The sequence below is a fragment of the Gleimia coleocanis DSM 15436 genome, from assembly GCF_000159015.1.
Lineage (GTDB): Bacteria > Actinomycetota > Actinomycetes > Actinomycetales > Actinomycetaceae > Gleimia > Gleimia coleocanis.
In genome coordinates this window covers 57,672-111,323 of sequence record NZ_DS999541.1, presented here as the reverse complement: position 1 = coordinate 111,323, position 53,652 = coordinate 57,672, and the positions used below count along the sequence as shown (strand labels likewise).

50 protein-coding genes and 3 tRNA genes (1 of these 53 cut by a window edge) are annotated in these 53,652 nt (G+C 50.3%); 22 read left to right on the top strand and 31 right to left on the bottom strand.

What is annotated here, in order from left to right; all coding sequences use genetic code 11:
* Nucleotides 1-34 precede the first annotated feature (34 nt).
* The 3 genes from HMPREF0044_RS01780 to HMPREF0044_RS01770 all read left to right on the top strand — a co-directional run bounded on the left by HMPREF0044_RS01780 (nt 35) and on the right by HMPREF0044_RS01770 (nt 5,271).
* Nucleotides 35-2,035 carry a M13 family metallopeptidase gene (locus HMPREF0044_RS01780; RefSeq protein WP_006546386.1) on the top strand — a complete coding sequence of 667 codons (2,001 nt, stop codon included), beginning with the start codon at nt 35-37 and terminating at the stop codon, nt 2,033-2,035.
* 164 nt (nt 2,036-2,199) lie between these two features.
* The gene (gene pepN / locus HMPREF0044_RS01775) at nt 2,200-4,749 is read left to right on the top strand and encodes an aminopeptidase N (protein WP_006546385.1); all 2,550 of its coding nucleotides are present in this window, start codon (nt 2,200-2,202) and stop codon (nt 4,747-4,749) included.
* A 66-nt stretch (nt 4,750-4,815) separates the two neighbouring features.
* Nucleotides 4,816-5,271: a PTS sugar transporter subunit IIA gene (locus tag HMPREF0044_RS01770; protein WP_141553809.1), complete on the top strand. Its 456-nt coding sequence runs from the start codon at nt 4,816-4,818 to the stop codon at nt 5,269-5,271.
* A gap of 281 nt (nt 5,272-5,552) precedes the next feature.
* Here the strand turns inward: HMPREF0044_RS01770 and malQ are convergent, their stop codons facing one another.
* Complete coding sequence (gene malQ / locus HMPREF0044_RS01765; RefSeq protein WP_006546382.1) at nt 5,553-7,703, bottom strand: 4-alpha-glucanotransferase; 2,151 nt, start codon at nt 7,701-7,703, stop codon at nt 5,553-5,555.
* An 87-nt stretch (nt 7,704-7,790) separates the two neighbouring features.
* The gene (locus HMPREF0044_RS01760; protein WP_006546381.1) at nt 7,791-8,027 is read right to left on the bottom strand and encodes a PTS sugar transporter subunit IIB; all 237 of its coding nucleotides are present in this window, start codon (nt 8,025-8,027) and stop codon (nt 7,791-7,793) included.
* Nucleotides 8,028-8,173: 146 nt separating this feature from the next.
* Between HMPREF0044_RS01760 and HMPREF0044_RS01755 the strand changes: the two genes are divergently transcribed.
* Nucleotides 8,174-9,103 carry an acyl-CoA thioesterase gene (locus HMPREF0044_RS01755; RefSeq protein ID WP_006546380.1) on the top strand — a complete coding sequence of 310 codons (930 nt, stop codon included), beginning with the start codon at nt 8,174-8,176 and terminating at the stop codon, nt 9,101-9,103.
* A gap of 19 nt (nt 9,104-9,122) precedes the next feature.
* A complete protein-coding gene (locus HMPREF0044_RS01750) occupies nt 9,123-10,112 on the top strand; it encodes a restriction endonuclease (RefSeq protein ID WP_006546379.1) in 990 nt (329 codons plus the stop codon).
* 80 nt (nt 10,113-10,192) lie between these two features.
* On the opposite strand, the gene ettA is transcribed toward HMPREF0044_RS01750, so the two are convergent.
* The 4 genes from ettA to orn form a co-directional block, all read right to left on the bottom strand.
* Entirely contained in the window at nt 10,193-11,875 is a 1,683-nt protein-coding gene (gene ettA / locus HMPREF0044_RS01745; protein ID WP_040312686.1) for an energy-dependent translational throttle protein EttA, read from the bottom strand.
* Nucleotides 11,876-12,086: 211 nt separating this feature from the next.
* A complete protein-coding gene (locus HMPREF0044_RS07795; RefSeq protein WP_050754332.1) occupies nt 12,087-12,725 on the bottom strand; it encodes a single-stranded DNA-binding protein in 639 nt (212 codons plus the stop codon).
* 25 nt (nt 12,726-12,750) lie between these two features.
* Nucleotides 12,751-14,313 carry a hypothetical protein gene (locus tag HMPREF0044_RS01735; protein ID WP_141553808.1) on the bottom strand — a complete coding sequence of 521 codons (1,563 nt, stop codon included), beginning with the start codon at nt 14,311-14,313 and terminating at the stop codon, nt 12,751-12,753.
* A gap of 262 nt (nt 14,314-14,575) precedes the next feature.
* On the bottom strand, nt 14,576-15,199 hold the full coding sequence (gene orn / locus HMPREF0044_RS01730; RefSeq protein WP_006546375.1) for an oligoribonuclease: 624 nt from the start codon (nt 15,197-15,199) through the stop codon (nt 14,576-14,578).
* An 80-nt stretch (nt 15,200-15,279) separates the two neighbouring features.
* Here orn and ilvA point away from each other — a divergent pair, with 80 nt between their 5' ends.
* Nucleotides 15,280-16,557 (top strand): threonine ammonia-lyase IlvA, encoded by a 1,278-nt coding sequence (ilvA, locus tag HMPREF0044_RS01725; protein WP_006546374.1) that lies wholly within the window; start codon nt 15,280-15,282, stop codon nt 16,555-16,557.
* A 12-nt stretch (nt 16,558-16,569) separates the two neighbouring features.
* Nucleotides 16,570-16,645: transfer RNA gene (locus HMPREF0044_RS01720), tRNA-Arg, on the top strand.
* Nucleotides 16,646-16,800: 155 nt separating this feature from the next.
* Here the strand turns inward: HMPREF0044_RS01720 and rpmF are convergent.
* Nucleotides 16,801-16,971 (bottom strand): 50S ribosomal protein L32, encoded by a 171-nt coding sequence (gene rpmF, locus HMPREF0044_RS01715; protein ID WP_006546373.1) that lies wholly within the window; start codon nt 16,969-16,971, stop codon nt 16,801-16,803.
* A gap of 213 nt (nt 16,972-17,184) precedes the next feature.
* Between rpmF and HMPREF0044_RS01710 the strand changes: the two genes are divergently transcribed.
* From HMPREF0044_RS01710 to HMPREF0044_RS01695, 4 genes are all read left to right on the top strand, one after another.
* Entirely contained in the window at nt 17,185-17,823 is a 639-nt protein-coding gene (locus HMPREF0044_RS01710) for an IMPACT family protein (RefSeq protein WP_006546372.1), read from the top strand.
* Nucleotides 17,824-17,839: 16 nt separating this feature from the next.
* The gene (cysK, locus tag HMPREF0044_RS01705) at nt 17,840-18,772 is read left to right on the top strand and encodes a cysteine synthase A (protein ID WP_006546371.1); all 933 of its coding nucleotides are present in this window, start codon (nt 17,840-17,842) and stop codon (nt 18,770-18,772) included.
* A gap of 45 nt (nt 18,773-18,817) precedes the next feature.
* Entirely contained in the window at nt 18,818-19,387 is a 570-nt protein-coding gene (gene cysE / locus HMPREF0044_RS01700) for a serine O-acetyltransferase (protein WP_050754335.1), read from the top strand.
* A gap of 143 nt (nt 19,388-19,530) precedes the next feature.
* Nucleotides 19,531-20,034 carry a GNAT family N-acetyltransferase gene (locus tag HMPREF0044_RS01695; protein ID WP_006546369.1) on the top strand — a complete coding sequence of 168 codons (504 nt, stop codon included), beginning with the start codon at nt 19,531-19,533 and terminating at the stop codon, nt 20,032-20,034.
* Between the two features lie 3 nt (nt 20,035-20,037).
* Here HMPREF0044_RS01695 and HMPREF0044_RS01690 read toward each other — a convergent pair whose 3' ends face one another.
* Genes HMPREF0044_RS01690 through HMPREF0044_RS01680 form a run of 3 tightly spaced genes read right to left on the bottom strand, consistent with a single transcriptional unit; the run spans nt 20,038 to nt 24,861 of the window.
* The gene (locus tag HMPREF0044_RS01690) at nt 20,038-20,862 is read right to left on the bottom strand and encodes an Fpg/Nei family DNA glycosylase (protein ID WP_006546368.1); all 825 of its coding nucleotides are present in this window, start codon (nt 20,860-20,862) and stop codon (nt 20,038-20,040) included.
* Between the two features lie 3 nt (nt 20,863-20,865).
* On the bottom strand, nt 20,866-21,948 hold the full coding sequence (locus HMPREF0044_RS01685) for an aldose 1-epimerase (RefSeq protein WP_006546367.1): 1,083 nt from the start codon (nt 21,946-21,948) through the stop codon (nt 20,866-20,868).
* An 18-nt stretch (nt 21,949-21,966) separates the two neighbouring features.
* Complete coding sequence (locus tag HMPREF0044_RS01680) at nt 21,967-24,861, bottom strand: leucine--tRNA ligase (protein WP_040312685.1); 2,895 nt, start codon at nt 24,859-24,861, stop codon at nt 21,967-21,969.
* A gap of 140 nt (nt 24,862-25,001) precedes the next feature.
* On the opposite strand from HMPREF0044_RS01680, the gene HMPREF0044_RS01675 reads away from it, so the two are divergent.
* Nucleotides 25,002-25,448 (top strand): HIT family protein, encoded by a 447-nt coding sequence (locus tag HMPREF0044_RS01675; RefSeq protein ID WP_006546365.1) that lies wholly within the window; start codon nt 25,002-25,004, stop codon nt 25,446-25,448.
* Nucleotides 25,449-25,711: 263 nt separating this feature from the next.
* Here the strand turns inward: HMPREF0044_RS01675 and HMPREF0044_RS01670 are convergent.
* Together HMPREF0044_RS01670 and HMPREF0044_RS01665 are read right to left on the bottom strand one after the other, a co-directional pair.
* Nucleotides 25,712-25,784: transfer RNA gene (locus HMPREF0044_RS01670), tRNA-Lys, on the bottom strand.
* 31 nt (nt 25,785-25,815) lie between these two features.
* A tRNA-Lys gene (locus HMPREF0044_RS01665) sits at nt 25,816-25,888 on the bottom strand.
* Nucleotides 25,889-26,049: 161 nt separating this feature from the next.
* On the opposite strand from HMPREF0044_RS01665, the gene HMPREF0044_RS01660 reads away from it, so the two are divergent.
* Together HMPREF0044_RS01660 and HMPREF0044_RS01655 are read left to right on the top strand one after the other, a co-directional pair.
* The gene (locus tag HMPREF0044_RS01660; RefSeq protein WP_006546364.1) at nt 26,050-26,661 is read left to right on the top strand and encodes a vitamin K epoxide reductase family protein; all 612 of its coding nucleotides are present in this window, start codon (nt 26,050-26,052) and stop codon (nt 26,659-26,661) included.
* Entirely contained in the window at nt 26,658-27,323 is a 666-nt protein-coding gene (locus HMPREF0044_RS01655; protein WP_006546363.1) for a metal-dependent transcriptional regulator, read from the top strand. The genes HMPREF0044_RS01660 and HMPREF0044_RS01655 overlap by 4 nt, the downstream gene beginning before the upstream one ends.
* Before the next feature lie 106 nt (nt 27,324-27,429).
* Here the strand turns inward: HMPREF0044_RS01655 and HMPREF0044_RS01650 are convergent, their stop codons facing one another.
* The 4 genes from HMPREF0044_RS01650 to HMPREF0044_RS01635 form a co-directional block, all read right to left on the bottom strand.
* Nucleotides 27,430-29,028 carry a DUF4091 domain-containing protein gene (locus HMPREF0044_RS01650; RefSeq protein WP_006546362.1) on the bottom strand — a complete coding sequence of 533 codons (1,599 nt, stop codon included), beginning with the start codon at nt 29,026-29,028 and terminating at the stop codon, nt 27,430-27,432.
* A 2-nt stretch (nt 29,029-29,030) separates the two neighbouring features.
* On the bottom strand, nt 29,031-29,837 hold the full coding sequence (locus HMPREF0044_RS01645) for a carbohydrate ABC transporter permease (protein WP_006546361.1): 807 nt from the start codon (nt 29,835-29,837) through the stop codon (nt 29,031-29,033).
* 1 nt (nt 29,838) lies between these two features.
* Entirely contained in the window at nt 29,839-30,735 is an 897-nt protein-coding gene (locus HMPREF0044_RS01640) for a carbohydrate ABC transporter permease (RefSeq protein ID WP_006546360.1), read from the bottom strand.
* 79 nt (nt 30,736-30,814) lie between these two features.
* Nucleotides 30,815-32,053 (bottom strand): ABC transporter substrate-binding protein, encoded by a 1,239-nt coding sequence (locus HMPREF0044_RS01635; RefSeq protein ID WP_006546359.1) that lies wholly within the window; start codon nt 32,051-32,053, stop codon nt 30,815-30,817.
* Nucleotides 32,054-32,200: 147 nt separating this feature from the next.
* Between HMPREF0044_RS01635 and HMPREF0044_RS01630 the strand changes: the two genes are divergently transcribed.
* Nucleotides 32,201-33,349, top strand: coding sequence for an ROK family transcriptional regulator (locus HMPREF0044_RS01630; protein ID WP_006546358.1), 1,149 nt, complete (start codon nt 32,201-32,203; stop codon nt 33,347-33,349).
* 20 nt (nt 33,350-33,369) lie between these two features.
* Here HMPREF0044_RS01630 and HMPREF0044_RS01625 read toward each other — a convergent pair whose 3' ends face one another.
* The 3 genes from HMPREF0044_RS01625 to HMPREF0044_RS01615 form a co-directional block, all read right to left on the bottom strand.
* Nucleotides 33,370-33,843: a peroxiredoxin gene (locus tag HMPREF0044_RS01625; protein WP_006546357.1), complete on the bottom strand. Its 474-nt coding sequence runs from the start codon at nt 33,841-33,843 to the stop codon at nt 33,370-33,372.
* A 276-nt stretch (nt 33,844-34,119) separates the two neighbouring features.
* Entirely contained in the window at nt 34,120-35,874 is a 1,755-nt protein-coding gene (locus HMPREF0044_RS01620) for an amino acid ABC transporter ATP-binding/permease protein (protein WP_006546356.1), read from the bottom strand.
* A 2-nt stretch (nt 35,875-35,876) separates the two neighbouring features.
* The gene (locus HMPREF0044_RS01615; RefSeq protein WP_006546355.1) at nt 35,877-37,586 is read right to left on the bottom strand and encodes an ABC transporter ATP-binding protein/permease; all 1,710 of its coding nucleotides are present in this window, start codon (nt 37,584-37,586) and stop codon (nt 35,877-35,879) included.
* 236 nt (nt 37,587-37,822) lie between these two features.
* Between HMPREF0044_RS01615 and HMPREF0044_RS07790 the strand changes: the two genes are divergently transcribed.
* From HMPREF0044_RS07790 to HMPREF0044_RS01600, 3 genes are read left to right on the top strand one after another with little or no spacing between them, the layout of a single operon-like run.
* Nucleotides 37,823-38,452 (top strand): TetR/AcrR family transcriptional regulator, encoded by a 630-nt coding sequence (locus tag HMPREF0044_RS07790; protein WP_006546354.1) that lies wholly within the window; start codon nt 37,823-37,825, stop codon nt 38,450-38,452.
* A complete protein-coding gene (locus HMPREF0044_RS01605; protein ID WP_006546353.1) occupies nt 38,436-39,209 on the top strand; it encodes an ATP-binding cassette domain-containing protein in 774 nt (257 codons plus the stop codon). The genes HMPREF0044_RS07790 and HMPREF0044_RS01605 overlap by 17 nt, the downstream gene beginning before the upstream one ends.
* Entirely contained in the window at nt 39,094-41,400 is a 2,307-nt protein-coding gene (locus tag HMPREF0044_RS01600; protein ID WP_084799311.1) for a YhgE/Pip family protein, read from the top strand. The genes HMPREF0044_RS01605 and HMPREF0044_RS01600 overlap by 116 nt, the downstream gene beginning before the upstream one ends.
* An 88-nt stretch (nt 41,401-41,488) precedes the next feature.
* Here the strand turns inward: HMPREF0044_RS01600 and HMPREF0044_RS01595 are convergent, their stop codons facing one another.
* From HMPREF0044_RS01595 to HMPREF0044_RS01575, 5 genes are all read right to left on the bottom strand, one after another.
* Nucleotides 41,489-41,656, bottom strand: a complete 168-nt coding sequence (locus tag HMPREF0044_RS01595; RefSeq protein WP_211205070.1) for a helix-turn-helix transcriptional regulator — start codon at nt 41,654-41,656, stop codon at nt 41,489-41,491.
* A gap of 39 nt (nt 41,657-41,695) precedes the next feature.
* Nucleotides 41,696-42,013, bottom strand: coding sequence for a DUF6442 family protein (locus HMPREF0044_RS01590; RefSeq protein WP_006546350.1), 318 nt, complete (start codon nt 42,011-42,013; stop codon nt 41,696-41,698).
* A 74-nt stretch (nt 42,014-42,087) separates the two neighbouring features.
* The gene (locus HMPREF0044_RS01585) at nt 42,088-43,296 is read right to left on the bottom strand and encodes a DNA-processing protein DprA (RefSeq protein WP_006546349.1); all 1,209 of its coding nucleotides are present in this window, start codon (nt 43,294-43,296) and stop codon (nt 42,088-42,090) included.
* Nucleotides 43,289-44,842, bottom strand: coding sequence for a YifB family Mg chelatase-like AAA ATPase (locus HMPREF0044_RS01580; RefSeq protein ID WP_006546348.1), 1,554 nt, complete (start codon nt 44,840-44,842; stop codon nt 43,289-43,291). The genes HMPREF0044_RS01585 and HMPREF0044_RS01580 overlap by 8 nt, the downstream gene beginning before the upstream one ends.
* Before the next feature lie 3 nt (nt 44,843-44,845).
* Entirely contained in the window at nt 44,846-45,199 is a 354-nt protein-coding gene (locus tag HMPREF0044_RS01575) for a YraN family protein (protein ID WP_006546347.1), read from the bottom strand.
* 374 nt (nt 45,200-45,573) lie between these two features.
* Here HMPREF0044_RS01575 and rplS point away from each other — a divergent pair, with 374 nt between their 5' ends.
* The 4 genes from rplS to HMPREF0044_RS01555 all read left to right on the top strand — a co-directional run bounded on the left by rplS (nt 45,574) and on the right by HMPREF0044_RS01555 (nt 47,858).
* A complete protein-coding gene (gene rplS, locus HMPREF0044_RS01570; protein WP_006546345.1) occupies nt 45,574-45,921 on the top strand; it encodes a 50S ribosomal protein L19 in 348 nt (115 codons plus the stop codon).
* A 73-nt stretch (nt 45,922-45,994) separates the two neighbouring features.
* Nucleotides 45,995-46,858 (top strand): signal peptidase I, encoded by an 864-nt coding sequence (gene lepB / locus HMPREF0044_RS01565; protein ID WP_006546344.1) that lies wholly within the window; start codon nt 45,995-45,997, stop codon nt 46,856-46,858.
* 13 nt (nt 46,859-46,871) lie between these two features.
* Nucleotides 46,872-47,525, top strand: coding sequence for a ribonuclease HII (locus HMPREF0044_RS01560; RefSeq protein WP_040312680.1), 654 nt, complete (start codon nt 46,872-46,874; stop codon nt 47,523-47,525).
* 33 nt (nt 47,526-47,558) lie between these two features.
* On the top strand, nt 47,559-47,858 hold the full coding sequence (locus HMPREF0044_RS01555; RefSeq protein ID WP_040312678.1) for a DUF2469 domain-containing protein: 300 nt from the start codon (nt 47,559-47,561) through the stop codon (nt 47,856-47,858).
* Nucleotides 47,859-48,009: 151 nt separating this feature from the next.
* Here the strand turns inward: HMPREF0044_RS01555 and trmD are convergent, their stop codons facing one another.
* From trmD to ftsY, 7 genes are all read right to left on the bottom strand, one after another.
* Nucleotides 48,010-49,191 carry a tRNA (guanosine(37)-N1)-methyltransferase TrmD gene (gene trmD, locus HMPREF0044_RS08050; RefSeq protein WP_006546341.1) on the bottom strand — a complete coding sequence of 394 codons (1,182 nt, stop codon included), beginning with the start codon at nt 49,189-49,191 and terminating at the stop codon, nt 48,010-48,012.
* Nucleotides 49,192-49,241: 50 nt separating this feature from the next.
* The gene (gene rimM, locus HMPREF0044_RS01545; RefSeq protein ID WP_006546340.1) at nt 49,242-49,772 is read right to left on the bottom strand and encodes a ribosome maturation factor RimM; all 531 of its coding nucleotides are present in this window, start codon (nt 49,770-49,772) and stop codon (nt 49,242-49,244) included.
* A gap of 100 nt (nt 49,773-49,872) precedes the next feature.
* Nucleotides 49,873-50,112: an RNA-binding protein gene (locus HMPREF0044_RS01540; protein ID WP_006546339.1), complete on the bottom strand. Its 240-nt coding sequence runs from the start codon at nt 50,110-50,112 to the stop codon at nt 49,873-49,875.
* Between the two features lie 2 nt (nt 50,113-50,114).
* Nucleotides 50,115-50,576 carry a 30S ribosomal protein S16 gene (rpsP, locus tag HMPREF0044_RS01535; protein ID WP_040312676.1) on the bottom strand — a complete coding sequence of 154 codons (462 nt, stop codon included), beginning with the start codon at nt 50,574-50,576 and terminating at the stop codon, nt 50,115-50,117.
* Nucleotides 50,577-50,782: 206 nt separating this feature from the next.
* The gene (locus HMPREF0044_RS01530; RefSeq protein ID WP_006546337.1) at nt 50,783-51,895 is read right to left on the bottom strand and encodes an amidohydrolase family protein; all 1,113 of its coding nucleotides are present in this window, start codon (nt 51,893-51,895) and stop codon (nt 50,783-50,785) included.
* Nucleotides 51,895-53,469, bottom strand: coding sequence for a signal recognition particle protein (ffh, locus tag HMPREF0044_RS01525; protein WP_006546336.1), 1,575 nt, complete (start codon nt 53,467-53,469; stop codon nt 51,895-51,897). The genes HMPREF0044_RS01530 and ffh overlap by 1 nt, the downstream gene beginning before the upstream one ends.
* Before the next feature lie 63 nt (nt 53,470-53,532).
* Nucleotides 53,533-53,652, bottom strand: partial view of a signal recognition particle-docking protein FtsY gene (ftsY, locus tag HMPREF0044_RS01520; protein ID WP_006546335.1) — the 3' end only. It continues 1,059 nt past the right edge of the window; only the last 120 of its 1,179 coding nucleotides appear in the window; its start codon lies off the right edge, out of view; its stop codon occupies nt 53,533-53,535.

Genomic DNA, 53,652 nt, shown 5'->3' with positions numbered 1-53,652 from the left:
CCCCGGTTTTTCTTTTATCCGTTACCATTAGCCTATGAGCAATATTGAAATTACTCCGGTTTTTGATCCGGAAATCGCAGATAAGAATGTTTTAGCTACTGAGGATTTCTTCCGCCACGCGAATGGCGCTTGGTTGGAAAATCATGAGATTCCAGGCGATCGTCCCTCTGATGGCGCTTTCTACGCCCTCCGTGATGCTTCTGAACTGGCTGTGCGTGAGATTGTAGAAAACCTCAGTGTGGATTCTACTGATGCTAATGAAGCCAAGATTGCAGTATTCTTCCAGCAGTTCATGGATGAAGATACTGTGAATGCCGCTGGGGTTACTCCCCTAGCTGCTGATTTCTCTATTTTAGAAGCCGCTGAAAATCATGAAGAACTACTCGCGGCAATTGCCAAGCTAGAGGCAAGCGGTGTTTCCGGTTTTGGAGGTTTCTACGTTTACGGTGACCTAAACGCACCAGAACGCTATGCTCTTTACTTAGATCAGGGCGGCCTGTCACTGCCAGATGAAGCTTTCTACCGTGAAGAAAACTACGGTCCAATCCGCGAAGCATTCGTAAACTACCTGAACACTGCTGCCTCCCTAATTAAGGATCAGCAGGTTTCTGAACTGGCTTCCCTACTTCCTGAAAACTTCGGTGAAACCGTTTTAGCTTTCGAAACTGAACTAGCTAAACACCACTGGGATAAAGTCACCTGCCGTGACGCTCAAAAAGCTAATAACCCATTCACTCTTGGTCAGCTATCTGAGAAGATTCCAGCTTTCCCATGGGTACAGTGGCTCAACCAGGCTGGTGCCAACCTCACTGCGGACTCTGAAGTAATCGTCAGCCAGCCTAGCTTCTGGGAAGGTTTCGCTCAACTGTGGGCTGACACTGACCTACAGACGTTGAAGCTGTGGTTGGTAGCGCATATTATTGCGGCTCGTTCTGCCTACTTGCACCAGGAAATGGTTGATAACAACTTCAACTTCTCTCGTGTCCTAACTGGCGCGACTGAACAGCGTCCGCGTTGGAAGCGAGCCATCAGCTTTGTCGAGGGCGCGATGGGTGAAGGTATTGGCGAACTCTACGTAAACCGTCACTTCCCAGCGGACTACAAAGAAAAGATGCTGGTACTGGTTAATAACCTAATCGAAGCCTACCGCCAGTCAATTTCCGAGTTGGATTGGATGGGCGAAGAGACTCGTCAGCGTGCCCTCGAGAAACTCTCAAAATTCCGCGCAAAGATTGGCTATCCAGATAAGTTTGAAGACTACTCTGCCTTACAGCCAGGTACCACTCTAGTGGAATCCGTACGCAACATCGCTGCTTTCGTAACCAAACGGGAAATGGCAAAAATCGCCCAGCCAGTTGATTTGGGCGAATGGCTCATGACCCCACAGACGGTGAATGCGTACTACATGCCAACTGGTAATGAAATTGTCTTCCCAGCCGCAATTTTGCAGCCACCTTTCTTCCACCCGGACATGACTGACGCGGTAAACTACGGTGCGATTGGGGCTGTTATTGGCCACGAAATCGGCCACGGTTTCGATGACCAGGGCGCTCAGTATGACGGCACCGGTCAGCTTAACAACTGGTGGGAAGAAGCAGACGAAGCTGAGTTCAAGAACCGCACAAAGGCGCTGATTGACCAGTACGCGCAGTACTCTCCAGCCCAGTTGGATGACGAATACAAGGTGAATGGTGAACTCACCATCGGTGAAAATATCGGCGACTTGGGTGGTATCACCATCGGATGGAAAGCATACCAGCTGGCGTTGGCAGCTCGCGGGATTGCTTCTCACGAGGAAGATGTGCATGAAGGTCTTAATGGAGCTCAGCAGTTCCTATACTCTTGGGCACGCATTTGGCGTTCTAAGGCTCGCAACGAATACTTGCAGCAGCTCCTCACTATTGATCCGCACTCACCAGCAGAATTCCGTTGCAATGGTATTTTGCGTAACTTCGATTTATTCCACGAAACTTTTGGCACCCAGCCGGGTGACGGAATGTGGATGGATCCAGCAGACCGCGTGAAAATCTGGTGATTTAAACACTAGTTAAGAGTGGGGTTAGGAGGCTCAAGTAAGAGTTTCCCAACCCCACTCTTACATTTCCCCACATCCTTTTCATAAGCGCAGATGCAGTTTCGCAGTAAAACGTGCGAAAATAGGAATGTTGATTTTATCCGTATTTATTTAAGGATTAACTAATGCCAGGCATGAATCTTACTCGCGCTGAAGCTGAAGCACGTTCAGCAGTTACGAAAGTATCCACCTACGACATCTCCCTCGACCTAACCACCGGTGCAGAAACCTTCCTCTCAAAGTCCACCGTGAACTTCACGGCTACTCCAGGCGCATCTACCTTCCTAGACCTTGTAGCTGATGAAGTTCTTTCCTTGGAGGTAAACGGAGAAGCTCGTCCGGTAGACGCCTACCAGGACTACCGAATTCAGCTAGATAACCTGACAGAAAACAACACCGTCACCGTAGAAGCAGTCTGCCGCTACATGCACACTGGTGAAGGCCTGCACCGCTTCACCGACCCAGCAGATGGCCTGGACTACTGTTACTCCCAGTTCGAAGTTCCAGACGCCCGACGCGTATTCGCAGTCTTTGAACAGCCAGATATGAAGGCTCGATTCACTTTCCACGTCACCACACCAGAAAACTGGGTAGTATTTTCTAACTCTCCAACCCCAGAGCCAACCGCCCTCGAAAATGGCAAGAAACTGTGGGACTTTGCTGAAACCGAACTGATGTCCTCCTACATCACCGCGATTATCGCCGGCCCATACGTAGGTATGACTGATTCTCTGGTATCCGCAGATGGACGCGAAATCCCACTGGGCGTATACTGTCGCCAGTCCCTGCTCGAACACCTGGATGCGCAGTGGATGTTCGACGTCACCAAGGCTGGTTTCAAGTTCTTCGAAAAGGAATACGGTCACGTCTACCCATTCCGCAAGTACGACCAGATTTTCGTCCCAGAATACAACGCAGGCGCAATGGAGAACGCTGGCTGTGTCACCTTCCGCGACCAGTACATCTTCCGTTCCAAGCCAACCGCAGCACAGCTCGAAGCACTGGCAAACACCGTCTTGCACGAACTGGCACACATGTGGTTCGGCGACCTGGTCACCATGAAATGGTGGAACGACCTGTGGCTCAACGAATCCTTCGCAGAATTCATGTCCCACCTAGCACTGGCCGAAGGCACCCAATGGACTGACGCATGGACTGGTTTCATGGCACGTAAAGACTGGGGCCTCACCCAGGACCAAATGCCATCCACCCACCCAATCGTGGCTGAAATCCGCGACCTGGAAGACGTAGAAGTAAACTTCGACGGCATCACCTACGCAAAGGGTGCAGCAGTGCTACGCCAGCTAGTTTCCTACGTTGGCCGCGAAAACTTCTTCAAGGCTCTCAACGAATACTTCAACAAGCATTCCTGGGGCAACACTACCCTGCCTGACCTCATGAACGAACTGGAAGCAGCTTCTGGTCGCGACTTGAAAGCCTGGTCTAAGGTTTGGTTGGAAGAAGCCGGTGTTACCCTGCTGCGTCCGGAAGTAACCGTTGATGCTGAAGGCAAGATTACTGAACTGACTGTTGTGCAGGAATCCTTCACCCCAGGTTCTTCCCTGCGCCCACACCGTCTGGCAGTAGCTGGCTACTCTAAGACTGAAAATGGCATTGAACGTGTCTTCCACAACGAACTCGACGTTGAAGGTGCTGCAACTGTAGTTGAAGCAGCTGCTGGCATTGCGCGCCCAGATTTAATCCTGGTAAACGATGGAGACCTGGGTTACGCCAAGATTCGTTTGGATGAAGAATCCCTGGCATTCGCCAAGGCTAATATTGGTGGCTTTAGTGATTCTCTCACCCGTTCTCTGATTCTGGCTTCTGCTTGGGATATGATTCGCGATGGTCAGATGAACTCTCGCGATTACCTGGAACTGGCTTTGTCCGCGCTACCAGCAGAAACCGACATCACTATGTTTGGTCTATTGCTGCGCCACATTGACGTAGCCGCCCTGCGTTACACCGCAGTTGAAGCTCGTGAAGAAGTCTTCACCTATGTTGGTAACCGCCTGTTGTGGTTGGCTCGCGCAGCTACTGCAGAAACCGACCAGCAGCGCCTGCTGGTACAGGCAGCGGCACGTCGCGCTTGGTCTGCTGAAGATCGTGAGACAGTAAACCGTCTGCGTACCGGTGAAGAATCCCTGCTGGGTCTGCCAATGGATGTGGATATGAAGTGGGATCTGCTGATTTCTTGTGTTGCTAATGGTACTGCAGGTGTGGCTGATATCGATGCGCTCTTGGTTGAAGACACCACTATGACAGGTCAGCAAAAAGCTGCGCAGGCTCGCGCCGCTGTTGCTGACGCAGAGGTTAAGCAGGCAGCTTTCGACGCAGTATTGTTTGATGCTTCCCTGTCTAACGACATGCGTATCGCTACCGGTTTAGGATACTGGGCTAATGCTGCTCGCCACCCTGAACTATTCGTTGCTAACGTAGAGAACTTCTATGCTTCTTTGGAAAAGGTCTGGGAAGACAATACTTCTCACACCGCTCAGTCCATCGTGGCTTTGGGCTTCCCAGGCGCATTGGTTGGTTTGGTTCCTGGTTGCGATGTAGTCGGTTTGGGCAACCAATGGTTGGCTGCACACCAGGACGCTCCAGCTGGTCTGGTTCGTCTCGTTAGCGAACAGGTTGCTGAAGCACACCGCGCAGCGGTAGCTCAGCAGGCCTGATATTTTCAAGGGGTGAGGGTAGCTTCACTGTTGCCCTCACCCACTCCTTCTACTTTTCCACTCATCATGTTGCAAGTTTTTTCTCCACTTACAGGCGTTGTGAAGCCGCTCTCTGCAGTTAATGATCCCGTTCTTGCGGGTGAGATTATCGGTGCGGGCCTGGCAGTGTCAGCTAATGACACGCGCATTCACGAAGTCTGTGCCCCAGTGTCTGGCCGGCTTCTAAAAGTGCATCCGCACGCTTTCTTAGTCTTTTCAGCTACAGGTGTAGGTATCCTGGTTCATTTAGGCGTAGACACCGTGACGCTAAAGGGAAAGGGCTTCACGATTTTGAAGTCAGAGGGAGAAACCGTGGAAATGGGCACTCCAGTGATCCGTTGGGATCCGTCCGTTGCTTTGGAAGCAGGCTTGGACACTTCTATTTCTGTGATTGCTTGCAACGTGGGTAATGAGCGGATTACTTCTGACTTGCACGGAGCGATTGAAGTTGGGCAGGGAGAAGAGTTCTTCCACGTTTCCTGAGTTCTTTAGGGATTAGTTGAGCGCACGTCCAGTTTGGGCGTGCGCTTTTCTTTTCCCGAGGGCGGTTTTAAAAACTCACATCGGAAGGCGCTTTCGCGTATGATAATTCGCCCTCGGGAAACAAATAGTCATGTGCCAACGCGCCTTCGCGTATGACAATTTGACCAGAAAGTCCAAAAACGCACATCCGAACTGGTCTTCGTATGTGACAATCCGCCCTCGGGAAATAAAAAGCGGGGGCGGACCCCAAGGAGCCCGCCCCACAAAACTTACGCAGCTAGTTACTTACCAACGCCCTCGTTCATAATCTGAGCGAAACGCGCCAAGTCCATCTTGCCCAAGTCTTCCACCAGTACTTCATCGCCATTGGAATCAGTTAGTGGAACTTCCCAGTTAGGGTACTCACGGTAAGTACCTGGCAGGTTCTGTGGACGCGCATCACCCACCATATCCACCAAGGAAACGCAGAGCAGTTTAGAATCAGTTCGCGCAATGTAACGGTACAAACCATCAATTACAGCCTGCTCATCGTCACGCTTATCGTTAGGCATCATGCCGTACTCGTGCAAACGATCCAACATGGCATCCAACTCAGCCTTATCAGCTGCCCGAACATCCTCAACCGGTTCAACCAGCAAGCCCAGTTCATCACGCAAGGTAGTCTGTACGCCGCGTAGGTAGCCAACAGTTGGTGGCAAGTCGTGGGTATTCACCGCAGACATACAGTTCACACGGTAGTGGTCAGCGTGCATTGGAGAATTATCGTCTTCACGTTCAAACCACAGGATGGAAGTACCCAAAATACCACGGTCGTTAAGGTAGCCACGTACCCATGGTTCAACAGTACCCAGGTCTTCACCGATCACTACGGTGCCCGCACGTTGTGCTTCCAACAGCAATACGCCAACCATTGCTTCATGTTCGTAAGCAATGTAGCAACCGAAGTTAGCGGTCTTTCCTTCTGGAATCCACCAGAGACGGAACAAACCTAGGATGTGGTCAATGCGAACGGCTCCAGCGTGAGCTACAGCTGCACGAATCATGGAACGTAGTGGCGCGTAGCCGGATGCTGCCAGTGCACGTGGGTTCCATGGTGGCTGGGACCAGTTCTGCCCCAGCTGAGAGTACATGTCTGGTGGAGCGCCTACAGTCATGCCGGAGGCAAACATTTCTGGGTTAGACCAAACTTCGGAGCCTTCTGGATCAACGCCTACAGCCAGGTCAGACATTACGCCAATTCCCATACCAGCGTCCAGCGCACGACGCTGAGCCTCATCTAGCTGCTGAGAAATAATCCACTGACACCACATGTGGAAGCGGATTTCTGCAGTGTGTGAGGCAGCGAATTCTGCGACTCCCCTAGCGTGTGCGGAAGCCAGGTCTGCAGGGAATTCTTTGCCGTAGGTTTCTGCTAGTACACACCAAGTTGCGTAGCGGGATAGTCCCAAACCAGCTTTTTCAATGTAGGCTTCGAATTCTGCTTCGCGCTGTGCAGTGCGGGTCACCGCGAAGATGAGACGCAGGGCGTCTACCTTAGCAGTCCAAGCTGCGTCGCGGTTTACCAGGCCTTCGTGGTCTTTAACTTCTACCTGAGACGCCTTGTGGAGGCGTTCTACCTTAGCTTTTTCAGCGGCGGTGAGACCAGCATATTCCGCGATTGATTCTGGGTAAATGTAGAGCGGGTTCAGGAACTGGCGGGTTACTGGCAGGTATGGGGATGGCTGAATCGGGGTCACTGGTGAAGCCGAGTGCATTGGGTTCACCAGGTGGAAGTCAGCACCGAGTTTGCCGAATTCTTCGTTTAGCTCTGCCAGGACCTTTGCGTCGCCCATGCCCCAGGCATTTTGAGAGCGCACTGAGTACAGCTGGGAGGATACGCCCCACTGCTGTGCTCGCTGGTGTAGTGCTGGTGGGTCGATACGGTTTGGTACGACGATCAGGTGGGAAGAGTAGCTTTGTCCGTTGCCGAGGTGTGCTACGAGGGTGTGGTAACCAGTGGGAATCCACTGTTCCAACGCGAAGCTGGCGCGTCCACGCCATTGGTCGTGTACTGGTCGGTCTGGATCCCAGTTTTCGATTTGGTTCAGGTGGGTGCGGTGTCCGTCTTCGAGGATGATTTCTACCCAGAGGGATTCACCTGATGGAACGTGTACGTGTAGTTCTTGCCAGTTGCCTTCACGTTTGATGGTGCAGGCTGGCAGGGTGGTGAGCCAGATTTCTTCTTCGTGGCCGCGGAGCAGGTTGTCGAGTTCTGCTGCGTCTGGTTCTAAGGAGATTTTGTTCCCGAGGGCGCGCAGGGCAAGCACTAGGGTTTCAGGGGCGACCTCACAGAGGTTGCCATGCCAGTCCCAGTAAGTGGTGGATACCCCGTTTTTTTGCGCTAGTTCTTGGACCCGGTTTACGTATTCCGGTTTTACAACTGGCTGGCTCATTTACACTCCTGCGTGAAAACTATCGGTCATTTTGCGCATCTATTATGGCATGACTTGCCAGCAGTGATTAACTTTTCAGAGTAGTGATTAGATAAGTTCGCGTTGCATTTGTGCAACAACGCCGTCTGCGTCAGGTCCGGTGACGATTTGCACGTAGTTTCCAGAGCAGACTACTGCTAGCGGGTTGGTTTCGCGTATAAGTTGTTCATTTACCAGGTGGGGATTTTTCACGTGGGCACGGATGCGCATGAGGCAGGGTTCCAGTTCGATGAGGTTACTGGTTCCCCCTAGCCCAGCAATAAGCTGTAGCGCTTTCTGTGTCACGGTTTATCCTTTCCAACTTATTAGCTAACGCCATGCCTGTAACTCACCTCACATAATAACGTCTTGAGACTTATAACACAACTTCTCAATGAGGATTATTTATGGTCCCAAAACCATCTTTTTAAGTTCTGCGCGACAATAGAAATATGGCTGTCAATATTGAATTTCCTCAGATCACTGCTGAACCACTTGCTTCCGTTCTTCGTGCGCTCCACCTTAAGCCACTGGGACCCGACCATTATGAAGCTAACTGTTTACCGCAGATGACGCGGATTTACGGCGGTCAAGTACTTGCTCAAGCACTGTTGGCTGCCTGCGAAACTCTTGATGAAGAAGCTAATGAAAGAGTCCCCCATTCTTTCCACGCTTACTTCCTAAAAGGTGGTTCACCTACGGCTCCGATCGATTTAAAGGTCCGCAGACTCATGCAGGGACGTTCGTTTGCGAGCCGCCAAGTTAGTGCTTTCCAAGATGATGTTGAGCTATTTACGATGCTTGCATCTTTCCAAAAACAACAAGATGGCGTAGACCATGCTCTCAAGATGCCCGATGTTCCGGCTGCGGAAGAACTTCGTTCGGCTTTTGAAATTTTCCGTACGATGCAGCATCCCGTGGGAAAGTTCTTGGGTAAAACTGTGGCGTTCGACGTTCGCCACGTGCAGTCTCATCTTTATACGACTGAGAGCGCAACGCCTGCTAATTCTCAGCAGGTGTGGATGCGTCCGCGAGCGGAAGTACCGAATGCTTCCGCGGTGGTTGCGCGTATCTTGTTGGCGTATGTGATTGACCAAGTGATGATGGAACCGGCTTTACGTTCTCATGGTTTAACTTGGCTTACTCCGGGGTTAGCATTAGCAAGTATTGATCATGCTATGCATTTCTACCGGGATTTCGATATTAATGACTGGTTGCTTTACGACTTGTCTTCTCCATCTGCGCAGGGGTCACGTGCGGTTGGACAGGCACGAGTTTTCACGGCAGATGGCACTTTAGTTGCCGCGGCCACTCAGGAAGCGATGCTGCGTCTGCCCCCTGATGGTGAGTATATTAAGTCAAAGTGGACTTTTGATTACTAGAGGTTCTAAGGAAAGAATCATGACAGCATCTAATGAACCAAAGATTTGGGGATTACATTCACAGGATGAGCGTCTGCTGATTGAAAAAGGTGTAGTTGCTTTAGGTTGGCGCGAGTTAGGTGATTTATCTGGTTTTCCAGATGATCGTGAGGTTTTTAAAGCTCATTTTGCGCAGATTTATCCACATGCTAAGAAGGGGCAGATTCCTACCAGCGCGGGGATGCTTTATCGTTTCATTCACGAGGCGCAGGTGGGTGATTTCGTAGTTTTTCCTTCAAAGACCAGTCGCTTGATTCATTTGGGAATTATCGAGGGCGGTTATTCTTATGATCACGTTGCCTTAGAGTATGTTCATCAGCGTCAGGTTCGGTGGGTTAATAAGCTGCCGCGGACGGCTTTTTCACAGGGTGCTCTGTATGAGATTGGGTCTTTCTTATCTTTCTTCTTGGTGAAGAACTATGCTGATGAGTTCTTAGCTGCTTTCGATAAGAACTTTAAGCCTTTTAGTGCTGAGACTGAGGATGAAACTATTGGGGCTACTGCTGAGGAGATTGTTGAGAGTACGAAGGATTTTATTCTTAAGGAGCTTTCTAAGCATTTGAAGGGCTACGAGTTGGAAGAGTTCGTGGCTGACTTACTGCGTGTGATGGGTTACCGGACCACGGTTTCTGCAAAAGGTGGTGATTCGGGGATTGATATCGTGGCTTATAAAGACGAGTTGCCTCCGCGAATCCTGGTGCAGGTCAAGAGTGGTCAGGGAGATATCACTGAGGCTACGATTCAGTCGTTAAAGGGCGCAATGCGTGAAGGCGACTATGGTCTTTTCGTCACTTTAGCTGATTACAAGAAAAAAGCTGCCCGCTATTTAGAGGCGACTCCAATTATTAGAGGAATTAACGGAACTGAGTTGGTGGAGTTAATTTTGAAGTATTACGAGGATTTGGATGATAAGTATCAGCGTCTGATTCCCTTAAAAAAGGTTTATATCCCCGTACCTTTAGCGGACTAGTATGTGCTAGTGCTTTAACAGGCTCTAGATGCGCTTAGGGCTCCCTTTACGCTTGTAAAGGGAGCCCTAAGTGTTTAAGCTCAGTCTCGCTTGAGGCGACGGTGGGTCACACGGTGTGGACGAGCTGCTTCAACGCCCAGGCGTTCCACCTTGTTCTTTTCATAGGATTCGAAGTTACCTTCGAACCAGAACCACTTAGCTGGGTTTTCATCGTCGCCTTCCCAGGCGAGGATGTGGGTTGCCACGCGGTCGAGGAACCAACGGTCGTGGGTAACGACCACTGCACATCCAGGGAAGTTTTCCAAAGCATTTTCCAAGGAAGACAGGGTTTCCACGTCGAGGTCGTTAGTAGGTTCGTCCAGGAGCAACAGGTTACCACCCTGCTTCAAGGTTAGTGCCAGGTTCAAACGGTTACGTTCACCACCAGAGAGAACTCCGGCTGGCTTCTGCTGGTCTGGCCCCTTGAAACCGAATGCGGAAACGTAGGCGCGGGAAGGCATTTCTACGTTACCGACCTCAATGTAGTCCAATCCGTCGGAGACAACTTCCCACAGAGTTTTGTTAGGATCAATGCCTGCACGAGTCTGGTCAACATAGGAAATCTTTACGGTTTCACCGATGCGCAGGTCGCCGCCGTCCAGTGGTTCCAAACCAACCATGGTCTTAAATAGAGTGGTCTTGCCAACGCCGTTTGGACCGATTACACCAACAATGCCGTTACGTGGCAGAGAGAAGGAAAGACCGTCGATGAGGACGCGGTCGCCGAAGCCTTTCTTCAGGTCCTTTGCTTCGATAACGACATTTCCCAAACGTGGGCCTGGTGGAATCTGGATTTCTTCGAAGTCGAGCTTACGAGTGCGTTCTGCTTCCGCTGCCATTTCTTCGTAGCGTGCTAGACGTGCCTTGGACTTAGCCTGACGACCTTTAGCGTTGGTACGTACCCATTCCAGTTCGTCTTTCAGGCGTTTAGCAAGCTTAGCGTCTTTCTTTCCCTGTACTTCCAGACGAGCTTCCTTGGTTTCCAGGTAGGTGGTGTAGTTACCTTCGTATGGGTAGAGGCGACCGCGGTCAACTTCTGCAATCCAGTTTGCTACGTGGTCCAGGAAGTAACGGTCGTGGGTGACTGCAATAACTGCGCCTGGGTAGTTAGCCAGGTGCTGTTCCAGCCATAGTACGGATTCTGCATCCAAGTGGTTGGTAGGTTCGTCCAGGAGCAACAGGTCTGGTGCTTCCAGCAGCAGCTTACACAGTGCCACACGACGACGTTCACCACCGGAAAGTACCTTTACGTCTGCGTCTGGTGGTGGACAGCGTAGCGCGTCCATTGCCTGTTCTAGCTGAGAATCCAGGTCCCAACCGTTTTCAGCTTCGATTTCGTCCTGCAGCTTACCCATTTCTTCCATGAGGGCGTCAAAGTCTGCATCTGGATCACACATGAGCTCAGAGATTTCGTTGTAGCGCTTCAGTTTGGCTACCAGGTCAGCACGACCCATCTGAACGTTTTCCAAAACAGTCTTGTCTTCATCCAGTGGTGGTTCCTGCATGAGGATACCTACGGAGTACCCTGGGGTTAGGCGTGCTTCACCGTTTGATGGTTCGTCCAGTCCTGCCATGATTTTCAGAATGGAGGACTTACCTGCACCGTTTGGACCGACCATACCGATTTTTGCGCCTGGCAGGAATGCCATGGTTACGTCGTCCAGAATTACTTTGTCACCGTGTGCTTTGCGCGCACGTACCATTGAGTAAATGTATTCAGCCACTTTTACCTTCAACTTACGATTAGTGTTTCTTTACTTACCCGCAGTGTGATTCACTTTTGGCTTTGTGTAAAGAAATTCAGTGTCATTTTCTATTTTAGTGGGCTTTTCATTTTCAAGCGACCATACTTGACGGTATCTGGCTATGCGCTATGTCGCAGTAATCTGCCCGGCGAGATAAGCAGTACCCTCACCCGCCGGGCAGACGTTATTTTCAAATTAACGCTGATTCATTTTCCCCTACGTTGAATACCTCCTCAATACTTGGATTTTCTTTGGCTTCCATGGCCGCTACCTCTGCTGAGACGGGAACCTGAAGAGACACACTTTCCGTTGTTTCCGTGGCGGTTTGTGTAGTTCCTTGGTTCTCAGCCAAGGTTTGTTCGGCAGCTTGTTCAGGGGTTTGCATTCTTCCGAATGCGCTAATCCCCTGGTTTAAGTCGTGACCTACAGCGTTGGCGACAATAAGTAGTTCTACACCGTGTTGCCCGTTTTCTTTTTGCCATTCGTTTACTTCCAGGCGTCCTGAAACGTACACAGGGTCGCCTTTGCGCAGGGAACGTTGTGCGTTGTCAGCAAGTTTTCCCCACATGCGCACGGAATACCAAGTGGCTCCTAAGTCATGCCATTGGTTTAGTTCATCGCGGCCTTTCTTTGGTACGGCAAGGCGAAATTTAGCACTGACGTGACCGGAGGCGTATTGCATAAGTTCAATACTTGTTCCGACGCGCCCGCGTAGGTTTACGTTAATGGTGTCCGTGTGAATCTGGCGGACTTTACCAACTGGGGTAACTGCGCGTTCTGTGGTTTGGGTTGTGGGTTTTAGTTCGGTTTCCCAAGATCCGTTACTCATGGTTCTTCCTTTCATTTGTTTTTAGTTAGTTTTCTTTCCGAGGACGGATGAGTAGCATCCCCACGCCAAAGCTGAAGGCTGAGATTGTGAGGGGTAAGAGGTCTAATGGACCAGTTTCAGCTAAGCGGCGAGTGGTTTTCGCCGGTGGTAGTTGTTGAGTGCTGACAGTTGACGCGTTTGGTGGTGTAGATGCTACCGGCGGCTCAGCTGGTTTGGGAGGCATTTGAACTTTCGGTGGTTCAGGTGTTTTAGGTGGTTCAGGTTTCTGCGGTGGTTCGGGTGTAGTCCCTGGACCGTTAGGCGTCGGCGACGCCAGCGGCTTTTCCACTTCAAAGGTTTCAGTTTCTAACCCGAACTCATGCGTGTGGTCTTTAGCTAAAACTGTGGGTTCAATCTGCAGTTCTTGCCGTGCAGACACTACCCAGGTGTAGAAGCCAGGTTCCAGTTCGCGTGGCATTTTTGTTACGTCAGTCGTGTACTCTCCGGGTCCGGCAATCGTGAGTAACTGGGTTACAACTGGTGTTAGCCCCTGCGGGGGCCGTGTTGATAAGTTAGGCTTTTGCGCAAATGGACCATACAGTTGGGCTTCCAGGTTGACCAGCAATGGGTGTTTATCTAAATCTGTTGGCCAAGTTTGGGCAGTTACCGTGATTTTGTCGGTTGCTGGCTCACCAACTTTGACAGTAGGTTTTGCTACCTGCGTAGTGAACTCGAAATCCACTTTTGCAATATCTGCTCGGTGAGAAATAGTTTTAGTAAGGCTACTAGTCACTGCTGGAACTGTGATTAGGTCCTGATATTTTTGCAGTTCATAAATTTCAACAGTATCTGCGGGTAAGCCAATAGCAGTCACAGTTACCGTAATTTCTCCCGTACCATGAGCTTTTAGCGCCAAATTTTGGGCAGAATCTGAAGAAGCTAAAGTTAGCTGGGTTGAACCATCAGCAAAAGTCGCTGGTCCATTTACTTCTAAGCTCAGTTGCAATCCAGGGAACCAGATTTGAGACGCGGTTTGCACTCCCACACCACTTAGCTGCAGTTCCCGTCCTTCTCCAGAAAGCTCTAACGGAATACTGTAGGGACCCGCAAATTTTTCTGCTTTTGCCAGCATCTGTTCAGTTAAGACACCACCATCTTCTGGAACCAGATTATGCATGCGCCCAAAGGTCTCTAAATAATGTTGTACCGCCCAAGAAAATGACTGTTCATGCAAGGTATCTTGCGTAACTAAGTCACGGTAAAAGTAGAATAAAGCCGCCAGCGGATAGGTGTTTTCTGCGGAAATAACATTTGTTAAATCTTCAAAACCTGTCATGGTCTGCCGATTCCGCGCGATAGTAGTCCCCACTGGGTAGGACACAATAGTGGTTTCGATTGCACCAGCAGCTTCACCAGCAAGTCCCTGCCGATCACCGTTACAAACCCCAATCATATTTCCTGTTGTCGCTACAGACAGATAAACAGGATTCGAGGTTTGATAGACGTAAGGAGTTGCATATGCTCCAATTGGGGTAGCCAAAGCGAATAGAAAGGCTGAGCCTGCCAGCAGGCGTTTACGCCACGATAGCTTCGATTGTTTACTTCTCATGATTCCTCACAAAATAGTTGTTTTCTGCGGAAACTTTGTTCCGGTTAACAGCCATTTTGAGAGCAAGTAAGGTAAGTTTCACTCCCCGACTAAAAAACCTGTGGATAACCTAAGTTGAATAAACCCCCTGTGTACACACCTCCCACAGGAGCCCCAGACTTCGAATTGCAATAGGGATTCCCATGGGCTTTTTAGCTATCACCCACCGCCCTCGAAAAAGAAAAATCCGGTTACGAAAACTCGTAACCGGAAAATTTCAAAATCAGTCGGTAATGCCAAGACGCTTTACTTCAGCAGCCCCTTCGCGACATTCCGCCCGAGACGGTCCCTCCCCCGCGGGGAAAAGCATCTTACGGTAGTAAATCAACTCCTGAATGGACTCTAAAATATCAGCCAATGCGCGATGCCCACCGTTCTTCTCAGGAGCTTCTTCGAAAACGCGATGATACCAACGCTTCGCCAATTCTTTAATAGAGGACACATCCACCACACGGTAATGTAAATGCCCCATTAGACGTGGCATATATCGTTCCAAAAACATCTTATCCGTGCCAATGGAATTACCCGCCAACAGCCCCCGCTTAGCCTGCGGCACAAACTTTTTAACGTACGCCAGTACCCGTTCCTCTGCCTCCGCTAGAGAAATACCATTCTCCAAGTCATCCAACAACCCAGAAGTTGTATGCATATTACGCACAAAATCGTTCATGTTCGCCAAAGCTTCCGCACTTGGCTTAATCAACAAATCAATGCCCGGATCCAAAAGATTCAGTTCCTCATCGGTAACGACCACCGCTACCTCAACTAAAGCGTCTTTCTCAACGTCCAAGCCAGTCATTTCACAGTCAATCCACACCAGTGGACGTGCAGGATAGTTAATCGTCATACCCTCAATTCTACGGGTTTTACGTCTCACCAGTAAGTGGACTTTCCCACGCCATTGCAAACAGCGATAAAATATTTCCCATGACTGTAAACACCCAATCAACCGCCCCAGACCACGCGGTAACCGCAGCCGACGTAGAAGTCGCTGCCCAGCGTTTAAACGGCGTGGCACGCGAAACTGCCCTGGAGTTTTCTGACCGTCTCACCGCAGAAGTTGGTGTACCCGTTTACCTCAAACGAGAAGACATTCAACTCTGCCGGTCTTTTAAAGTACGTGGTGCCTACAATAAAATCGCTTCCCTCACGGAAGCAGAAAAATCCCGTGGCGTAGCATGTGCTTCCGCAGGTAACCACGCACAAGGCGTAGCTTACGCTTGTGCAGCCTTGCAGATTAAAGGCAAAATCTTCCTGCCTTCTAATACTCCCCGACAGAAGCGTGACCGGATTAAGACCATTGGTGGAGACTGGGTTGAACAAGTCATTGTGAATGGTAGCTTCGATCAGGCTAACGCGGTAGCGCAAGAGTGTGCGCGCGCAGAAAACCTCGTTTTCGTACCTCCCTACGATGATCCTTTGACTATCGCTGGGCAAGGCACGGTTGCCTATGAAATTTCCAAGCAGCTTCCAGCAGGCACTGATACCGTGGTGGTGCCAATTGGCGGTGGCGGCTTAGCAGCAGGCATTGCCGTATGGATTAAGACAAAACACCCAGAAATTAAGGTTATCGGCGTTGAGCCAGCGGGCGCAGCTTCTTCCGCAGCAGCTTTAAAGGCGGGTACCCCAGTTTCTTTGGAAGTTTCAGATTCCTTTGTAGATGGCACGGCAGTTGGTCGCGTTGGCGACACTCCATTCCCGCTGCTGCGGGATTTGCTGGATGAGATTGTGGTGGTTCCTGAGGGCGCTGTGTGTTCTGAAATGCTCGCTTTATACCACTCTGAGGGTATTATCGCTGAACCTGCGGGAGCACTAGCAGCGGCAGCAATTCGCCGCTACCTGCCCCACATTCCTAACGGCCCGGTCATCGGTATTGTGTCCGGCGGTAATAATGACCTGTCCCGTTACGCAGAAGTACAGGAACGCTCACTGCGCCATGAGGGGTTGCGCCACTACTTCCTGGTAACTTTCAGTCAGGAGCCAGGGGCTCTGCGGACTTTCTTGGAAGATGTTCTTGCACCAGATCAAGATATTGTGCACTTTGAATACACGAAGAAGAATAACCGCGATACCGGTCCAGCGTTAGTAGGCATCGATATTGTGCATCCTGAAGATCTTTTGGCGCTTCGTCGTCGGATGGCTGCTTCTCCACTGCACGTTGAGCAGATTTCGCCTGATTCTGAGATTTTCAGACTGCTGGTGTAAATTTAGGGTGTTGCCTCCGTAGCTCAGTGGATAGAGCAGGTGCCTTCTAAGCACTTGGTCGCAGGTTCGAATCCTGTCGGGGGTGCCATTAACGGCGGGGTCTTGCAAGACTCCGCCGTTTTACTTTTATAGGATTTTGTTTACTGATTCGAAACCCCTTTATCTGCATTTCGTACCTGCTGGAACAAAAATACAAAAGAGGCGACCCCTTACGGGATCGCCTCTTTCATAAGACGTTTAATATCAGCCTTCGATAGAGACTACGCCGGTCTTGTAAGCCTTAGCCAGACGACGAGGCACTCGAACTTCACGGCCCTGTACGCGGATGGTGACGAGCTCAGTCAGCTCAGCCTTCCAGCTAGACCGGCGAGTGCGGGTGTTCGACCGAGACATTTTACGTTTTGGCACTGCCATAGCCGCCACTCCTTCACATACTCAGAATTAATTAACTTGCCACAGATTACTTTGCCATGTTTACCCTGGTAAATGCCAGTTAAAACTGCCAAAACACTCTGTGATATTTACCGCGTTTACGCAACTTAGCTAGTTTATCACCTTTCGTTCAAGTTACGAAACCAGGAAATCCATGGGAACATTAGAAAGGCACGTTAGTTTATAAGGAGCAAAATGCGAAGTATTAAAGAGGGAACTTGGATTCGCAATGAAATAGAAATCCTACGTTCACGCTTTATCACTACCCTCGCATATACTCCGACCGAAGTAGCCGCCCGAGAGCTTATTGCCCAGGTCCGCAACGAATATCCAGATGCGCGCCACAACTGCTCAGCTTTCGTAGTTAAACCCGAAGGCTTAAATGAAATCGGACATTCTAATGATGATGGCGAGCCCTCGGGAACTGCGGGCATGCCGATGCTTGAAGTTTTCTTACGTAATCAACTAGTAAATGTCACGGCAGTAACCACTCGCTATTTTGGTGGCATCCTGCTGGGAGCAGGCGGCCTGGTACGCGCTTACTCAACCAGCGTTTCGGAAGCTTTGAATCTTGCTGAAATCGTTGAGCTAGTACCGATGACGCAATGGTGTTTACCCTGCCCGCATGCTACGGCTGGGCGGATTGAAGCTGATTTGCGGACACGGGGAATCAACGTAACTGGTATTGAATACACCGAAACCGCAAACATTATGTGCGCTATCCCACCTGAAAATGTGGAATCTTTTCATGCCCTGGTGGGTTCTATTACTACAGGCTTAGTGACGCCTATTGAACTCTCTTCCACTACCGTCGCTATTCCAGCGAAAAACTAATCTTCTTGGAGGACTGATGGCGAATATCGCTAATAACATCACCGAAACCATTGGACATACGCCCCTAGTACGCATTAACCGTGTTACCTCTCAACAGGCTACTGTCCTGGCTAAAGTAGAGTCATTTAACCCAGCTTCTTCGGTGAAGGACCGTATTGCCGTAGCGATTGTTGATGCGGCTGAAGCTTCTGGTTTACTTCCTGCTGGTGGCACTCTGGTGGAAGCAACTTCTGGCAATACTGGTGTTGCGCTGGCGATGGTTGGTGCAGCCCGCGGTTATAAAGTGGTTATTTCCATGCCTTCTTCTATGAGTGTGGAACGCCGTTTGTTAATGCGCGCTTTCGGTGCGGAGTTGATTTTGACTGATCCAAAGCTGGGCATGGCGGGTGCGGTTGCGGCTGCTGAAGAGTTGGTGGCTTCTCGCGAGGGCGCCGTGCTGGCGTCCCAGTTTAAGAATCCAGCTAACCCGGCAACTCACGTTGCAAATACGGGTGAAGAAATCTGGAATGATACTGATGGTCAGGTTGATATTCTGGTTGCTGGTGTAGGCACTGGCGGCACTATTTCTGGTACTGCTGCCACGTTAAAGGCTAAGAATCCTAGCCTGCAGGTGGTAGCTTTAGAACCAGCTGATTCCCCGTTGCTTACAGAGGGTACTGCTGGACCACACGGTATTCAGGGCATTGGGGCGAACTTTGTACCTGATAACTTGAATCGTGAGATTTTAGATGAGATTATTCCAGTCCCTACTGATGGAGCTATGGAGTTTGCGCGACGCGCAGCTGCTGAAGAAGGTCTGTTGGTAGGTATTTCCGCTGGAGCGGCTCTGTGGGGAGCGAATCAGGTAGCATCCCGCCCTGAGAATGAGGGTAAGACGATCGTAGTGATTTTGCCTGACACTGGTGAACGCTACCTGTCTACTGCTCTGTGGCAGCATCTGGCTGACTGATTTAGTTACTTTAAGGTATAAGGAGATACGGTGCACCAGTCTGGCATGTCATTTTTCGCATTAGCTAAAGAGGATTTACAGAATGCGAAGGATCGCGACCCAGCAGCTACTTCTAACTGGGAGGTGGCACTCGCTTACCCGGGTGTGCATGCTATCTGGTCGCATCGTATCGCCCACCGCCTGTGGCATAAGGGTTTCCGTTCCCTCGCGCGCATTCTTTCTTCCATGTCTCGCACCCACTCTGGGATTGATATTCACCCGGGAGCAGAAATTGGACGTCGCGTATTCATTGACCACGGTACTGGCGTAGTTATTGGTGAAACCGCTGTTATTGGCGAAGACGTAGTGATTTTCCACGGAGTCACCCTAGGCGGTGTCGCTATGGTGAAGGGTAAGCGCCACCCTACGGTTGGTTCTCATGTGATGATTGGTGCGGGAGCAAAGGTTTTAGGTCCGATTCATATTGGTGAAGGCTCTAAGATTGGTGCTAACGCGGTGGTGGTTAAAGACGTCCCAGCAGAGCATGTGGCGATTGGCATTCCGGCAGCTAATAAACCTTTATGCGAGAAGAGCCGGGCAGCAGACTTGATTGTGGACCCTACCCTTTTCATCTAACCCTCATATGCGAAATGCGTTTCGCATATGATTTTTTGGTGGATTCCGCTAAAAATGCACATCCGAACGCGCCTTCGCATATGAGTTTTTAACATTTCTGCGATTCAGCTTCCCTAGAACATTTTTCCAGCTAGACTGGAAATATGTCACAGCTCACACTACATTCACAGTTAGAAACCCTCATCGGCTTAGAACGACCACTGGGAATCGAGCTGGCCACACTGACCCGCTATGACATTCCTGCCCTCGCGTCGCTCTACCTAGTCGCCTACGAAAACCGCTTCACCGCGGCAGACCTAGTAGAAGCAGTCGAAGAAATGCGCATGGCATTCAACGGCGAATTCGGACGTCCCCTAGACAACTCCTTCGTCGGAGCCTGGGTAGACGGAGAACTAGTCGGAGCAATCCTCCTCACCGTCACCAGCCCCTGGGATGACCTACCAGACGGAACCCCCATCATCATGGACCTAATGGTAGCCCCAGAACACCGCGGAAAAGGAATAGCCACCGCCCTCGTCGGAGAAATCGCCCACCGCGCCTGCCAAGCCGGATACGAAACTATCAGCCTACGCCTCGACCTACACGAAGCTGGTGCTGCTGCAAAACTCTACGACTCCCTCGGATTCGCAGAAAAAACACAAAACTAAACCCTAACGCTGACAGCCCGGGCACCAGAAAAGACGACGATTCTGCATCAGTTGCTCTGCAACCATGCTCCCACACCGCAGGCAAGGACGCCCCGTACGGTGATACACGTAGAAGCGCTGTGCTTCCACGTCCTCTGGATCCTCCGCACGCAAATCCTCTTCCAACATGGTTGAAATAAACCCCGTCTCCAAACCATCTAAAAGACCCGCGCGCAAATCATCCCAAAGTAACCCCAAACGCTTCTCAGAAATATTACTCCCCTTACGGAAAGGAGAAATCCCCACGCGGAAAAGACACTCCGCCCGGTAAATATTACCCGGACCAGCCACCACCGACTGATCCATCACCAGCTCACCAATCGCCCGTTTACGAGCCCTCACCAACCGAATAAACTCCGCGCGATCAGCAGGATGATTAACCAACGGATCCGGCCCTAAACGCTTCAAAACGTCCAAAACCTCATCATAAGAAACTACTGCACAACGCGTAGGGCCAGATAAATCAGCAACCTCTTCACGACCCACCAAACGTAAGCGAATCTCCCCTTTCGGCGCAGGAGGATTACCAAACACATCCAGCGGGTAAAAACGCCACTTCCCATACAAGCCTAAATGAACATGCAACCAGCGAGCCAACTCATCCGGTTCCTCACCAAACTTAATGAAAATATGCTTACCCCAAGAGGAACTGCCCGTAATCTGCAACCCCGAAAGCAGCTCAGCAGAATCAGCAAAACGTCCCTGCGGAGACAAAACCTCCAGCGAATAACCACCAAAATCAGCTAAAAGACGCGCCGTAAGACGATGAATAACGTGACCCTCAGGCATACCTTAACCGTTATTCTCCGCTTCTAAAAGTGGCATGCTATCCGTGTAAAACTCCACCTCAGATTCCACGAAAGCCTCTAAAGAATCCGGATCAGCCGCATGCAGCAAGCTCACAGACATCTCCTGCTTCTCCCCCGGCAAAACCCGCAAAGCCTCAGCACACTCAGCCCGGTTAAAAGCATTCGTCATAAACTGGCAAAACTCCATCGCCAAAGACTCCGCCGGACGATGAGCTAAAGGCTCTCCCGTGAAGAAATGCAAAATCCCCACGCCACGAGAAACCCCCGCATTAGAAGTCGCCACAATATCCGTGCGCGCCCCAGAACCGTGGAATAACGTAGCCCCCACAGTCCCATTAGTTTCTTCAACAGTCAGATCAGTAAACGCCGTATCCAAATCCGCCAAATTACCTAACCAAACCTGTGAAAGCTCATCGATAAACGCCAAAGAATCCGAAGCTTCAACCTCAGCAAGATCAGTAAAAGCAGCTTCACCCGCTAAAGGAATCAAATCCTCATCAACCTCAACTCGAGTGCGTGCCTCCACAATCAACTCGGCATCAGACTTAGCGCCCTCGTAACGAATATAAGGATGCCAACCCAAGCCGAAAGGAGCCGCTTCCACACCCAAATTTGTAGCCGTCAAAGTTAAGTTAAGCTCGTAAACTCCCCCAGCCTCACTCAAAGTGTAATCGGCACGCACCTCAAACGGAACCGGGTAATGCGCATCTCGCACCACGGTAGCTAGAGAAACGTAGTCCTCCTCATGAGCCTCAACTGTAAACTCAGCGTCCAACACTAAACCATGCAAAGCCTCAGGCTTGCCAGAAGGACCATCCCCCAAACGAACCGTATTACCCTGCCAAGTATAAGTAGCCTGCTGAACACGATTCGACCAAGGGGCCAGAACCGACGAACGACAGCCGTTACCTTCTAAAAGTTCAGAGTCTGACGCATAACCGTCAATCAAATTGAAATCACCCGTGCGGCTAGGCACCACCCATTCAGTGACAATGCCACCGCGAGTGCAAATCCGCGCATGCGAATCCTTCAGCGTAATATCAATGTAAGTTAATGCGTCAGACATTCTGAACTCACTTCCAAATCACTTAGGAAGAACGATAGAAACCAGCTTAGGAGCTCGTACGATAACCTTCAAAGGTTCACGACCTTCCAAAGCTCGCTGAGCCGACTCATGAGCAACAGCCAAGTCACGCAGTTCATCTTCAGAAATAGAAGGCTCTACTTCCAGACGACCACGGACCTTACCGTTAATCTGAATAACACAGACAACCTTATCTTCTTCCAGCAAAGACTCATCAGTAACTACTGGGAAAGGTTCGCGCAGCAAAGACTCAGAGTGTCCCAGCTTCGCCCACAGTTCCTCAGCAATGTGTGGAGCCAGTGGAGAAACCATCAGCACCAGCGGTTCAATCGCTTCACGAGGAACTACACTTAAACCGGTCAGGTGGTTGTTCAAAACAATCATCTTCGCAGCTGCAGTATTCAAACGCATATTGCGGTATTCTTCGGTAACCTCAGCGATGGTACGAGCCACCAGCTTCTTAGTTTCCAAATCAGCTTCCGCATCAGTAACAGTGAGTTCACCAGTGTTTTCGTTAACCGCGTTACGCCACAAGCGCTGCAGGAAACGATAGGAACCAACTACCGCGCGAGTATCCCAAGGGCGGGAAACTTCCAGTGGCCCCATAGACATTTCGTAGAGGCGGAAGGTGTCAGCGCCATAAGCCTCGCACATTTCGTCTGGGGTGACAGAGTTCTTCAAAGACTTACCCATCTTGCCGTATTCACGGGTGACGGAACGTCCCTGGTAGGTCCAGCCAGTCTTCTCATCACCTTCAACTTCAGCAGCTGGAACGTATTCGCCACGTTCATCAACAAATGCGTAAGCCTGCACGTAGCCCTGGTTGAAGAGCTTGTGGAATGGTTCGGAAGAAGACACGTGTCCCAAGTCGAACAGAATCTTATGCCAGAAACGAGCGTATAGCAGGTGCAAAACGGTATGTTCTACGCCGCCAACGTACAGGTCAGTGCCACCAGCTTCACCTGGTTTGCGTGGGCCCATCCAGTAGGCTTCGTTTGCTTCAGAAACCAGCTTGTCACCGTTATTTGGATCGGCGTAGCGGATTTCGTACCAGCAAGAACCTGCCCAGTTAGGCATAGTGTTGGTGTCGCGGTAGTAAGTCTGCAGGCCTTCACCCAAATCCAGTTCCACGCTGGTCCAGTGAGTAGCACGACCTAAAGCTGCTTCTGGGCTTGAGTTCGCGTCGTCTGGTTCAAAAGTACGTGGACGGAAGTCATCTACTTCTGGCAGGGTGATTGGCAGCATTTCTTCTGGCAGTGCGTGGACGCGTCCGTCTGCACCGTAAACTACTGGGAATGGTTCACCCCAGTAACGCTGACGAGAGAACAGCCAGTCACGCAGGCGGAAAGTGATGGTTGCGAAGCCGAGTTCGCGTTCTTCCAACCAGGCAGTGATTTTCGCGATTGCTTCTGCCTTGTTCAAACCGTTCAGGCTGATTTCAGCATTTTCAGAGTTTACGATTACGCCGTCACCGGTCCAAGCGCCTTCAGTGTGATCAGTTGCTGGCTGAATGGTGGTGCGGATGTCCAGGTTGAACTTCTGAGCGAATGCGTAGTCACGGTCATCATGTGCTGGAACTGCCATGATTGCGCCAGTTCCGTAGCCCATGAGTACATAGTCAGCAATGAATACTGGAATCTTGCGACCGTCTACTGGGTTGGTACCGAAAATACCGGTGAAGACACCAGTCTTTTCGCCTGCGTCCTGGGTGCGTTCCAGCTCAGAACGGGTGCGGGTCTTTTCACGGTAGGCAGCGACTGCTTCACGTGGGGTGGCAAAACCGCGGGTCCATTCTGGGCGGGTTTCTGCTGGCCATTGCTCTGGCACGGTCAGTTCCGCAGCAGGTGCGTTATTTTCTCCGACGAGGGCGTGTTCTGGAGCGACTACCATAAAGGAGGCGCCGAACAGCGTGTCTGGACGGGTAGTGAAAACGGTCAGGCGTTCTTCGCTGGTTCCCTGTCCAGCTTCTACCGCGAAGTGTACGGTTGCGCCCTGTGACTTACCGATCCAGTTACGTTGCTGGGTGATGATTTTTTCTGGCCAGTCGACCGTGTCCAGATCTTCAGATAGACGATCAGCATAAGCGGTAATCCGCATCATCCACTGACGCAGACGAGACTTAAATACTGGGTAGTTGCCACGTTCGGAACGACCATCGTTGGTGACTTCTTCATCTGCCAAAACCGTACCTAAGCCTGGGCACCAGTTAACTGGAGCTTCAGATACGTATGCCAAGCGGTAGGAGTCAATCAGTTCTGCGCGTTCCTTAACATCCATGTCTGCCCATGGTTTGTTAGGAGTGGCTTTTTCTCCGGTTTCAAACTTTGCAATCAGTTCATCTACTGGACGAGCGGAACCAATCTTGCCGTCTGGGCGAGTTGCTTCTGGATCATAGTAGGAGTTGAATGCCTGCAGGAAGATCCACTGCGTCCATTTCACGAAGTTATCGTCGGTGGTCTGGAATGAACGACGCAGGTCGTGGCTGAGACCAATACGGCGCAGCTGGCGGCGCATATTGTTTACGTTTTCGTCGGTGGTGATGCGTGGGTGCTGGCCAGTTTGGATTGCGTACTGTTCAGCTGGCAGACCGAAAGCGTCGAAACCGAGGGTGTAGAGAACGTTCTTTCCCTGCATACGCTGGAAGCGTGCGAGGGCGTCGGTGGCAATGTAACCGAGAGGGTGACCAACGTGCAGACCAGAACCGGATGGGTATGGGAACATATCCAGCAGGTAGTATGGTTCCTTCGCAGCCAGTGGGCCAGCCAGGTCGCCTTCTGGGTTGTCTGCGTGGAAGGCTCCGGTTGCTTCCCAGGCGTCTTGCCAGCGGGTTTCAATTTCACCTGCTAGCTTAGCGTCGTATCGGAACGGAGTTTCTGCGGTAGTTGATTCGCTCATTTCGTCCTCATTTCGTAGATTAATCCACCTATTAGAGTACCTCATTTTGCTGGATTTAAGCTATTTAACCGCTGGTTTATGGACGCCTGTCTAGGTCACCCTACCTAGAGTTTTTTACTTTTCCAAGGCAAAATAGAAACATGGCTACTTTATTTGAAAAGATCATTGCCGGCGAACTGCCAGGCAAGTTTGTTTACGCTGATGATGTATGTGTTGTTTTCGCTACTATCGCGCCTGTGCGTCCCGGCCACGTGCTGGTAGTTCCACGCGAAGCATACAACGCTTGGACTGATATGCCAGAAGAACTGGCTGCTCACATTATGAAGGTGGGCCACCGTATTGGTAAGGCTCAGCTTTCCGTTTATGAATGTGAACGAATTGGTCTGGAAATCGCAGGCTTTGAGGTTCCACACGCTCACCTGCATGTGATTCCATTGCGTGATGAGAATGACTTGGTACTGGCTGAAGCAACTCAGGTTTCTGAACGCGTTTTGGAATCTACTATTTCTGCTCTTCGTTCTGCTTTGGAAGAACAGGGCCATGAAGCTAACGTGCCTTTGACTATCGATTCTCCAGCTTTGGCTTGATTTTCTATTTTTTAGTTTCGCCGCCTTTTTTGAGGGCGGCGATACTTTTATAACTGTGCTGATCCAAGTCTGCAGTTGTCGCAGCTATAACTTAACTTTTGCAGGGTCTTTAACTTTGGGGTATGTGTTTTACTGAACAACTACCCTAAAGGAAACATGACTAGAACCTGCTTACAAGTTCGGGGTATGTTTTCCAACTAAACATACCCCGAAGCACGAAAGAAAATAGCAACAAAAAAGCCCCGCAACTGCGGGGCATTCTGTGCGCCGTGAGGGAATCGAACCCCCAACCCACTGGTTAAGAGCCAGTTGCTCTGCCAATTGAGCTAACGGCGCTCGGAATCTAATGCGAACACTAGTTCCGTTGTGCGCCGTGAGGGAATCGAACCCCCAACCCACTGGTTAAGAGCCAGTTGCTCTGCCAATTGAGCTAACGGCGCGCACATGAATACTTTACACGTTCGATTCCAAAAACTCCAAATCGCTAAAACGTGTCCTCTACCACAAGCCTTGTTTTACCGCGGAAAACCGCCCTAAAACTACCGTTACACCCCATAAGGAAGTATTCTTAAAGATAGTAAAACGAATCAGAAAGAAACCAATGGAAACCATGCAGAAACCAGAGCTGACATTCCAGTTGCCTCTAAAATCAACAATCTCACTAACTCTGGCAAGCCTTGCAGGTTTAGTAGCCTCACTAGGACTTCTAAAAACCGAAATAGAACACCTCAACAATCCAACTGGTTCCCTAAACTGTGACCTCTCGCTACTGGTCGGCTGCAGTTCTTCAATCTCATCCCCTGAAGCGCATCTGCTACTCGGACTTCCAAACACCGCCCTCGGAATCGGTTTTTTCAGCATCTTATTATTCGTTGCCGTAGCTTCCATATTGGGAACTAAACTACCACGCCCACTATGGAACCTACTGGCCGTCGCAACTGCTGGCTCCCTGGGAGTAATCGTTTTCTTCCTCTACGCTTCAATCTTCAAATTCCAAGCCCTATGCCCCTACTGCCTGGTAATCTGGTCTGCAACTTTCATCGCCACCGGAATCCTCCTTCCCTTTGCCACTGCAATCTGCGGACGCGAAACCATACGCAGGATTGGCCAGCCGCTACACGCAAACGCCTGGGCAGTAGTAGTTGGATTATTCCTCATCACTGCGATTACAGTCCTACTAGGAATGAGTGAAAAGATCGGAATGATGCTATGAGTCCTCGTATTTCTACCATGTCTGAAGACTACGTGCGCGCCATTTACTCAGCGGAAGAATGGGATGATAAAGGAGTTGGGGTTTCAGATTTAGCTCACCTAATGGGGGTTGTTCCGTCAACTGCATCTGAAAACGTACGTCGTTTAAAAGATGCCGGGCTTGTTGACCACAAGCCTTATCAGCAGGTGCGCCTCACTGAAGCAGGCCGAGAAGAAGCCATGAAAATGGTGCGCCGCCACCGGATTTTAGAAACTTTCCTCCATGACGTTTTGGAGTTTTCTTGGGATGAAGTACATGAGGAAGCTGAAGAGCTAGAGCATGCGGTAACGGATCGTTTTATTGACCGCATTGACAAGGTCTTAGGATTCCCGCAGACAGACCCCCATGGGGATCCGATTCCTCGTAAAGACGGTACGGTAGCGTCATCTTCGACAATTTCGGTGCTGACGGCTCCTTTGCAAGCAGATTTAGAAATCGTGCGGATTCGCGATGCTGAGCCAGAGGTTTTACGTCATTTTGAGTCGCGTGGGATTACCCCGGGCAGTACTGTGCGGGTGTTAGAAAAGTCTGATGTGACAGCGTTGATTTCCCTGCAAGTGGGTAGGCAACGCATCGACCTACCTTATACTTTGGGCGCATTTATTCGCGTGAAGTTGGGTTAGCATAAACAAGTTTCCTTTCCCGAGGGCGTTTAATCTAGCGCCCTCGGGAAATAAATGCGGGGTTCTCAATACGTAACCGTACTGAGAACCCCGCATCTTTATATTTCTAAAGCATCTGAAGTACTCGGGCGCGCGTTTCCAACAGGCTCTGAGAATCCGCAAAGCCACTGTTGTAATCCAAACGCTGATCCGGATCTACTGCTTCCAGCACTGCTTCCCTACCGTGTTTTTCTGCAGCTAGCTGACAGAGTGCTAAATCATCCATAGCTTGGCGCAACAGGTGGTGCCGTAGGCTTTCATAAACTTTCCCATCTGCCACTGGGTAAACCACGAAGGAGTCTCCGGAAAGGAAACCACCCCCAGCTGCAGTGTCCTTATAAGGGTCTAAAACGCCCAGTGAGAACTGGCGGTTGTAGAAGTTGAATGCCCAGTGCAAAATGCCTTTCGCATTGAATTTGAACAGTTGGAAACCAATCTCACGGTGGCGGGTGCCCCGCTGCGCGATGAAGCGGTTTGCGACAAGTCGGTCTTGGGCAACGCAGTTATAAACCCAGGTTGGTTCCACCCCAACTGCGCGGAAACCATCTACCTTATTGGTGGCTACCACGGGGATGTCTACGACTTCTTGGAACTCAGGCTCTGAGAGGGCATCAATTACTTGGGTGCCTGCAAGTAAGTCCACTACCTGAGCTTTGGCTGCTCGGTAGGCTTCTAAATGATCAGCATTTGGCTCATCAGAGACATGGAACCAAGCGTGTTCTAAACCAATTTCAGTCTCTAGGAATGTTCTGACCGCTGGAATTAACTGTTCCAAAAATGCGCGGTATGCTGCGGAGGTTGCTGGCTCGTCCCAACCAAACAGTGGAGTTAAGCTACCGTCTGCTTCAGTGATGAAGAAACGTGGGGTTGAAGTGGCTCCCCACTGGGTGAAGAAGTGAGGTACTTCAACATCAGTGAACCCGTATTTTTTAAGTAGTTGCATCCACTTATGCGCTTTTTCAAAACCGAAGTGAAAACCGCCAGTTGTGCGCGTAATTTCAAGCAACTGTGTAGTACGTCGGTAAGTGCCGATTGCCGTGTCTAACGGAGAAGTCCACAGTGGAGTGAGCAAGCAATTAACTCCCATGCGGGCTGCGGAAGCCATTTGATGTTCGATTGCCTGCCAGTGGGCTTCACTCCAAACTTCTACATCGTAGTAGTTTGCCAGGCTATCTACGTGGAACCATTGAGTGTTTACTAATTTAGCTTTAGGAAGTTCCACGTCGTGCAGATTAACTGTAATTGAGGCGACTTCCGCCTCATCTACTAGCAGGGTGAGAGTGGTTTCACCATTGGCAGTGATGTCAATCCACAGTGAGTTCCAGCCAGAATGCTGTGCTTTAAACTGAGTGGCTACCGTGTTTTCCCCAGATTCTAATGGAAACAGAATATCTGGTAGCAAAGTTGGGGTTAGTGCCAGGTAGGCGTCATCCGCATTTGCTGGCGCTGGGTTTTGTGCGGGGACTAGCCCTACTGCATAAACGGCGAGTTTTGCGTTTTCTGCTTTCACTTCCAGTTGGTGGAATTTGGACAGGTCTTCGCATTTGAATGCTAGCTGAACAGAGCCGACTTCATTTTTAACGAGTTCCAGTTTCCCATCCCAAACCAGTGGTTCATCTGCGGGGAGGACTTTATCGAGTGAGTTTACAAGTTTCGTAACTAACATGTTTAACCTTTCACGCCTGAAGAAGTAACACCTTCAACGAATTGGCGTTGCATGAATGCATAAACCAGGAATGGCACCATGAATGCGATGGTGGTTCCAGCCATTACCATCCCGTATTGGGTGCTGAATGAGCCTTTCAGCTGGGATACCGCGAGCGTCACTGTCTGCGTGGTATCGGATTGGAGGGAAACGAGTGGCCAGAGGAAGTCATTCCAGGTAGTGAGGAATGTGAATACGGTTAGGGCTACCAGGACTGAGCGAATCAGCGGGAGGATGATCCGCACGAAGATTTGGAAATCGGTGGCTCCGTCGATGCGGGCTGCTTCGACTAATGAGGGCGGAATGGAGTACATGAATTGGCGGATAAGGAACACGCCAAATGCGTTTACTACGGGGAGTGCTAGAGAGAGGTAGCTTCCAATAATGCCCATTTCTTTGAACATGACGAACATGGGGATGATGGTGACTTGTCCGGGTACCATCATGGAAACTATGTAAATCCAGAAGATGCCTTCGGAACCGGGGAATCGCTTGAAGGCGAATCCGTAGGCTGCGAGTGAGCAAACCACGATATTCATTACGCAGGCGAGGACAACGACGATGGTCGAGGTCAGTAGTGCCCCTCCGAAGTTTTGGACTTCAAAGAGGTTGTAGAAGTTTTGGAGGGTGAGTTTACTGAAGTCGATTGAGTAGGATAGTCGCGTCGTTTCTTGGACTGCGGTAATGAGCATGAGGACGAATGGAAGTACTGCGAGTACCAGCAGGAGTGAAGTGAAGATCCAGGAGATGCCTTTTAGTAGGTGGCGCATTTTAGTCTTCCTTCCGGTTTACTAGCTTCTGAATGAGGGAGAAGCAGATGATCAGTAGTAGCAGTACCATTGCCATTGCTGAGGCATAGCCCATTTCAAAGAGCTTGAAACCTGCGTCGTAGATTGCCATTACCAGAGTTGAGGTAGCTCCACCAGGACCGCCCTTGGTCATGGCGTAAATGAGGTCGAAAGCTTGGAATGACCAGATGGTTGCTAACAAGATGGATAGTTGGGTGACTTTCCGCAGACCAGGAATGGTGATGTAGAAGAACTGTTGGACGACATTTGCGCCGTCTACGGAAGCAGCTTCGTAGCGTTCTTTTGGAATATCGAGGACGCCGGCGTAGAAGAGAACCAGAAAGTACCCGATGTTCTTCCAAGCGGCTACAACAATTACCGATCCCATTGCCAGGGTTGGGTCTCCCAGGAAGTTAAGGCTAGAGAATCCTAGGCCTTCCAGGATGACGTTAAAGAAGCCGACGCCACCTGCCAGTATGTATTGCCAAACGGTGCCTACCAGAATCAGGGAGGCAACAACTGGGACGAATAGGACAGAGCGGACTAATCCGGATAGCCAACGAGTTTTGAGGCGGGCGAGTTTGTCAGCTAACACCATGGGGATGAAAATCTGCAGCGGTACGGTGAATACCGTGAAGATGATGGTGTGTTTGAGTGCGTCCCAGAAGGCTTGGTCACTGTAGATGCGCTGATAGTTTACGGTGCCAATCCACTCTGGGCTTGAGAGTACGTCGAACTGGGTGAAGGAGAGATAGGCTGAAGCCAGGATGGGAAGAATCGCAATCATGAGGAGGATTACGAAAGAAGGGAGAACGTAGGCGGTGCCACTCCATTTAGCGAGTACGCTTTGCCCCGCGTAGGTGTTGCTCTGGGTCTTCATATTCTGTGTCTTCTAGTAATGAGGGGCTGGTGCCGAGAGGAAAAGGCACCAGCCCCAGTATCTTCATTCTGCAGTGGTGTTACTTCAGCATTGCATTTGCTTCGGTAGCAGCGTCCTTCAGTGCTTGTTCAGGAGTCTTCTGTCCGTTGAGCATCTGCTGTAGCTGAGTGTAGAGAACCTGGTAGGTGCCAGTACCCTTTGGTACAACTGGCAGTGGGTTCATGATTTCAGCATTATCTGAATAGAGGGTGGCAAATTCTTCAGGGTAAGTGTTGTTTTCGTCCTTACCGATTGGTGGGAAGTTGGACTTCTGGTGGAACTTCTCCATCTGCTTACCTTCAGTCATGAAAGAAATCAGGTCGTAGCACAGCTTTGGATCTTTACACTGCTTTAGCATTACTAAAGAGTCAGAAGCGATGAAGGTTCCTTGCTTTCCATCAGGTCCCTTTAGAGATGGTACGAAGCCGTACTTGATGCCAGCTTCTGCCCAGCTCTTTGCGTTTTGATCGGTATCAACGATGAAAGCTACCTTGCCATCTAGGAACTGCCCACGAGTGATTTCTTCGGTCATGCCGGTTACGTTTGGATCCATAATGCCGGATTCACGTAGTTCATTAATGTAGGAGGCGGCTTTGATTACTTCTGGGGAGTCGAAACGAGTAGCGGAGCCATCTGCTTCGAATAGTTCGCCACCTGCCTGCCATACGAATGGGAAGAAGGCGCCGTTCATGGTGCCACGTGCGTCACCCCATGGGGCAACGAATGGGGTAATGCCAGCTTCCTTGAGCTTCTTGCCAGCTTCAGTAAATTCTTCCCAAGTGGTTGGTGCTTTTACGCCGGCTTTGTCCAAGAGGTCCTGGTTGTAAACTAGCAGTCGGGCACCGCCCACTACCAGTGGGATGGAGTACTGCTTGTCGTTGAACTTACCGTTTTCGAGGAAGTAGAAGTTTTCTTTCTGCGCGTCAGTGACATGTTCATCCAGGGCTACTAGCTGGTCTTTAGAGATGTAGTCACCAATCATTTCAGAGTACATGTAGCCTACATCTGGGCCATTTCCTGAGGATACGCCGGTTAGGTATTTAGTTTCGTATGCATCCCAAGGAACGATGGTTACGTTTACGTCCACGCCATGTTCTTCTTCGAATGGCTTGAGGACTTCTTCCCAGTGGGCTTTGTCTTGCTTATCTGCTACCAGTGGTGGCATCCAGAGGTTGAGTTCTTTTCCACCTGCTGCGTCTGAACCTGCACCGCCACCACATGCAGACATGAGAAGCCCTGCTACGGTGGCTGCGACGAGTGCTTTAAATTTCTGTGCCATTTGTAACTCCTTTAGTACCGGCACCGTTGCCGTGTTTTCAGAATACAGTTCTTAAAGATGTTTCGCAACCAGTTTTATTAACCTGCTACGAAACTTCTTTTTAGGCGAAAAACCACAGAAAAACTAAAAATCGGCTATGATAAAAATATGTCGCCAAAGCTCAACGAAAACACAACAGAAATAACCGGATCAAACCCCGCTAGCAACGACTACGGTATTCGCGAACAAAATACCCTCAAAGTCATCAACGCCCTGGCGGAAGACGAATCCTGGCTATCTTTGGCAGACTTACAAGAAAGCACCAAGCTTTCCCGCCCCACACTAAACCTAGTACTCAACGCCCTCGTGGAAAAAGAAATCGCACTTTCGAAAACCTCCACCTCCGGGCACGCACTGGGCGGACGCAAACCACAAGTCTTCAAAATAAACGCCTCCCACCACAACTCAGTGGTAATGCGCGCCAACCTCTCAGGATGTTCCGGCCAAGTCCTCTCTGCCGCCGGTAACACCATCTACACCGACTACATCCCACACACAGACTACGCTAGCGTACATGAAACCTTTAACATCCTCTTAGAAAAACTACTCCCCCACACCAACGGACCAGTCATCTCAAGCGTAATTGCCACCATGGGTATCGTCAGCAACGGCAAACTAATTCGCTGCGACGCTTTCCCCTCGCTAAACACCACTCCCTGGATAGAAACTCTAAAAAACACTTTCCACCAAGCCGGGCATCATCCGCACATGCAGCTTGTAAACGACGCTAAAATCGCCACCGAATGGATGGCACACCTTCTTAAACAAAATGACATCTACCCACAATCCCTGGTCGCTATTCACTGTAGCGACACCGTGGGCGCGGGCCTCATGTTCAACGGAAAACTCCTAGAAGGAGCTAACGGAGCAGCCGGAGAAATCCTCCTCGGCAAAGAAAATGACTGGCATGAAGCACATAAACTCATCCGGCGCCTCGCCGATAAATACCAGCGCCCCGCAAACGAAGTACTCTCTTGCCCAGAGTTAACCGCTAAAGAAAAAGACCAGATTGAAGCGATTAGTCGCTGTATCGGAAATGCTTTAGTTCCCCTCATCAACCTACTTGATCCAGACGTAATCGCAATCAGTGGGGCACTCTCAGACTGCAATCAAACACTAGAGCCGATAGTTTCAGAAATTATCTACTCACAAACAGCTACCCACACGCAACTGTACGTAACCGAAAGAGGCGCACTATCAGTACTGAACGGTTGCGCACTACACGCAAAAGAAATGTCGTTAGAGCAAATGCTCTAACGACATCCTTTAAAAGTTAATCAGTCGATACCCAGCAGCTTACGAATCCGGGCTACATGGCCTTTAGCTTTCACGTTATATAACGCGTGCAGAACCTGCTTATCTTTGCCAACAATCACAGTTGAGCGGATTACTCCCACCACGGTTTTACCGTAGTTTTGCTTCTCACCGTAAGCACCCCAGTTTTCCATGAGTGAACGAGTCTCATCGGAAGCTAAAGCAAAGTTAAGTTCTTGGTTGGTAAGGAACTTTTCCAATGCTGGTAATTTATCTGGGCTTACCCCCACGACGGTGTACCCGGCAGATTTAAGACTTTGCAAAGAATCGCGGAAGTCGCAGGCTTCAGTGGTGCAGCCTGGAGTAGACGCCTTTGGGTAGAAGTATACGACTACCCCATTTTCAGACGCCTCAAGCGCCTGGTAAAGATCAAATTCCCCAGTGGTGGCTGGGAGTTGAAAGTTTGGAACTGTATCGCCAATTTCAAAGCGTGGCATTTTTATCCTTAAACGAAGTTTTCAGATTTGCTCCGCTGGCTTGCCTTTATTTTGTCAATGTTTTGAGGTGAGCGAAGCCGGCAGTAGTGTTTTCTACCACCAGTCTATCTGTAGTATGGTTTGCCTGCATCTGTCAGTTAACTATGCTTGCCAACAGGTAGCTTCCTTTACTGGTTTTGTCCAGATCATTTTGAGGGTAGGAGTTTTGCATCACATTCTATTTAGGTTGGTCTCTTCCTCACCGTTTGAGCAGATTTGTAGCTGTTTTCTATGTTTTCACTCGCGCACGTCGCGTTCAAGTAGTCGTTTTACCTGTCCGTTGATAGCAAGTAGTTCTGCCACGCTACCGGCTTCCACGACGCGTCCTTCATCAATCAAAATGATTTGGTCGGCGTGGGCTACGGATTCCAAACGGTGGGTGATTTCAATGATGGTAATCCCCGCATATTTTTCAGCTAAGTGGGTGCGGATTTCTTTTTCTAACGCAGAGTTCAGGTTGGCTGAGAATTCGTCAAGGACCAGCACTTTTGGTTGCATTAACAGTGCGCGCGCTAATGCCAGGCGCTGTGATTGTCCGCCGGATAGCTGCGAGCCACCAGCACCTACCGAAGTGCTTAATTGCTGTGGCATTTCCATTACTTCTGCTTTGAGCCCTACGGTTTCTAGGGCTTCCCATAGCTGCGTGTCGGTAGCTTGTGGGGCGCCTAGGCGCAGGTTGGTGGCAATATCAGCGTCCAGGTGCTGATTCTTTTGGGTTACCAGAACGACGTTATGACGTAGGGAGTCGAGGGTGTAGTTTCGCACGTCTTTTCCATCGAGTTTGATAGCACCGGTTTCTGGGTCATCGAAACGCATGAGAAGCTGCGCGGCGGTAGATTTTCCAGATCCAGAGACGCCCAGAATCACCGTGCGTTTGCCAGCTGGCGCAGTGATATTTACATTTTCGAGGGCGTGCTTTACTGGGTTTCCGTTAGCGTCTAGGTAGTGGTAGTCTACGTCTTTCCAGGTTACGGTTGGCGCAGTGTTTGGCGCATAGGTTTCATCTCCGTCGGTGACTTTCAGAGGGCTGTTAGAGATTCCCCAGAGGCGACGCGCCGCTGCGATTGAGTGGTCAAGGTAACCCAGTGCGTCTTCAACGCCTCGTGGCCCTTCGAATAGGCGCAGCGCGCCAGTTGCCAGGGCTGCTACGAGGACTACAGTATGTCCATAGTGCAGGCCAACGAAAACAATCCCGGTTACAGAGATAAGCATGAGAGCAGCGTTTACGGCGCGGCGGAAAGCAACCATTACGCGTGGGAAGTTCGCACGTTGCGCTACTTTATCTTCAAAATCAGTCATTTCTGCCAGGCGGTTAGTTTCTTGGTTGTAGCCGACTACTTCAGCTACGCCAGCAACTGAGTCGGTAACGTGGTGTGCGAGTTTACGTCGCAGTACCAGCGTTTCTTGGGTGGCGGCAAAAGCCTGCTTTGTACCGAAGAACGGCAGTACGAAGATGGACAGTAATAGACAGATGAGCGGCACGATTGCCAGTTCCCAACCCCAGTAGAAGCCAATGAAGTTAAGGATGGCTAGGGGCGCGATTACTGCGGATACCAGCGGCGCGAAAGTATGCGCGTAGAAAACTTCAATACGGTCTACGTCGCGCGTGAGAGAGGCTAGTACGTCTCCAGAGTGAGAGTGGGAGACGATTGCTGGCGCTTTTGGCCAAAGCTTTGAGAACGCATAGGTACGCAGGAGTTCTAGTGCTTTGAAGGCTACGAAATGCCCGCTGAATTGTTCGAAGTAGAAGGCTACCGCTTTAACTGCCGATGCTATGATAAGCGCTGTGAAAACGGTGCTAACCTGAGCGCTTCCGGCGATTAGGGCTGCTACTCCCCCGCCCGCTACGGCGAAAAGGGTGAAGTCTGCGATGAGGTTAAACACGCGGAAGCAGGTGGAGATGAACAGTGGCTTGTGGACTGGCTTGGTGATGCCAGTTAGCCATTTGATGATTTCTTTCAGCGCTGGCTGCTGGGTCTGCTGGTTTTTCATGCTCAGTGCCCTGCCTTTTCGTTTTCTTCCTGAGTGTGTGGGGCGTAGCTATCGATTACCCCGTTTTCGAGGGTGAAAGTAGCGTCTGCTAGTTTCAGTAGTGCCAGGCGATGGGTTACTACAACTACCGTGTAAGCATCGTCGATTTTACTGATGGCTTCGATTAGTTTTGCTTCTGAATCAATATCTACTTGTGCAGTTGGTTCATCTAGAATCAGGAGTTTACGACCTGAGAGGAAGGCACGTGCTAAGGAGAGACGCTGTGCTTGTCCTCCGGAAATCAACGCCCCTTGTTCACCTACAGAGGCATCTAGTTCGCCGCCCATGTTCCGGATTTCTGCGGCGAGGTTAGCTTTTTCTAAGGCTTCCCAGATTTCTGCATCAGTTGCATCTGGTTTTGCCAGCAGCAGGTTGTCGCGGATGTTACCGGTGAAGAGCCAGGTTTTCTGCGCTACGAAAGCAATATTTTGTGCAAAGGTTTCACTGGTTGCAACGTTTTCACCACAGACGTAGAGGGTGCCGTCTTGTAGCGGGAGGCTACCTTTGAAGAGTTTCAGCAGGGTGGATTTACCTCCACCGGAACGCCCTACGATAGCGATTTTCTTGCCCTTTGGCACATCTAGGTTGATACCTTTGAGAACTGGGCCGCGTCCGTAGTCAAAGTGCAGGTCACGCGCTTGGATGACAAGTTCCGCGTCTGGTGTGATTGTAGTTGCTTCGTGTTGCTGCGTGGTTGCAGTGGTTTTGGTTTCTTCTAGGTACTTGCGGATGCTCTTTTCGCTGGCCATGCCACCCATGCCGATGTAGAAGAATCCGGCGATTTGGTTGAGTGGTTCCAGAAGCAGGAAGGAGAGGAAAATGATTGAGAATACTGCGGTTAGGTCGATTGCCTCGGCTTGGTAACGGTAGTAGCTCATGGCGCAGGCTACGACGATTAGGCAGAGGCTGAAAAGTCCGTCGAGGACGATGATTACTACCTGGTTGCCAGCCAATAGTTTCATGATGGCTTTACGGTTGGTTTCGCCTTGTTCTTTGAGTTCTTCTTCAATCCGTTCAGCTGCTCCGTGGAGGCGAATTAGCACTAGGTTTCGAATGGCGTCAAGGTAGCGGGCAGCTAGTTTTCCGCGTTGTTTCCGAGAGTTCGCAGAGGTTTTTGCGAAGAGTTTCATGAATCCACGTACGCCGAATGGAATTACTGGAACCATGAGGATGAGGACCAGCCCGGTGAGCCAGTCAATGGCAATGACAACGTATAGCAGGGTGAGGAAGGGGATTGCGATAGCGGCCAGAGTGGAGCCAAAGTAGACCTGACGGAACTCTACGACGCGCTCAGTATTGTCGGTGAGCATGGCGATGAGTTGCCCGTCGTTGGTGTGTTCACTTTCGCCTTCGGCTTTTAGTGATAGGGCTTTTTGTTGGGCGAAGAGGCGTCCTAAGAGATTGTGGCGGATGCGTTTTTCTTCTTTGCGGGCGGCGTGTCCGCCGTACCAGAGTTCAAAGAAAGAGGCAGTGAATGCCAGGGTGATGCCCACAGCAATCAGAATGGTTTGGGTGACACTTGGTTTGGTGATGGGTTGTGCGCCCAGGATTTGCGCCAAGGTTAAGAGGGTGAGGGCTACACCAATCCCGTAGCCGATGCGACCGAGCATTACCAGGCGTGTGTCACGCTTGCCGACCGGTGAGATTACTGCGAGTTTCTTAGGTTTCTTCATCTTTGGGTCCTACTTTTCGCCCGCGCATTTTTTCGAGGGCGTTACGCATATTGTAAATAGGTAAGCCTAGCCTTACCTAATTCCATCTCAAGCATAGCATTATGACAGCTTGTCGTTAAATACGTAGGTCCCAGATTTAACTCCAGCCACATATTGAAGTTATTTATTGAAACCATTCCCTCACTAGAGTAAACTCGATACCAACGGTATTGAATACTCTTGGTATTGGATTTGAAATGGTTAAACTATCACGCCCACCCCGTAAAGAAGTTAAAGCCGGCATCTTAGAAACCGCCGCACACGAATTCCTCTCTTTCGGCTACCACGATGCCCGCATCGCCCGCATCGCCGCTAAAGCTGGCTACACCAAAGGAGCCCTCTACTCTAACTTCGGCTCCAAACCACAACTCTTCACTGAGGTACTAATGGAACACCTCAAAGTCACCGAGGTAACTTTCGTTCCAGAAATGATTCGTATTCTGCAGACAAAACAACCCGCAGAAGCAACTGCCCAACAACTCAGTAACCTATTGCAAGAACGCTCCGTAGAACTACTCCCCTGGCAGGTTCTCATCGCCCAGTTCCGCCTACTAGCTGTAAACGATTCAGAAGCTAGAGACGCCTACCAGGCTTTCATGGAGTTCTACCTCAACCTCGCCCTCGAAATCTGCGATACAAACGAACTACTCACCCACGTAACTCCAACCCGACGGCGCATCATCGTTTTCTCAGCACTACAAATCATCAACTCAGCCACCTTAGAAGCTGCCACACTAACTTCACTTACCGCTGAATACTTCAGCAACTCACTAGCAGCAATCTTCATGCGCTCACTGAAAGACCTTAAAAATGAAAACGCTAATTAACGCAAAAGCTCTGACCCTAGCCGGAAAAACCAGACCAGTCTTTGGCCCACTCAGCCTCAGCATCCCCACTGGAAAACTCTGCCTCATCAGCGGTGAGCAAAGCAGTGGAAAATCGAGTTTACTCTTAGCACTCACTGGCCGGTTCAACGGCTTAGAAGGCGAACTCACCATTAACGGCATTGACGCAACAGAACACCCCCTACAAGTTTTAGAACATACTTCCGTAGCACAGCTTGGAAACTACCTCACTGCCGAAGACCGCCTCACTATCAATGAAGCTATCTACGACCGTGCTTTCATTGACAACATGTCCCCACGCAAAGCAAAACAACGCTTCAGTGAGCTGGAAGAACTAATCGGGCTGAAACTAAACCGCAATACACAGCTAAACGAATACGACCTGCTCACCCAACGCTGGGTTTCCGTTGCCTTAGCGATACTCCGTCCCGCGAAAGTTACAATCCTCGACGACGCAGACCAAGGCTTAACACCAACTCAAGCAGCTGAGCTGTACCGCATCCTCCAAAACATCGCGGAACACGAAGAAATGGCGATCATAGTCTCTGGCTTCCACGCCGGCGCTGTCCCACAAGGCACGTTGCTCCTCAATCTGGAAGGCAACAAACAACACCCTCGGGAATATGAAAAAGCCACCAACCCGGAACTATCCCAACAAGAATCCGCACCACAAATTAATGACCCCCTGGCAGAACCAGCCGATTCAACCGAAGCAGCAGAAGAAAAAGAAGAAAACTGAAATGAAAGAAAAATCCGTACTCTGGCGCGAACTGAAAAGATTCCAAGGGAAACCGCGCATCGCTCTAATCTTTATGTTGCTATTGCCACTGCTGTACTCGGCAGTCTACCTTCACGCTAACTGGGATCTATACTCCAAAATCGAAAACCTCGATGTAGCCGTCGTAAACCAAGACGTGCCAGTAAAAATGGGAGACACCCTGGTTAGTGGCGGCAAACAAGTTGAAGATAATCTAAAGAAAACCCCCGGCTTCAAATGGAACTTCGTCGGCAACGACTTAGAAGCCGCCCAACAGGGCATGCGCGATGGTGAATACTACCTGATCATTCACATTCCGCAAGACTTTTCAAAAGACCTCACCAGTGCTGGCACGCTCGAAGCCAAACGCGCGAAACTCAACCTCTACCGCGACGATGCCAACGGATTCGTAGCCGGCATGATGACTGCCCAAACAGAATCAATCCTGGGGAAAGCCTTAGACGAAGCAGTTGCGGAAACCTACTTCCGCACACTCTTCATTTCCCTAGATGAGATTAAAACTGGCATGACCCAAGCTGCCGAAGGCGCCGCTAAACTCGACGAAGCACAAAAACTGACTACCTCTGGCATCTCCCAAATCAACACTGCCCTAACCAATGTCGATTTAACCGCGTTGCAGCAAAAACTCACTACCCTACAAACTAATATTCACGCCGTGAACCAAGTAGGCCCCGAATTTCAGTCAGCACACAACGAAATTCACCTCGGCGTAAGTGAACTGGCAGGTGTAGCTGAATCTCAAGCAACTGACATTGCCAGCTTGAAACTCAACATTGACCCGCTGAAGAAATGGCTCAGCGAAGACCTAAAAAACTCTCATGGAAAAGCCTTAGAACTCGCTACTCTCAATACAGAGCTGACCTCTACGAAAGATACAGCTCTTACCCGCCAGCTTGATCAATCACTAAGCGGGGCAACTGCTGCTACATCTGAACTGGGTAAGCTCACCCTAGCTGACGGTACTGCACTGCAAGACCATCCGGAGTACAAAAACCTGGTAGCTGATATTGAATCTGCGCAAAAGAATCAAAAGGAAATCGATAAGAACATCCGTCGCCAAGCGCAGATTTCTACCACTTTAGCGCTGGAACTAAACCCCCAGTTGCTAAAAGCCATGGCAGACTCCTTGGAAAATACTGCCAACTCTTTAGAAGCCGCACAAGGCAAAATCCAGTCAGCTAATCAGCACTTTAAGACTGGCGCGCAGATGTCTACTGATGCGGTAAGTAACCTGCACACTGCATTGGCTCCACTTCAGCAAGCTGGTTCTGATTCACTACAAGATATTCCTAAGGCTATTAACGGTTTCCTGCAGTTACAAAATGGCATTGCGAAGCTAGATACTGCCATGCCACAAATCTCTGCGGGCACACACGAACTATCTACGAAGTTAGCTGATGGCGCTGCAAAGATTCCGGGGCTAAGCGAAGATAATCGTAATGCTTTAGCGAAAACTATGGCTTCTCCAGTTGATGTAGAGATGCAGGTTTACCACTCTGCTGAGTACTACGGCCGAGGTTTAGCACCTTTCTTCCTGACTATCGCTCTGTGGGTTACCGCAATTTCCATGTTCTTGGTACTGCGTACTCTTCCAGGGCGCGCACTCACTGGTCGTGCTCCCGCGTGGAAACTAGCTTGGACTGGCCTATCCACCCCAATGTTCATGGGCATTGGCGGATCTTTAATCATGGGCTTAGCGCTGTGGCCAACCTTAGGAATGAATCCAGTACATCCAGTGGAATATATCGTGCTACTTATCGTGACTGCGGCAGCCTTCGTATCTCTAGCATTCTTGTTCCGCCTCTACTTAGGTTCTACTCAGAGTGCGATTTTCATTATCTTCCTATTGCTACAGCTACCAGCTTCAGGCGGCACTTTCCCACTAGCCTTACTGGAACCCTTCTATCAGGTGTTAGGCGTGATTTCACCAATGCGCTACACGGTTGATGCTTTCCGCGTGGCGATTTCTGGTGGTAACCTGACTATTTTCTGGCAGTCAGTAGCTATTTTGTTCCTAATCTTCTTAGGTACTCTGCCACTGATTATGCATAAGATTCATAAGAAGAAGTTGTTTACGATGAACGACCTGCATCCGAAGTTTGTTACTTCTGCAGCAACTTCTGACTATGCTTTCTCAGTTCATCCTCGCTGATGAACGCTGGTAATTGAATAGGGCTGGTAACTGAATGAGAATGCACGTTTTCGGGGCGGTTTTGAAAACCACCCGGCAACGCGCATTTTTAAAAGTAAAAGAGGTCTTCAAACTTTTGGTCTAAAGCTACGCACAGTACCAGTGCGAGTTTAGCTGTGGGACAATATTGTCCGGTTTCGATGGAAGAAATCGTATTCCGAGAAACCCCGACCAGTTTAGCGAGTTCTTGTTGGGAAAGCCCTTTTTCTTTACGCACCTGGGGTAGGTTATTTTTTAGTTGCAGGCTGTCTTCCATCTAAAACTGCCCAAGATATTGTTGGAAGGTACGCACTAACGGAAGTACACAAATTACCGCCAAGAATAGGTCAATGAAACTCCTCTTTCGATATGCTCGCGTGAGGATTGCAGCAAATGCGGTTGAGAAGATTATTAGCGAATACCCGTAATTTAATGGTTGCTCTAAGTAGTACTCTTCGAAGAAAAATAATGCAGTGGTCACTACTAAACCGACGAATCCGCCGACTTTAAGAGCTAAGCTACTGACTTCCATTTTTGCGTAATCGCGTTGTTTATTTTCTTTTCGGCTGGCTGCCAAAATGGCTTCTTTGTCCATTTTCACCACACCTTTCTTGCAAAGTAAACTTGGCAATTCTTAAGATACTCCTGCCAAGTTCACTTTGCAAGAGTTTAGGAATAAATCCGGCGACACTTATCCCCAAACACCTCCACTTTCCCCGCCACCAACAAAGCACTCACCGCCGCAGAAACCTCCGAAACACTCAACCCCGCCACTTTCGCCACCGAAACAAAAGTCGCCTCCCCATACTTAGGCAAAGCCAACCACACCCGCTCATGCACCGGATTATTAAAATCATCTGACACAAAAACAAGTTCAGACTGCACGCCCTCGGAAGCCAATGCGCCCCCTGTTAAACCCGCTCCCAACCCTAAAAACAACTCCCCCACCTGCTGGGCATTAGTAACTAAAGTTACCCCGCACTCACGAATCAACTGATGACACCCAAAAGACATTTGCGAAGTAACCGGACCCGGCACCGCCCCCACCGGACGCCCCAGCTCTAACGCCCGATGCGCCGTCGCCAACGCCCCCGAACGCACACCCGCCTCAACCACCACAGTCGCAGCCGAAAAAGCAGCAATCAAACGATTACGCGACAGAAAACGCCAACGTGCCGGACGCCAACTCGGCGGAACCTCAGACACCACCAATCCCACATCCAACAACCGATTAAACAAATCCAACTGAGATGCTGGGTAAAGTTGCCCCACCCCACCCGCCATAAATGCAATCGTTGCCAAAGCCTCAGAACTAACCTGACTTGCCACCGTAAGTGCCCCACGGTGCGCTGCCGTGTCAATCCCAAATGCCCCACCTGAAACCACCCCAAAGCCGGCGTTCACCAAATCAAAACTCAGCTCAGCTGCCAGCTGATCACCCAAGTTCGTTGAAGCCCTAGCTCCTACAAGCGAAACCCACTCGCGCGGTTGCGCAAGCTCAAAATTCCCCCGCATCCATAAAGCTAAAGGCGCATATTCACCTAAATCATTAAGCTGCCCCGGCCAATCCGGGTGCTGCGGATACATTAACCTGCCACCCAAACGTTGCAAATACTCAAACTGCTGTTCAATATTTGCTTCAGCAACACGTGGTAACCAACGCTGGATTGCCTGCCGCCACGGCAACTTCCGCCCCTCAGTATCTGCAACCAATTCGCTTGGAAGCTCTTTAGGATCCGCGGATTCTAAAACCCACTCCAGCCCCTTAGCCTGCCCCAAAACGCCGGTAAGGAGCCCTGCCGCGTTATCACCCGGCTCCACTAAGTTAGACCACATGGCAGCTACCTGCAGCGGATTTCCATAATCGACCTTAAACATTCTTCACTCCTGTTCGATACTGCAATGCTTTCCCAAAATCTTGGGCTCCTACGCTCTCACTACCCCGCAAATCTGCGATTGTACGCGCCACTCTTAAAGCCCGGTCCACACCCCGCAAACTCATAGTTGCTTTACTTAAAGCTGTGCGCACCAAATCAGAAACCTCAGGTTCCAACCCCATTTCCGCACTACGTAAAACTTGGCTGGGAAGCTGCGCATTCGTATAAATACCCAGGTTTTTCCAGCGCTCGCACGCCAGTTCACGCGCTAACTTCACTTTCTGCAAAGCAGTTTCAGAAGTGTATGCCGTGGGTTCATCAAGCTCTCGAACTGTCGGAGCAACCACTGGAATCTGAATATCCAACCGATCTAAAAGCGGCCCAGAAAGCCGATTCAAGTACCGACGTCTTTGTAAAGAACTGCAATTACACTGATGTTTCCGAGAAATCGCATACCCACATGGACAGGGGTTAGTTGCCAAAATCAGCTGAAACCGCGCTGGGAAAGTTAGCTGCGCTTTCGCTCGATGAATGTGAATCTCCCCCTGCTCCAGGGGCTGTCGCAAAGCATCCAAAACTTTCGGAGCAAACTCAGTAGCCTCATCCAAAAACAGCACTCCCCCATGAGCTAACGAAACTGCCCCTGGCTGCGGTAATCCTGTTCCGCCACCCACCATTGCTACCATTGACGCACTGTGATGGGGTGCTTCTAACGGTGGGTATGCAACTAAACCAGTTGCGTTGCGAATCCGCCCCGCTACCGATTGAATGGCAGTTACTTCTAATGCAGTTTCTGCTTCCAAGGGCGGCAAAATTCCCGGTAAACGTTGCGCAAGCATAGTCTTGCCAGAACCTGGTTCCCCCACTAAAAGTAGGTGATGCCCACCTGCTGCAGCGGTAACCATAGCCTCAACCGCGAAGTTTTGACCTTTCACATCACTAAGATCTTTAGGATGATTTAAAACCGGTTCAGATTCTGGTGATTCCACTTCCACACGGCGCTTGAGCATAATACTTTGCTGTAGTGGCTTACCCCCAAAGGCCACTACCAGCTGCCCTAAATGCTCTACGGGAACCACATTTATCCCCGGCACTAGCTGAGCTTCTTTAGCTTGTTGGGCAGGCACAACAATATTGATAAATCCTTGGCGTCGGGCTTCTAATACTGCCGGCAGTACTCCTCTAACGGGTTGTACAGAGCCATCTAAGCCAAGTTCACCTACGAAAACCGTACTTTCTAACCGCGGGGTCTTTATCAGGTTTTTTAGTGCCAGAATCCCCATAGCGATTGCCAGGTCAAAGCCCGATCCCATTTTCGGAATCGCTGCCGGAGATAAGTTTACTGTTACGCGATGTTCCACCCATTTGATTCCGCAGGTTTGCAGGGCAGCACGAACACGCTCTTTCGACTCTTTCACTCCAGCATCTGGTAAGCCTACGAGGTTGAATGCCACTAGCCCAGGCGCAACGTGAGTTTCCACGTCTATGATTCGACCTTCCATTCCCACGATGGCTACGGCGTGGGTGCGTACGATACTGGTATGCATGGTTCAGCCAATGCTTCGGTAGAGGGTGAGGGTGGCTTTACCGTGATTGAGTTTGACTGTAACCATGTCGATTCTGGCTTTACAGTACTCATCTTGGTTTAATAGCCAACGAACTACCCCACTACGCAGGGAGGCGAGTTTCTTTGGGGTGAGACTTTCTAATGCACTTCCCCAGTCATCAGTGGTGCGGGTACGTACTTCCACAAAAACTACGACGTCATCTTCTAAAGCAATGATGTCAATTTCAGCACCTTTGTAGGTCACGTTTCGTTCGAGGATTTTCCAGCCTAAGGATTCTAGGTATTCGGCTGCCAGGTCTTCACCTAGTTTCCCGACCCGTTGTTTGTTACTGCTCATCTTAAACTCCAAAGTCTTTTAATAGATGGATAGTTCTACTTTGGAGAGAGCCTGTTTCTGAAGCTACCCCCCTGTCTAAACTTGTGGATAACTGCGTCTTTGAAAGTGCCTTGTGCACACAGCTAACATTCTTTACAGACCAGAGTGTTTTCACATTCCATGTTTTCTTTTGTTTTGCGAGTGGAGTTACCCACAGCTAATGCGAAAACACTCGAAAAAGAGTTGAAAATATGGCAAACTAAAGCAGTTGAGAACAGTAGCGTCACCTGCCGCAGGGGGCCGCATGAACTGATTCTCAGAAAAGAATGTCGGTAAGGTCAGTCCTTACCCAATCCGGCAGTTGTGACCTGCGGCGTGACTGTTGAGGAGATAAAATGCAGAAGCTCGATATTGTTGACGCACCTTCTTTGCGCGATGATATTCCAGTATTCCGTGCTGGCGACACCGTTAAGGTTCACGTAAAGGTTACCGAAGGCAACCGTTCCCGTATCCAGGTGTTCCAGGGTATCGTTATTCGCCGTCACGGCGAAGGCGTTCGTGAAACCTACACCGTTCGCAAGGTATCTTTCGGCGTTGGCGTAGAACGTACTTTCCCAGTACACACCCCAACCGTTGAAAAGATCGAGGTTGTGACCCGTGGTCGCGTACGTCGTGCGAAGCTTTACTACCTGCGTGATCGTCACGGCAAGGCAGCTAAGGTTCGCGAACTGCGCGAAAACTGAGCGTAATATTTTAGCCCCGGCCACCGGTCGGGGCTAAAATCATATTAGAAGCCATTATTTTAAGGAAATGCGGATGAATAAAGACGAAACTAGTTCTCTACCTATTCCCAAAGCGGGGTCTGACAAAGAACGTCGTCGTTATTCCCCTCAACGCGTTGCTCCTGATTCCCTATCTACCTCCCAAATGAAGACGTTGAATGCGGGTGCCATGTCTATGCCATTTAAAAAGCGTGCGGAAGCACGCGAAGCCCAGAAGAAGCTTTCCCTTTCGCGTCGTATTCTTAACACTGTTGCCGAATACACGGTGATCATTGCCGTTGCTTTAGTGCTTTCCACTCTGATTCGTGCTTTCCTTTTCCAAGCTTTCTGGATTCCTTCGGGATCAATGAAGAATACTTTAGAAATCGGGGATTCTGTAGCGGTTTCGCGTCTTACCCCGACGCTGTGGGATATTGAACGCGGCGATGTAGTGGTCTTTTATGACGCTCAAAAATGGTTGCCTCCGGTTCCCGAGCAGCAGGGGTTCTCAAAGTATGCGTCAAATACTTTAGAGTTCTTAGGGTTGCGTCCTGCTTCGGGTGATCAATTCTTGGTTAAACGAGTGATTGGTTTACCGGGTGATAAGGTGAAGTGTTGTAATGATATGGATCAGGTTTTGATTAACGATAAGCCTGTTTCTGAGCCTTATTTAGCACCGGGTTCTTATAATAGTTTGCTTCCGTTTGAGGTGACTGTGCCGGAAGGCAAACTGTGGGTAATGGGCGATAATCGTAATAATTCAGCGGATTCTCGGGCGCATCAGTCAGTCAATGGCGGTATGGTCAATATTGAGGATGTGGTCGGTAAAGTTGTGGGCGTGATGTGGCCTTACGCGCATTGGAAGAACCCTACTAATCATTCTCCTTTTACTGAGATTATTGGCCGCGTCGACGAATAATGGGGGTGCGGTCTTGGCGGATACTGAGTTTGAACGGCAGCTTGCGTCCCAGTATGGCACGGTTATTGGCATTGACGAGGTCGGACGGGGAGCGTTAGCGGGTCCAGTGGGCGTTGGCGCCTGCGTTGCAGGCTTAGGTGAGCCTCCCCTGGGACTAACAGATTCTAAAGCTTTGAGTCTGAAACAGCGTGAGCATTTCGTATCTTTAGCACAGGAGTGGGCTTATCCTTGGGCGGTTACCTACGCGTCTAACCGTGAGGTTGATGAGTTGGGAATCATCACTGCTTTACGGTTAGCGGGAATTCGCGCCCTCGAGAATATTAAAGAAGCCGGGGTGGTTGCGGACGTGGTCTTGTTGGATGGTTCGCACGATTGGCTGACTCCCCCGCAGGATTTATTTAGTTTCGATACTGCCCCTCTGGTGGAACGCTTCCAGGCTGTGGGCGCACCCCCGGTGGTTATGAAAGTTAAAGCGGATGCGTCTTGCTCCGTGGTTGCTGCAGCTTCGGTAATGGCAAAGGTTGCGCGGGATAAGCTGATGGAAGAACTTCCTGACCCTGGTTATGGTTGGGCGAAAAATAAAGGCTATGGCTCCGCAGCGCACCGCGAGGCAATTCGCAGTCTGGGCGTGAGCCAGTGGCATAGAACCAGTTGGAAACTGGTTTAATAGCTGTTAGAGAGTTTTAGAGAAGGGAATATGATGAGCCAGGATATTGAAGGCTACGAGAATAACCTTGAGTTAGACCTATTCCGCGAATACCGCGATGTTATGCATCTGTTCACCTACGTGGTAGAAACTGAACGTCGTTTCTACCTGTGTAACCAGGTGGACGTGCAGGTTAAGCCTGTTGGTAACGATGTTTTCTTTGAACTACGCCTAACCGATGCCTGGGTGTGGGATATTTACCGGACTTCCCGTTTCGTAAAAAATGTTCACGTTTTGTCTTTTAAGGACGTGAATATTGAAGAGATTGCCAAGTCTGATTTGGAACTCCCCTAACTTCCCCCTTTAAGCAAAAACTCACATGCGACTACTCGTTGCCATGTGAGTTTTTAATTAAAAAGCCCAAAACTCATATGCCAGCGCACGTTGCCATGTGAGTTTTTGTTTTCTACGGTAGAAGCTAGGCTAAGCGTTACCGCCTCAATAGTTACCGTTGGAAAAACACTTCCGCACGATTTTCTTTACCAGCACTGCCTTCGATAAACTTACGACCCTGCTTCTTAAAGCCCAGGGACTTCACTAGCTTCGTAAGCTCTTTATCGGCAGCATCAACTGCAATCACCAGGCTACGCTCCTTTAGAGCGGATGCCTCTAGCAAATGCATTAAGAGCGCGCCTTCTAAACCGCGTCCCATAAATTTAGAATCCACCCAGAGTTTCACTACCAGCGGATGGCTTTCTAACATTCGTTTAGGAACCAGCTGAGGATTCTCTGCGGCTTCCACCCAGACGCCCTCGGCCACTACCCGACCGTCTTTCGCAACCATCTGCAGGTCCACGGCAGAAGATTCTACTGCCAGCTCAGTCCACGCGAAATCAGGTGTTTCTCCGGGCAGAACCGGCTGGTCGCTACCGGCCCAAACCCAACCGTAGTAGGCGAGCTTCTGTAAATCGCTCAAGCTCAACTGATGCGGATCAAGTTCCCGAACCATATCCGGGCGGCGCGTTGCCGTGCGCATCAAAGACAAGTCCCGACGCCAAGCTTCAATCCGCCCGTGGTCACCCGTACGTAGAACCTCAGGTACTTCCAGCTCGCGCCACTGCAGTGGACGCGTAAAAGCCGGGTATTCTAAAAGGTTATTTTCAAAGGATTCTTCCACCAAAGATTCTGGGTTAGACATGAAGCCGTCCAACAAACGTGCCACAGCTTCAACTAAAACCAGAGCAGCAACTTCCCCACCGTTAAGTACGTAGTCACCGATAGAATACTCAAAAACTTCAATTTCGCCGGCATTCCGGTAGTGTTCCACCACGCGGTAATCAATTCCCTCATAGCGTCCGCACGCAAAAATAATCTGGTCAGCCGACACCAGTTCACGCGCAGCTGCTTGGGTGAGAGGAATTCCCGAGGGCGTTGGGACAGCTAAAACGCGGCGGCCTGAACCAGCAATCACTGAGTCCAATGCCTTGCCCCAAATATCGGCGCGCATAACCATGCCGGCGCCCCCACCATAAGGAGCATCATCAACTGTGCGATGCTTATCTTCAGTCCAGTCACGCAAGTCATGTACGTTGATGGAAAGCTGCCCATTCTGCACGGCTTTACCCATGAGAGACAGTTCCAAAGCGTTGAAATACTGCGGGAAGATGGAGATAAAGTCAAAACGCATAGTGTTTAAAATACCTTACTGGTTGCCAGTTTTTAGTAAGTATCAGTTGGTTACTGCTCGGGTGCAGCAGTCGTTACGAAGTCTTCGTCGAATAGTCCACCCGGTGGATCAAGTAGAACAGTTTCAGCTTCTTCGTCGATTACTGGTACTAACTCTTCTACGAAAGGCACTAAAACTTTACGACCCTGGTATTTGATTTCCAATAGGTCCTGAGCATCTCCCAAAATCAGGTCAGATACTTCCCCCAGCTCGGTTCCGTTTACATGCAAGGCTTTAAAACCGATTAGTTCGTCAGCGTACCAGGCGTCTTCTTCTAGTTCTACTTCATCAAAGTCAATGACAAGTTTAGTGCTGCGGAGGGCTTCAGCGGCGTTGCGGTCAGCATGTCCTGCGAAGCGAACTGCCAGGCGGCCCTTGTGTACGCGAATCGTATCAACGGTGAGTGGACCGCGTCCGGCTGGGACAGTGCGGAACTGTGCGCCTGGGTAAATGCGTTCTTCTGGTACGTCAGTGTGCAGGTTAAGAAGCACTTCGCCTTTCAGCGCGTGTGCTGCGCCGATTTCCGCAACAGTTAGGTCCACAGTGATATTCCCTTTAGGTTTAGTGAAAGTACAGTAACAGTATAGTAAATATGCTTTAGGGCGGTGTGAGGCTTCCCCACACCGCCCTAAAACTCAAGGTTTAGTCCCGATCGGTATCGATTACGTCTACTCGAACCGGTCCTCGAGTTGAAAGCGCAGAAATAACTGAGCGCAGTGCCCGTGCTGTACGACCGTTACGACCGATTACACGGCCCAAGTCATCTGGATTCACACGGACTTCCAGAAGCTGTCCACGTCGCATAGAACGGGAGGTAACTTCTACGTCCTCAGGATTATCTACAATCCCGCTTACCAAATGCTCAAGTGCGTCAGCTAACATGCTCAGGCTTCCTCAGCTGGAGCTTCTTCAGCTACTTCTTCAACTGCTTCTGCTTCAGCAGCTGCAGCCTTTTCAGCTTCTTCCTTAGCCTTAGCTTCAGCAGCTTCTGCCTTACGCTTAATAGCTTCTTCTTCAGCAGCCTTAACTGCCTTAGCAGCTGCTTCAGCGTCGGTGGAAGCGTACTTCACGCGAGAAACAGGGTTCTTAACACCCTTGTGAGCTGCCCAGTCACCGGTCAGCTTCAGCAGGTTCAGAACCTGATCGGATGGCTGTGCGCCAACGCCCAACCAGTACTGTGCACGGTCACCCTTGATTTCGATGACGGATGGAGTACGAGTTGGATCGTAAATACCGATTTCTTCAATTACGCGACCATCGCGCTTCTTACGCTGGTCAACTACTACCACGCGGTAGAAAGGTGCGTGGATCTTACCCATTCGCTTGAGTCGAATACGAACTGCCACTTTAGTGGTCACTCCTCATTATTAGTTTTGGAATCATGTATCAATCCGGGGGTCATGGATATCAAAATGATTCCCGGACGCGAAGTCCTATAGAGAGAGGGTCTATATACTTCGAGTACAACAATCTATTTTGCCAGATTTCTAGCTAAAACCCAAAGTCTTTTTCAAAAAAGCCAACCAGATATTAAGGTGGGATTGCTCACCAATTACCCGGTTACACCCAAATTCGTGAAAATCGGCCGTGCCAGTACAGAAATATCCGCTGCCGGGTTCGAAGCATAAACGACAAGATCCGCCATTGCGCCCTCGGAAAGAGAAGGGAAACCCAAATAATCCCGCGCCCGCCAAGAACCCAAATCCAAAATCTGCGCATCCGACAAACCAAGCTCACGCCAACGCAACAACTCCTGTGGAAGCAACCCATGCGGTTGAAAACCACCCGCATCCGTCCCCGGCAAAAGCTGTACTCCAGCATCCAAAAAATCAGCCAAAACTTGCTCATGACGAGCCTGCAAACCCAACATATGGTCACGATAAACTGGGAACTTATCCCCCGCCTGCGCCGCAAACTGATCAAATAAAGCTACCTGCAACAAAGTTGGCGTAATCGCAATCCCCTGCGCAGCAGCCTGGCGAATCTGATCAGAATCCATACCCGTGCCATGCTCAATACAGTCCACCCCCGCGTCCAGCAACGCGTCAATCGTCGCATGCGCGAATGAATGTACCGTGACGCGGCCGCCAACTTCATGCACAGCCGCCACGCCCTCACGCAAAGCCGCACCATCCCACAGCGGACGCAAATCGGACTCAGCCCCATCCGCACGGTCAATCCAGTCCCCCACTAGCTTCACCCAGCCGTCACCCGCCCGTGCCTGCGCAAGCATCACGGCAGGCAGTTGCGCATCAGTTACCAACTCAAGAGCAGACCCGCGAATGTAACGCTTCGGCTTCGCCAAATGCCGCCCAGCACGTACCAAACGCACCGTATCAGCGCGGTCACGCACATGCGAGTTATCACTAGGGCTGCCACAGTCACGTACTAAAAGCACACCAGCTCGGTGATTTATGCGAGCCTGTTCCAACATCTCATCTGGGTTAGCGAATCCACCCTGCTTAATGCCGATATGGCAGTGCACATCAACTAAACCAGGAACAATCCAACCTTCCACATCTGCGCTACCCGTCGCCGGCACCTGATAAATGTGCCCCTCACGAATCTCGAAATCTCCTGCTACCCATTCTGGGGCAGGCGCAGAAAATGGGGAATCCCCCGCTACCGCAGGGGATCTCCACAGGGCTTGTCCGCGTAAACGCACTACAGACCACCCAACATACGCTTAATATCGTCTGGCAGTTCATCTAAAGATGGACGAGACTCTGGCACTGCCTGTGTAGGCGCACCAAACGCAGAACCAGCGCGGTGTTCAGCTGGAATCATGGAGCCAAGCTCAGCTTCACGACGCTTCGCTGGGTTGCCAGATACCTTACTCTTGGACTTCTTCTTCGCAGCCTTTGGTTGACGAGCCTTAGAACGCTTACCGGAGCCAGGTAAGTTACCCATACCTGGGAAACCGCCCATGCCACCACCGGCCATGCCACCCATGCGCTTCATCATTTCCCGGGCAGCTTCAAAACGCTTAACCAAAGCGTTTACTTCCGCTACGGTAGTACCAGAGCCCGCAGCAATACGCGCACGACGGGAACCATTCAGCAAACGCACGTCACGGCGTTCAGCTGGGGTCATAGAACGCACGATAGCTTCAATCCGGTTAACTTCTTTTTCATCGAAGTTATCCAACTGGTCTTTAAACTGTCCCACCCCTGGCAGCATCCCCAAGATTTTCTTCATGGAGCCGAGCTTACGAATCTGCTGCAACTGGGTGAGGAAGTCATCTAGGGTTAAACCACCAGACAGTGCTTTTTCAGCAACTTCCTGCGCCTGCGCCTGATCAATCTTCTTCTCAGCCTGTTCAATCAGCGTGAGAATATCACCCATGTCCAGAATTCGGCTGGCCATACGATCAGGGTGGAAACGTTCAAAATCATCCAGGCCTTCACCGGTGGAAGCAAAGAGGATTGGCTGCCCGGTAACACCACGTACAGAAAGTGCCGCACCACCACGAGCGTCACCATCCAGCTTGGAAAGAACGACACCGGTGAAGCCTACGCCGTCGCGGAAAGCAACAGAGGTCTGCACCGCGTCTTGACCAACCATGGCATCAAGTACGAACAGCACTTCATGTGGGTTGATGGCTTCGCGGATATTACGAGCCTGTTGCATCATTTCTTCATCGATGCCCAGACGACCGGCAGTATCAACGATTACCAGGTCAAATCCGTTTTCGATTGCGTGGTTTACACCAGTGCGCGCTACCTGTACGGGGTCGCCCACACCGTTACCGGGTTCCGGAGCCCAAACTTCCACGCCGGCTCGCTGTCCCATTACCTGCAGCTGATTTACCGCATTTGGACGCTGCAAGTCAGCTGCGACTAGCAGGACGCGCTTATTCTCAGAACGCATCCATTTCGCGAGTTTACCTGCCAAAGTAGTCTTACCGGCACCTTGCAGACCAGCCAGCATGAAAATCGTTGGTCCGCGCTGTGCAAAGTGCAGTTCGCGAGTTTCACCACCGAGGATTTCAACCAGTTCGTCGTGTACTACACGCACTACCTGCTGGCCTGGTTTCAGACCTTGGGTAACAGTTGCGCCCAGTGCTTTTTCTTTAACTGCGGATACGAATTGACGCACTACTGGCAGAGCTACGTCAGCATCCAAAAGGGCGCGACGAATCTCTGAAGCGGTTGCGTCAATATCAGCTTCGGTGATGACACCTTTGCCACGTAGTTTTTTAAATGAGTCCGTTAGTTTATCTGAGAGGTTCTGAAACACTGGTTAAGCCTTTAGTTGTTCTGGTCGCTTACGCGCTTACTTCGCTACGTTAGATTCTAGCGGTTAATTGAGGATTGCGTCGACGAAGTCTGCTGGGTTAAATGGCGCTAAGTCATCAGCGCCTTCACCCAGACCAACAAGCTTCACTGGCACGCCCAGCTCACGCTGTACGGAGACTACTAC

Coding starts and splice junctions, on each gene's coding strand:
- HMPREF0044_RS01780 (WP_006546386.1), top strand. CDS start 35: ATGAGCAATATTGAAATTACTCCGGTTTTTGATCCGGAAATCGCAGAT.
- pepN (WP_006546385.1), top strand. CDS start 2,200: ATGCCAGGCATGAATCTTACTCGCGCTGAAGCTGAAGCACGTTCAGCA.
- HMPREF0044_RS01770 (WP_141553809.1), top strand. CDS start 4,816: ATGTTGCAAGTTTTTTCTCCACTTACAGGCGTTGTGAAGCCGCTCTCT.
- malQ (WP_006546382.1), bottom strand. CDS start 7,703: ATGAGCCAGCCAGTTGTAAAACCGGAATACGTAAACCGGGTCCAAGAA.
- HMPREF0044_RS01755 (WP_006546380.1), top strand. CDS start 8,174: ATGGCTGTCAATATTGAATTTCCTCAGATCACTGCTGAACCACTTGCT.
- HMPREF0044_RS01750 (WP_006546379.1), top strand. CDS start 9,123: ATGACAGCATCTAATGAACCAAAGATTTGGGGATTACATTCACAGGAT.
- HMPREF0044_RS07795 (WP_050754332.1), bottom strand. CDS start 12,725: ATGAGTAACGGATCTTGGGAAACCGAACTAAAACCCACAACCCAAACC.
- HMPREF0044_RS01735 (WP_141553808.1), bottom strand. CDS start 14,313: ATGAGAAGTAAACAATCGAAGCTATCGTGGCGTAAACGCCTGCTGGCA.
- orn (WP_006546375.1), bottom strand. CDS start 15,199: ATGACGATTAACTATCCTGCACGTCCACTGGTGTGGATTGACTGTGAA.
- ilvA (WP_006546374.1), top strand. CDS start 15,280: ATGACTGTAAACACCCAATCAACCGCCCCAGACCACGCGGTAACCGCA.
- rpmF (WP_006546373.1), bottom strand. CDS start 16,971: ATGGCAGTGCCAAAACGTAAAATGTCTCGGTCGAACACCCGCACTCGC.
- HMPREF0044_RS01710 (WP_006546372.1), top strand. CDS start 17,185: ATGCGAAGTATTAAAGAGGGAACTTGGATTCGCAATGAAATAGAAATC.
- cysK (WP_006546371.1), top strand. CDS start 17,840: ATGGCGAATATCGCTAATAACATCACCGAAACCATTGGACATACGCCC.
- cysE (WP_050754335.1), top strand. CDS start 18,818: ATGTCATTTTTCGCATTAGCTAAAGAGGATTTACAGAATGCGAAGGAT.
- HMPREF0044_RS01695 (WP_006546369.1), top strand. CDS start 19,531: ATGTCACAGCTCACACTACATTCACAGTTAGAAACCCTCATCGGCTTA.
- HMPREF0044_RS01690 (WP_006546368.1), bottom strand. CDS start 20,862: ATGCCTGAGGGTCACGTTATTCATCGTCTTACGGCGCGTCTTTTAGCT.
- HMPREF0044_RS01685 (WP_006546367.1), bottom strand. CDS start 21,948: ATGTCTGACGCATTAACTTACATTGATATTACGCTGAAGGATTCGCAT.
- HMPREF0044_RS01680 (WP_040312685.1), bottom strand. CDS start 24,861: ATGAGCGAATCAACTACCGCAGAAACTCCGTTCCGATACGACGCTAAG.
- HMPREF0044_RS01675 (WP_006546365.1), top strand. CDS start 25,002: ATGGCTACTTTATTTGAAAAGATCATTGCCGGCGAACTGCCAGGCAAG.
- HMPREF0044_RS01660 (WP_006546364.1), top strand. CDS start 26,050: ATGGAAACCATGCAGAAACCAGAGCTGACATTCCAGTTGCCTCTAAAA.
- HMPREF0044_RS01655 (WP_006546363.1), top strand. CDS start 26,658: ATGAGTCCTCGTATTTCTACCATGTCTGAAGACTACGTGCGCGCCATT.
- HMPREF0044_RS01650 (WP_006546362.1), bottom strand. CDS start 29,028: ATGTTAGTTACGAAACTTGTAAACTCACTCGATAAAGTCCTCCCCGCA.
- HMPREF0044_RS01645 (WP_006546361.1), bottom strand. CDS start 29,837: ATGCGCCACCTACTAAAAGGCATCTCCTGGATCTTCACTTCACTCCTG.
- HMPREF0044_RS01640 (WP_006546360.1), bottom strand. CDS start 30,735: ATGAAGACCCAGAGCAACACCTACGCGGGGCAAAGCGTACTCGCTAAA.
- HMPREF0044_RS01635 (WP_006546359.1), bottom strand. CDS start 32,053: ATGGCACAGAAATTTAAAGCACTCGTCGCAGCCACCGTAGCAGGGCTT.
- HMPREF0044_RS01630 (WP_006546358.1), top strand. CDS start 32,201: ATGTCGCCAAAGCTCAACGAAAACACAACAGAAATAACCGGATCAAAC.
- HMPREF0044_RS01625 (WP_006546357.1), bottom strand. CDS start 33,843: ATGCCACGCTTTGAAATTGGCGATACAGTTCCAAACTTTCAACTCCCA.
- HMPREF0044_RS01620 (WP_006546356.1), bottom strand. CDS start 35,874: ATGAAAAACCAGCAGACCCAGCAGCCAGCGCTGAAAGAAATCATCAAA.
- HMPREF0044_RS01615 (WP_006546355.1), bottom strand. CDS start 37,586: ATGAAGAAACCTAAGAAACTCGCAGTAATCTCACCGGTCGGCAAGCGT.
- HMPREF0044_RS07790 (WP_006546354.1), top strand. CDS start 37,823: ATGGTTAAACTATCACGCCCACCCCGTAAAGAAGTTAAAGCCGGCATC.
- HMPREF0044_RS01605 (WP_006546353.1), top strand. CDS start 38,436: ATGAAAACGCTAATTAACGCAAAAGCTCTGACCCTAGCCGGAAAAACC.
- HMPREF0044_RS01600 (WP_084799311.1), top strand. CDS start 39,094: ATGAAAAAGCCACCAACCCGGAACTATCCCAACAAGAATCCGCACCAC.
- HMPREF0044_RS01590 (WP_006546350.1), bottom strand. CDS start 42,013: ATGGACAAAGAAGCCATTTTGGCAGCCAGCCGAAAAGAAAATAAACAA.
- HMPREF0044_RS01585 (WP_006546349.1), bottom strand. CDS start 43,296: ATGTTTAAGGTCGATTATGGAAATCCGCTGCAGGTAGCTGCCATGTGG.
- HMPREF0044_RS01580 (WP_006546348.1), bottom strand. CDS start 44,842: ATGCATACCAGTATCGTACGCACCCACGCCGTAGCCATCGTGGGAATG.
- HMPREF0044_RS01575 (WP_006546347.1), bottom strand. CDS start 45,199: ATGAGCAGTAACAAACAACGGGTCGGGAAACTAGGTGAAGACCTGGCA.
- rplS (WP_006546345.1), top strand. CDS start 45,574: ATGCAGAAGCTCGATATTGTTGACGCACCTTCTTTGCGCGATGATATT.
- lepB (WP_006546344.1), top strand. CDS start 45,995: ATGAATAAAGACGAAACTAGTTCTCTACCTATTCCCAAAGCGGGGTCT.
- HMPREF0044_RS01555 (WP_040312678.1), top strand. CDS start 47,559: ATGAGCCAGGATATTGAAGGCTACGAGAATAACCTTGAGTTAGACCTA.
- trmD (WP_006546341.1), bottom strand. CDS start 49,191: ATGCGTTTTGACTTTATCTCCATCTTCCCGCAGTATTTCAACGCTTTG.
- HMPREF0044_RS01540 (WP_006546339.1), bottom strand. CDS start 50,112: ATGTTAGCTGACGCACTTGAGCATTTGGTAAGCGGGATTGTAGATAAT.